Source organism: Actinoplanes sp. NPDC004185 (assembly GCF_053603475.1).
The window spans coordinates 113,372-170,369 of the sequence record NZ_JBSGFR010000018.1 but is presented as its reverse complement, the minus strand read 5'-3'; the positions used below and the strand labels follow the sequence as shown (position 1 = coordinate 170,369).

The window sequence follows — 56,998 nt, the reverse complement described above, 5'->3', positions numbered from 1 at the left end:
ACTTGCTGTTCACCTGGAACGTGCACGTACCTGGATCTTTCAGACGACTGGCGCGATGTCCGGTCGCTGATTGGTGGCTCGCGGGGCCGGGGCACTACGCGGGGTCACCGGTCCGGGCGTGACTCGCGGTGGCACCGGCCGGTGCACCGGATGCCGGCGCAGGTGCCGGGCCAGCCCCACCTGATCGGTGTCGGCGATCACGTCCACGCCGGCCTCACCCAGCTCGGTCCAGATGGCCTGCCGAGCCTTGCGGGAGCCGGTGGGCAGGCCGGAGATCCGCACCGTACGCCCGTCCTCGTGCGCGGAACGGACCAGCGCGTGCAGCAGGTGCCGCTCCTCGGCGGAGATCGGCTCGCGGCCGTCCCAGCCGAACCGGCGGCTCCACGGCTCACTGATCATCGGCACCAGCGCGGGCGGCGCCGAGACGGAGCCGATGTCGTCGAAGGAGCCGTCGGCGAACGCGTACCGGCGGGCCTGGGTGGCGAGCAGGGCCCGCACGTCCACGATGCCGGTGATGGCGACTGTGACGGCCCCGGGGTCGAGGCGGCCGTCGACACAGCGGCTCAGCAGCGGGGCGTGGTCACGCAACTGCTGGTCGAGCATCCGGTACGCCCGCAGCAACGTGTCCGCGTCCCGGACCGGCCCGGTGAACTCGACCACCAGCCGGAACGGCACCCGCTGGTCCCGGCAGAGCCGCCCGCCCCGCGCCTGGGCCCGGGCGAACAGCGGGGTGAGCACCATCCGGCGCAGCGTACGACCGGGTTGCGGCTGCCCCGAGCCGAGAAAGAGCTCCCCGTGCGGGCCCGGGCGTACCGGGACGGTGAGACCGGCCAGCCCGCGGCGCAGCACCCCGGGCAGCGGGTCCTCGGCCTGGTTCGCGACCAGGGCGTGCCCGGCGGGGAGGTACGGCCGGGGCCGGCGAGCCACCGCGACGCCGAGTGTCGCCGCACCGGTGGCTCCCGCCACTCCGGCCAGCCCGCCCAGCAGGGTCGCCATGTCGTTCGCCACCCGTCTGCCCCCGCCCCCGCAAACGCGAAATAGGACCAAATGCTCTTATCGCGTTTACCACTGTGTCACACGTGACACCTGTGACCGGGCAATGTCCTTCAGAATTCCCCCATGCCGTCGGACCCTTTCGAAGCTGAACGCCCCCACCTGCTGGCCGTCGCGTACCGGATGCTCGGCAGCCGTGCCGAGGCCGAGGACGCGGTCCAGGAGGCCTGGCTGCGCTATCACAAGGCGCGCACCGGCGGGGAGATCCACGACCTGCGCGGCTGGCTGACCACCATCACCGGCCGGATCTGCCTGGACGTGCTGAAGTCGGCCCGGGTCCGCCGCGAGGCCTACCCCGGCCAGTGGCTGCCGGAGCCGATGGTGTCCCGGCTCGACGATCCGGCCGAACGGGTCACCCAGCGCTCCGAGGTCAGCCTCGCGCTGCTCGTCGTGCTGGAGAAGCTCACCCCCGAGCAGCGCGTCGCGGTGGTGCTGCACGACGCGTTCGGGGTGCCGTTCGACGAGGTCGCCACGGTGCTCAACACCAGCGTCTCCGCGGCCCGCCAGCACGCCTCCCGGGGCCGGCGGGCCGTCGCCGAGGGCCAGGCCCGGCACACCGCGGACCTGCCGGAGCAGCGCAAGGTGCTGGACGCGTTCCTCACCGCGGCCGCTTCCGGCGACCTGCAGGCCCTGGCGGCCGTGCTCGCGCCCGAGGTGGTGGCGATCGGCGACGGCGGCGGCGTGGTCAACGCCGGTCTCAACCCGGTCTTCGGCCTGGACCGGGTGGCCCGCTTCTACATCGGCATCCTGAGCCGGCGGGCCCGCGAGTACACCGACGTCACGGTTGAGCCGGTCCTGGTCAACGGCGACGCCGGCGTGCTGGTCCGGGGCCGCTACCCGAACGGGCGCCCGCTGCTCTTCGTGCTCACGGTGGCCGTCGCCGACGGCCGCGTCACGGCCATCTACAACCAGCTGAACCCGGCCAAGCTGGGCTCAGTCGAGGACCGCTGAGAGCCATTTCCGGTACGCCGTCGCGAACGGTTCCGAGCCGTCGCCCAGGGCCACGAACAGGCGCCCGGCGGCGGCCCGGGCCTCGGCCACCAGCTCGTCCGGATAGCCGAAGCGCACCTGGTGGTCGGCGAACTCGTCCTCGTCGCGCAGCTCGATCACCCCGGTGTCGCGGCGCCGCGAGACGTCCAGGTCCAGGTCGACGATGTGCACGGTGTCGCCCTCCCAGCGGGCCGGGGTGGTGATGTCGCAGTAGACCTCGCTGGTGCGCGGCGGCGGGTTGAACATGCCGGTCCACCACGCCCGGTGCGGGATCAGCAACACGAACGGGATCTGTTCGACCGACGGCAGCCCGTGGTAGACGGACTCCGTGCCCCGGGTCACACCGACCCAGACGCCCAGCTCGTCCTCGTTGAGCCGGCGGGCCGGGTAGTCGCGGTGGGCGGAGCCGTCGTACTTGGTGTAGACGACCCGGACCATCTCGCTCGGCATGACAAGACCCTAACGGTGACATCATTTCGTCGGTGGTGGCGGGTACGGTCTCGGACGTGACTGCCGCGACCCGCAAGAAGGCAACCGCTTCCCAGCTTCTCGCCGCCGCCGTCGGCGCTGTCCCGGGCGGCGCCTCCCGCCCCGGGCAGGAGGAGATGGCCGCGGCCATCGAGCGGGCCGTCAAGCAACGCGAGCATCTGCTGGTGCAGGCGGGCACGGGCACCGGCAAGTCGCTGGCCTACCTGACGCCGGCCCTGCTGGTCGACGGTCCGGTGGTGGTCTCCACCGCGACCCTGGCCCTGCAGAACCAGCTCGTCGAGCACGACCTGCCCCGGCTGGCCGACGCGGTGGAGCCGGTGCTGGGCCGCCGCCCGACCTTCGCGGTGCTCAAGGGCCGGCACCACTACCTCTGCATGGCCAAGCTCGAGCACGCCGACGAGGAGGCACCGACCGACACGCTCTTCGACGACGCGCCGCCGCGCGCGACCCAGTGGCTGGGTGAGGCGGGCAAGCTCGGCAAGCAGATCCTGCGCGTGCAGGCCTGGGCGGAGAAGACCAAGACCGGCGACCGCGACGAGCTGGACCCGGGCGTCGACGAGACCGCCTGGCGGCAGGTGTCGATGCCGGCCCGCGACTGCGTCGGCGCGGCTCGCTGCCCGTACGGCGCGGAATGCTTCGCGGAGGCGTCCCGGGTGCGCGCCCGCGAGGCGGACATCGTGGTGACCAACCACAGCCTGCTCGCGGTGGACATGCTGGCCGAACGCAACATCGTCCCCCCGCACAAGCTGCTGATCGTCGACGAGGCGCACGAGCTGGCCGACCGGGTGTCCTCGGCGGCCCAGGCCGAGCTGACCCCGGAGGCGGTCGAGCGGGCGTCCAGGCGGGCCAAGCCGCTGGTCTCCGCGGCCGCGGCCGAGGCCCTGGCCGAGGCGGCCGACGCGCTGACCGTCGGCCTGAGCGACCTCCCGGCGGGCCGGCTCACCACGGGCCTGCCGCCGCTGCTGCACCAGGCCGTCATGCTGATCGACTCGGCCACCCGGGCCGCCCTGGACGCGATCGGCGACGTCAAGAACGACGACCCCGACCCGGTCCGCAAGCAGCAGGCCAAGGCCACCCTGGACGACATCTCGACCACCGCCCAGCGGCTGCTCCTCCAGGACCAGTACGACGTCGCCTGGGTCGAGAAGTCCGACCTGGGCAACGGCCGGCGTGCCCTGGTGGTGGCCCCGCTCTCGGTCGCCGGCACCCTGGCCACCAACCTGTACGACGAGCGTACTGTGGTCGCCACCTCGGCCACGCTGACCCTGGGCGGCCGCTTCGACACGGTGGCCCGCTCGCTCGGGCTGCCGGCCCCGGCCCCGGTCCCGGCGGCCCGCTCCGGCGCCGGCCTGACCGCGGACGCGCCACCGGTCTCCGGCGACGGCTGGAGCTCGCTGGACGTCGGCTCCCCGTTCGACTACCCCCGCCAGGGCATCCTGTACGTCGCCGCGCACCTGCCCCGCCCGGCCGCCTCCGGGCTGCCCGACCCCGCGGGTGAGGAGCTGCTCAAGCTGGTGGAGGCCCTCGGCGGCCGCACACTGGGCCTGTTCTCGTCGCGCCGCGCGGCGACCCAGGCGGCCGAGCTGCTGCGCGCCCGCACCGATCTGCCGGTGCTGCTGCAGGGCGAGGAGTCGCTGCCGATCCTGGTCCGCAAGTTCCGGGAGCAGAAGGAGAGCTGCCTGTTCGGCGTGATGTCGCTGTGGCAGGGCGTGGACGTGCCCGGTGACGCCTGCCAGCTGGTGGTGATCGACCGGCTGCCGTTCCCGCGGCCGGACGAGCCGCTGGCCGCCGCCCGCGCTGCGGCCGTGGACGCCACGGGTGGTTCCGGCTTCGCCTCGGTCAGCGTGCCGATCGCCGCGGTGCGCCTGGCCCAGGGGGTGGGCCGGCTGATCCGGTCGACCGGGGACAAGGGAGTGGTCGCCGTGCTCGACTCCCGCCTGGAGACGGCCCGCGGCTACGGCGCCTTCCTGCGTAAGTCGCTGCCCCCGTTCTGGTACACGACGCGCCCGGAGGTCGCGATCGGCGCCCTCCAGCGCCTGGCGAAGTCCTGACCGCCCGTACCGCTGCGACTACTTTCCTCCGAAAAGCAACATAACCACCGTCCCATCCGTCTACTGGTCAGGTGTTGATCGACACCGCCGTGGACGTCGAAGGGACCCCGCTTCATGACGGACGCCGCCGATCCGAAGCCGATCTCGCATCGCAGGCGCTTCAGACTGCCGCGGTGGGCCCGTCGTCTGACCGCGGCCGTCGCCGTGGGCGCGGTGGCGATCAGCGCCGGTGTGGCGGGGTACGTGGCCAGCGTCGATCTGCCACCGGACCCGGTGCCGCCCCAGGCCTCCGTCCTGTACTACCGCGACGGTCGCACGGTGCTCACCCGCATCGGCGCCACCGATCGCACCGACGTCGGGCTGAGCCAGGTCCCGGTGCCGGTCCAGCGGGCGTTCCTGGCCGCCGAGGACCGCGGTTTCTACGACCACGTCGGCGTCTCCACCCGTGGCGTGCTGCGCGCGATCTGGGCGAACGTTTTCCACGACAGCGGCCAGGGCGCCTCGACCATCACCCAGCAGTACGTCCGCAACGCCTACCTCACCCAGGACCGCACGGTCAGCCGCAAGGCCAAGGAGTTCGCCCTCGCGCTGAAGGTCGAGCACCGGTTCAGCAAGGACGAGATCCTCCAGCGCTACCTCAACACCATCTACTTCGGCCGCAGCGCGTACGGCATCCAGGCCGCGGCCCACGCCTACTTCGGTACGACCGTCGATCGGCTGACCGGCTCCCAAGGTGCCGTACTCGCCGCGCTCATCAAGGACCCGACCCGCGGCGACCCGGCCGTCGACGCCGAATGGGCGCAGACCCGGTGGCGGTGGATCCTGCGGGCCATGACCGAGCAGGGCTGGCTGCCCGAAGGCGAGGCCGACCGGGCGAAGTACCCAGCCGTCGCCAAGGAATCGGTCACCGCCAACAGCATCGGCGGCGCCGCCGGGCTGATCGCCGACCGGGTCGAGGACGAGCTGGTGCGGGCAGGCATCAGCCGCCAGCAGGTGCGCACCGGCGGACTGCGGATCACCACCACGATCGACTTCACCGCCCAGGGCGCGGCCTCCGACGCCATGGCCGCCGCGCTGCGCGGCCAGCCCAAGGAGCTGCGGTCCGCCCTGGTGGCGGTCGACCCGGCCAGCGGCGGGGTACGCGCCTACTACGGCGGCGACCGTGGCCGCGGCTACTTCGACGACGCGCTCGCCGCCCGCCCGCCGGCCTCGACCATCAAACCGGTCGTCCTGGCCGCCGCCGAGGAACGCGGCATCGGCTTCGAGTCGCTGTACAACGGCAGCTCACCCCGCCTGTTCCCGAGCCGGCAGGGAGTGCCGCTGTACAACCAGCGCAACCTGCAGTGCCCGGTGTGCCCGCTCGACCTGGCCATGGTCCACTCGCTCAACACGCCGTTCTACGCGCTGGCCGAGCAGATCGGCCCGGACACCGTCCGGCGCCTCGCCCACCGGCTGGGCGTGCCGGAGAAGTACGGCAAGCAGCCGACCATGGTGGACGTCGCCGGTGACCCGGCTCCCGGGCGTACCCGCCCCGACATCGCTCTCGGCCGGTATCCGGTCGCGCCGGCCGACCTGGCCACGGTCTACGCCACCCTGGCCGACGGGGGCCGCCGCCGGGACCGGCACTTCGTCGAATCGGCCATCAACGGCAAGGGCGCTGTGCTGCACCTGTACGCCGGGAAGCCCGAGCGCGTGCTCTCCGGTGCCGTGGCCGCGGACGTGCAGACCGTGCTGTCCAAGGTGGTGGCCAAGGACGGCGAGGTCGCCGGCGCCGACGCGGCCGCCAAGACCGGCTCCCAGCAGTGGGGTGACACCACCGACTCGTCCGACGCGTGGACGGCCGGCTGGGCCCCGGGACTGGCCGCGGTGACGTGGATCGGCCGGGACAAGCCGGGACCCATCCGCGAGAAGAACGGCACCGCCATCAACGGCGACGGCATGCCGTACCGGATCTGGAAGTCTTTCCTGGCCACCGCCCTGCAGGGGCAGCCCGCCCGGGCGGTCAACCGCCCCTCGCACGTGGGCCGGCTGGAGACGACCGACCTGAGGACGCTCGGCGCCGCCATCAAGGCGCCGGTGGGTGCCGTCTTCCAGGGGCCGCAGCAGGGCGACCAGGTCGACAAGTCCAAGGCGACCGGCTCGTGGCAGCAGCGGGTCGACCGGCTGACCAAGGTGCTCGACAGCTACGCCGCCACGGTCCCGGAATTCTCCGTCGCGGTCACCGAACGCCGGACCGGGCGCCGGTTCGACTATCACGGCAAGCGGCAGCAGGAATCGGCCAGCATCGTCAAGGCCGAGCTGCTGGCCGCCCTGCTGCTCAAGGCCCAGGACGAAGGCCGCAAGCTCACCAAGGCCGAGCAGCGCCGGGTGACGAAGATGATCCGGGCCAGCGACAACGACGCGGCCACCAAGGTGTTCGACGCGGTGGGCGGCGCCGACGGCCTGCGCGCGGCGGGTGAGCGGCTGGGCCTGACCGGCACCGACCCGGACGAGTCCTGGGGCCTGACCCGCACGACGGCGAACGACCAGCTCAAGGTGCTCGCCGCGGCATCGGATCCGGACGGCGTCCTGAACGAGGACTCCCGGGAGCTGATGCTCGACCTCATGTCGTCGGTGAACGCGGACCAGAAGTGGGGCGTCAGCGCGGCGGCCCTGCCGGGCGAGCGCGCCGCGCTGAAGAACGGCTGGGTGGCCCGTACGGCGGAGGACAACCGCTGGATCATCAACAGCATGGGCCGGATCACCGGCACGGACACCGACACCGCCGTGGCCGTGCTGTCCCACGGCCACACCGACAAGCAGGCCGGCATCGATGTCGTCGAGCACGTGTCCGCGCTGACCCGCAGCTACCTGGGCTGGTGACGACGCTCAGGGTGCGGTGGTGGTGCCCACGGCCGGCACCACCACAGCGTCCGGCGGCGCCTCCGGACGTTGGCGGCCCAGCCGCCGTACCCCGGTGTTGAGGACCGCGATCAGCGGGACCGCGACCAGGGCGCCGATGATCCCGGCCAGCACCACGCCGCAGGCGATGCCGATGATCACGACCAGCGGGTGGATCGCCACCGCCCGGCCCATGATCAGCGGTTGCAGGATGTGGCCCTCGACCTGCTGGACCAGGATCACCGCGCCCAGCACGATCAGGGCGATCACCCAGCCCTGGTCGACCAGCGCGACCAGCGCCGCGACGGCACCCGACACGCTCGCGCCGACGATCGGGATGAACGCGCCCAGGAACACCAGCGCCGCCAGCGGGAACGCGAACTGGACCTTGAGAATGACCAGCGCCAGGCCGATGCCGGCGGCGTCGATGAAAGCCACCAGCACGGTCGCCCGCACGTAGGAACCCAGCGTCGACCAGGAGGCGTCGCCGGCGTCGGCCAGGCTCCACCGGGCGTTGACCGGGAAGAGCCGCACCAGGAAACGCCAGATCTTGCGGCCGTCACGCAGGAAGAAGAACGTCGCGAAGAGCACCAGCAGCGTGCCGGTGAGCACCTCGAACAGCGTGGCGGCGGTGGCGAACCCGGTCGCAGTCAGCGAGGACGTGTTCGCGTTGATCCAGTTCTGGGCGGAGTCGATGGCCTGGTTGACCTGCTGGTCCGACAGGTGCAGCGGACCGGTGCGGGCCCACTCCTGGATCTGCCGCACCCCGCTGATGGCCTTGTCGGTGAGCTCACCCACGCCGTCCACGAACTGGTTGACGACCAGCGTCAGGGTGCCCGCGACCGCGGCGATGCCGCAGATCAGCACCAGGAAGGTCGCCAGCGACGGCGGCAGCCGGAACCGGCGCAACCAGCCGACCGCGGGCGACAGCAGCGCCGAGAGCAGCAGGGCGATGGCGAGCGGGATGACGACGATGCTGACGATGGCGACGAAACGCAGCAGCACCCAGCCGACGACCCCGACGATGATGAGCCGCCACGACCAGGCGGCCGCGATCCGCAGCGAATGCGGCACCTCGGCATCGTCCCGGCTCGACGTGGACCGATGATCGACCGGCGGATCGGGCGCCGGCAACTCGAACCCGACATCCCGATCGTCCGGCGCCGGATCATGCTCCGTACGCGCCAGCCGGACCGACTCCCGCCCGCTGTCGTACGCACGACGCAGATTCGCCCGGACTCGCTGCAAGCGGCTCAACCGCAGACCCCCTCGTCCGTCGTCACGCCGGTCCCACCGTAGTGCAGACCCGCCCGTGGACCCGCTCACCACCCTGGCCGGGCCGGGCGTACCGTCCTGACGTGAACACCGACACCCGTACCGAGGCCGGGCTGCCCATCCGGATGTTGCACGACCGCGTCCTCGTCCGGCTCGACGGCGGCGACGGCGAACGCCGCTCCAGCGCCGGCATCGTCATCCCGGCCACCGCAACGATGGGCCGCCGCCTGTCCTGGGCCAAAGCCGTCGGCGTGGGCCCGAACGTCCGCTCCATCGTCGTCGGGGACCGGGTGCTGTTCGACCCGGACGACCGCGCGGAGGTGGAGCTGCACGGCAAGGAGTACGTGCTGCTCCGCGAGCGGGACGTGCACGCGGTCGCCGCGACCCGCGTCGAGTCGGACGGCACCGGGCTCTACCTGTAGGTCCGGGAGGTCAGTGCTGCCGAGTCTCCGGCGGGTCGGCGTCGCCCGCGGCCGGGTCGGGGTACTGGTCCGGGTGGTGTCCCGGCTGGGTGTGACCTGGCTGCGAGCCTTGGCCTGGCTGGGCGTGACCCGGCTGCTGGCTGTAGGCCGGCGGGCCATAGCCAGGCTGGGCGTAACCCGGCTGGGCGTAACCCGGCTGGGCGTAACCGGGCTGGGCGTAACCGGGCTGGGCGTAACCGGGCTGCGAGCCGTGGCCGGGCTGGCCCTGGCCCTCGCCCTGCTGCGGACCGTAGCTGGGCTGGCCGTAACCGGGCTGTGGCCCGTAGCCGTTGCCGTCCGGCTGGTCGTGACCAGCGCCGTAGCCGGACTGACCGGAGCTTTGCGGTCCGTAGCCGGGCTGCGTGGCACCAGGCTGGGCGTATCCGCCTTGACCAGCACCCGGCTGCCCGTAGCTAGCCGAGCCCGGAGCTGACTGCCCGTAGCCGGGCTGGCCCGAACCAGGCTGGCCGTAGCCGGCCGGGCCGTAGCCAGGCTGACCGTAACCGGGCTGACCGTAACCGGGCTGGGCGTAACCAGGCTGGGCGTAACCAGGCTGGCCGCCGTATCCGGGACCGACCTGACCGGGCCCGGCACCGTAGCCAGGTGCGGCATGGCCCGGCGGCATCCCGTACCCGCCGGCCATCACCGGCATCGGGGGCAGCCGCACCGGCACCGGCACCACCGGCTCCGCCGGGGCGTTCACCGTGCGCGTCACTCCGTCCGGGAACGCGATCTGGTAGCTGCTCCCGTTCCAGAACGCCTGCGGCATCTGCGGGTCCCGGCCGACGAACACCGACCGGTAACTCGAGATCGCCGTCAGCAGCCGCTGTTCTTCCTCGAGGGACCGCTGCTGGTCGTCCGGGCTGCCGCTGTGCAGACCGCGCTGCATGCCGTCCCGCAGCAGGGCCAGCTTGGTCGACGTCGCCTGGAAGCCGCGCATCGCGCGTACCCCGGTGTCGCCGGCCACCCGCTTGGCCCATTGGCGGGCCGAGTGCCGGCGGCCCAGGCTGCCGAGTGTCGCCACTTCCGGCGGGGACAGCCAGCCGGCGCTCACGTAGCCGGGCAGGATGCGCTCGCTGAGCCGGCCCTCCCAGCTGCGCAGGGCGATGGCGAAGCCGACCACCAGGAAGAAGAAGGGGACCATGAAGCCCAGGTAGCCGTACAGCATGATCAGGGTTTCGCCGGTGGCGACCGACAGGGTCGGCAGCAGGTTGAACGTGCCGTGCAGGATCATCGCGAGCAGCAGGCCCGCGATCGGCGCCAGCCACTTCACCCGGCGGTCCGCGGACCGGGCCGACAGGCCCAGGCCGATGCCGGTCATCGCGGTGAACAGGGGGTGCGCGAAGCCGGTGAAGATGATCCGCACGATGAAGATGAGGAAGAGGTTCTGGATGCCGGTCGCCGGTCCGTACTGGTCGGCGCCCGACGCGTAGCCGTGGCCGCCCAGGTAGAGCACGTTCTCGACCATGGCGAAGCCGAGCGCGGACAGACCACAGTAGACGATGCCGTCGGTGATGCCGGACCATTCGCGGCGCCGGCGCCACAGCAGCAGGATCGGGCCGAGGGCCTTCATCGACTCCTCGATGAAGGGTGCCACCAGCACCGCCACCAGCGCGTCGGGCAGGCCGATCTTGTCGAAGCCCCAGGCGGCCAGTGAGTTGACGCCGATAGCGACCAGCGTGGCCACGGCCGAGCCCCAGGCGAAGCAGAAGATCAGGTAGCGGCTCGGCTCCGGCTCGTACCGGTCCAGCCAGAGGAAGCAGCCGACCAGCACCGGGACCGGCAGGATCGCCGCGCCCAGGCCGATGGCCAGGCCCTTGGGGCCGTTGCTGAAGCCCAGGATGATCAGCATCACGATCGCGCAGATCGCGATGAAGGTGATCACCAGGGTCAGCGGCACCCAGCGCGGAATCCGCGACCGCCGGCGCGGCATCTTGTCCAGGGCCGCCGGATCCGGCATGCCGACCGGCGCATCCGGTGCGACAGCGACCGCGCCGGTCGCCGCGTCACCCCCACCCGGACCAGCACCGGCCGCACCGGAAGCGGCCGGGCCGAAACTGGCCGAACCGGACGCGGCCGAGCCGGACCCGGCGAAATCAGCACCGCCCGGATCCGAACCAGCCTGGGCAAGACCGGCCGGGCCGGACACCGGTGCGGCGGGATCGGGCGCCGGGGAGGCCGGAGCCGCGGAGGTGGGTGCCGGGTCGGGCGACCCGCCGTGAGCTACGTCGGCCATGTCGCCCAGCGTAGCCACCCGGACCGGGCCGGGCAGGCCCGCGGCGGCGGAAAGAGGATCAAGAGCGGAAAAGGGCCGGAAATCTCACGACGGGCCGCGTCCGGAGCCGCCGGGCCGGGACCGGCCGGGCCTCCTGCCGGCGGTACGCCCCCGCGCCTGCCAGCCGACAGCCCGCCGCACCAGCCGGGGTGCTTCCGCGTACTCGATGCCGGTGGCCCGGAGCAGGTCCGAGACCGTGGTCCGGACCTGCGCGACGACCACCCCGCCGGAGAAGCCGACGCCTTCGTCGTACGCCCGGCCCGATTCCGCCGCCGCTCGCAGGGCCCGTTCGCGGGTGGCGATCGGCTCGGCGCCCTTGGCCCATTCCTGGCGCAGCAGGTCGACCGCGTCGCCGAGCAGCGTGATCGAGGTCGGCAGGCATTCCGGGATCTGTTCGCCGTCGCCGAGGGCCGTCATCACCCGCCGGGCCAGTACGCGGACGTTGCGCAGTGCGTACGTCACGTGGTCCGCGCCCTCGACGTACTGGCTCAGGGCGCCGCGGGCGCGCCAGCGGGCCGGGGCGAAGGCCACGTTCTCGCTCGCCGCGGTCGCGGCCTGGTCGAAGCCGGTGAAGTTCGCCTCGGCGGTGCGCAGCTGGTCGAGGGCACCGCCCACCGCTCCGGCGTCACCGGACTTGAGGCCTTCGGCGATCGCGTGCAGGCCGTCGGCGAGCGCCTGCAGGGCCGGGTCCGCGGCCCGGCGGATCACCGTCAGGGGATTCAGCGGCAGCAGGACGGTCATGACGGTCAGCCCGACCGCGCCGCCCACGAGCGCGTCGAAGAACCGGGTGTACGGCAGCCCGGCGCTCGGTGTCGTCAGGGTCGCGACCAGCACCGCGGACGAGGCTGACTGCACCACCAGGGGCGTACCGCCGCCGACAGCCGCCGCGGCCGTGATCGCCAGGACCACCACCAGGCCGACCTGCCACGGCCCGGTGCCGATCAGCAGGATGATGCCGTCGCCGATGCCGATGCCGATGGCCACCCCGACGACGAGTTCGATGGTGCGCCGGGCGCGCTGGCCGACCGACGAGGCGAGGGTGATGACGGCGGCGATCGGCGCGAAGAACGGGCTGGGCCGGCCGATCACGTCGTGCGCGATGAACCAGGCGATGCCGGCACCCAGCCCGGCCTGCGCGGCGAGCGGGAAGCCGGCCCGTACCCGGGACCAGCCGGCGCCGACCCCGGACCGGGAGCGACCGCGCAGTTCGGCGAGAACCGCCGCAAGCCCTCGCTGCGCCTCCACCTCGGTCATGGTGCAGACCCTAACCGCAGGCGTGTCAGGATGACCGGCGTGACGAATCTTGTGCAGCGGTGGGTCGCGGCGGCCCGGGGTGCCGGGGCGACCGCCGACGACGCGGACCTGGGCGCGGCCGGCGAGTATCTGCTGACCCGCTGGTCGGAGCCGCAGCGGCAGTACCACACCGTGGCCCACCTGACCGCGGTCCTCGACGTCATCGACCGGTACGCCGAGCTGGCGCCGGGCGCGGACCGGGTGCGGCTGGCGGCCTGGCTGCACGACGCGGTCTACGACCCGCGGGCGCTCGGTGACGCCAACGAGCGGGACAGCGCCGAGTTCGCGGCCGGGCTGCTGGCCACGCTGGGTGCGCCGGACGAGGTGGCGGCCGAGGTGGCCCGGCTGGTCGGGCTGACCGCCGGGCACGCCACCCAGGACGACGACCCGGACGGCGAGCTGCTCTGCGACGCGGATCTGGCGATCCTGGCCGGCGATCCGGTGGGGTACGCGGCATACACGGCGGCGATCCGCCGGGAGTACGCGCACGTGCCGGACGACGCCTTCCGCGGCGGCCGGACCCAGGTGTTGAAGGCCCTGCTGGAGCTGCCGTCGATCTACCGGCACGCACCTCTGCGAGCGGCGTGGGAGGACAAGGCCCGGGCGAACCTGGAAGCCGAGCTCAAGACCCTGAGCTGAGGTGCTTGGGCCGGCGCAGACCGGCCGCGCGCAGCCGGGCGGAGAGCTCCCGGGAGCGGACCAGCGTGGCGCCGAGCCACAACGCCATCGGGAAGCGGACGTCCGGGATGTCGTAGTGGTCCCGGTCGAACGCGCGCCGGGGTGCGCCCAGCATCTCCGCGAAGGCGTGCAGCTCCGCGTACGAGACGTCGCTGACCAGGTGCGACCAGAGGCGGCCGCGGGCCGGCCAGCGCGGCTCGTCGACGAGGATCAAAGTTCCACTTCGAGCAGGTCGATGCCCCGGTCGGCGGCGTAGCCGCGCACGTCGGGCACGCCGAGCCGGGCGGCGTCGGCGGTGAGGTCGTCAGGCATCTTCTGCGACTGCCGTTCGGCCTCGACCCGGGCCAGGTAGTGCTCGATCTCCCGGGAGCGCACGGCGCCGTCCCAGCCGAGCGCGTCACCCATCACGGCGGCGGCGTGGGCAGCGGTGTCGGCCCCGCGGTGCGGGGTCTCGAACGAGATCCGGGTACGGCGGGTGAGCACGTCGTCGAGGTGCAGCGCACCCTCGGCCTGGGCCGCGTACGCGACCTCGGCGGCCAGGTATTCCGGGGCGCCGGCGAGCGGGGTGGCCAGCGCCGGATCGGCCTCGATCATCGCCAGCAGGTGGACGGTGAGGGTGCCGTACCGTTCCAGCAGATGCTCGATCACCCCGGCGGTGACGCCGTGCCGGCGGGCGATGTCGAGCCGGTCCCGCCAGGCGGCGGCGAAGCCGTCGGCGCCCAGCAGCGGAAGCTGATCGGTCCGCGAAGGCTGCGCGGAACCGCCGAGCCGGCGCACGGCCCGGTCGATGACGTCGGCCGCCATGACCCGGTACGTGGTGTATTTGCCGCCGGCGACGAGCAGCAGCCCCAGCATCGGCTCGACCACGGCATGCTCGCGGGACAGCTTCGAGGTGGAGTCGGCCTCACCGGAGAGCAGGGGCCGCAGGCCGGCGTAGACGCCCTCGATGTCGTCGGCGGTGAGCGGCCTGTCCAGCACGGTGTTGACCTGGTCGAGCAGGTAGCGGATGTCCCGGGCGGACGCGGCCGGGTGCGAGCGGTCCAGCTCCCAGTCGGTGTCGGTGGTCCCGATGATCCAGTGCCCGCCCCACGGGATGACGAAGAGCACCGAGGTCGGCGTGCGCAGGATCAGCCCGGCCTCGCCGGTGATGGCCGACCGCGGCACGACCAGGTGCACGCCCTTGGAAGCGCGCACCCGCAGACCGGGCCGAACGCCGACATCGCGCAGCATCCGGGACATGTCGTCGCTCCACACCCCGGTCGCGGCGACCACGGTGCGGGCCCGCACCTCGAACTCGGGCGAGTCGGGCGACTCCAGATCGCGCACCTTGACCCCGACGACCTCGCGCGCCTCACGCAGGAAGCCGGTGACCCGGGCGCTGGTGACCACGGCGGCACCGAGGCTGGCGGCGGTGCGGGCCAGGTTGACCACCAGGCGGGCGTCGTCGACCTGCCCGTCGAAGTACCGGATCGCCCCGGTGATCTTGTCGGCGCGCAGGCTGGGGAAGAGGTGCCGGGCGCCGTCGCGGGTCAGATGCCGGTGCAGGGGCATGCCGCGCCCGCTGCCGAAGACCCCGGCGAAGACGTCGTACGCCGCGACCCCGAGGCCGTAGTAGGCCCGCTGCCAGACCCGCGCGGCCGGCGACGCGGCCGGCAGCGGCACCAGGATCGGCACGGGCCGCACCAGGTGCGGGGCGAGCCGGCTGGTCAGCAGCCCCCGCTCGGTGAGCGCCTCGTGCACCAGGTGCAGCTCGAGCTGCTCCAGATAACGCAGGCCGCCGTGGATCAGCTTGCTGGACCGGCTGGAGGTGCCGGCGGCCAGGTCACGAGCCTCGACGAGGGCGACCTTCAGGCCGCGCGAGGCGGCATCCAGGGCCGCGCCGGCGCCGGTGACCCCACCGCCGATGACCAGCACATCGAACTGCTCGTCCCGCAACCGCCGCAGGTCGGCGGTGCGGCGGATGGGTGAGAGCCGGCCGGCGGCATAGCGGGAGACGGAAGGAGAGCGCACAACCCCCACGGTAGCGCTGCCGGGAGTCCTCCCGGCGGGTGAAAAGAGATTGGCAAGATCAAATGCGGGCCCGGGCCTCGCTCAGCATCTCGGTGACCGAGGCGGCCGGGTCGGTGATCGGGAACTGGACCGTACGGATCGTCGCCGTCGGGTCGGCCAGCAGGGTCAGGCGCTTGAAGCGGTCCACACCCGCCGCCCGGAACGTGGGCAGGCGCAGGCTCGCGGCCAGCTTCACGTCCTGGTCCGACAGCAGCGGGAACGGCAGCTTCGCGTGGGTGGCGAAGGCTTCCAGCTGGTCCGGGCGCTGGGTGCTGATGCCACGGATCTCGGCTCCGGCCGCGGTGAAGTCGGCCGCTCTGGCCGCGTACGTCATGGACTCGAGGGTGCAGCCCGGCGCTCCCGGGATCTCGCCCCAGCCGGGCGGATGGCCGGGGGTGTCCGGCGCGAAGGCGCCGGGGAAGAAGTAGAGGACCGTCCAGGTCTCCAGGCGCAGGGCCGGGATCCGCCGGCCGATCAGGCCGTGCACGCGGTGTGCCTCCGCCGACGTCGGCGCCGCCGTCGCGGTGAGAGAGCCGTCGCCGAGCACGTGCCGGTCGCCCCACTCCTGGAGAGCGATCAGCACCGGCAGCAGGCCCTCGCCCTTGGGCGTGAGCAGGTAGTCGTGGCGAGGCGGGTGCTCCGAGTACGGCTCCCGGCGCAGCACTCCGTGCTCGACCAGCGCGGCCAGGCGTTCGGTCAGGGCCCGCCGGCTGACCCCCAGCGAGCGCTGCAGAGCCTCGAACCTGGTCACGCCGCCCGCGATGTCGCGGACCACCAGGAACGTCCACCAGTCCGTGAGCACGCCGAGGGCCTGCTCGATGCCGCAGTCGGCATCAACGAGTTCGACCCTGCGCACGACCTCCACTATAGTCCGTTCCAGAATGGAACTTACTCGAACGGGGGCGGGGACCGTGAGCGTGTTCTGGCGGTGGTGGGCGGCCGGCACCAGCAGTGATCTGGGCTCGGCCGTCGGCGGGGTGGCCTTGCCGCTGACCGCGCTCGCGGTCCTCGACGCGACCCCGTTCGAGATGGGCCTGATCGCCGCGGCCGGTTACGTCGCCTGGCTGGTGATCGGGCTGCCCGCCGGGGTCATCGTGCAGCGCCTCCCACTGCGCGGCACCCAGGTCGGGGCGGATCTGATCCGCGCGCTCGCCGTCGCCTCCATCCCGGTGGCCTGGTGGGCGGGCGTGCTCAGCGTCGCTCAGCTGGTCGTCGTCGCCCTGGTCGTCAGCTTCGCGCACGTCGTCTTCTTCGTCGCCAACACCACGTTCCTGCCCGAGATCGTCAGCCGGCACCAGCTCCAGTCGCGCAACAGCCTCACCTCCGGCACCCACGCCACCACCCAGCTGGCCGGCCCGTCGCTCGGCGGGCTCGCGGTGCAGGTCCTCGGCGCGGTGCCGACGCTGCTGATCGACGCGGTCAGCTATCTCGTGTCGGCGGCGCTGCTGCGCACCCTGCCGGCCCGGCGGGGGCACCGCCCGGACCGGCCCACCCCGATGGGCGCGATGATCCGCGAAGGCTGGGCGTACGTGACGAGGCACCCGATGATGGGCCCGGCCATGTGGTCGGCCACCGCCTCGAACTTCGTCAACGGCGCCTACCTCGCGCTCTTCCCGCTCTACCTGGTCCGCGAACTGCACGCCCCGGCCGCCGTCGTCGGCGTGCTGCTCGCTGTCGACGGCGTGGGCACCCTGATCGGGGCGGCGCTGACGACCCGGGCCACCAACGCGCTCGGCACCGCCCGGGGACTGATCATCCTTGGCTTCGTGGAGGCCGCTGCCGCCTTCGTCATCCCGGCCGGCACCGGCTGGGTGGCGTACCTGGGCTTCACGGCGGGCGTGCTCGTCTTCGCCGCCACCGGATGTGTTTTCAGCGTGACCACCCGCACGTACCGGCAGATCGCCAGCCCACCGGAGCTGCTGTCCCGGGTGATGGCGACGGTCCGGTTCGTCTCCTGGGGCGCCATCCCGGTCGGCGGGCTGGTGGCCGGCGCGCTGGCCGGGCCACTGGGCGCCCGGACCACCTTGCTGATCGTCGCGGTGGCCGCGGTGGCTGCACCACTCGCGCTGCTGTTCTCCCCCGTACGCGGGCGCCGGGACCTGGCCGAGCCGACCACGCCGGAACGGGAGGCGGTCGTTGGGTAGGTTCGGCGGTTGTGGACAGCGAGTTCTGGATCTCCGAACTGACCGACGACGACGTACCCGCCGTGGTGGCGCTCTGCCGGAGCGCCCTGGATCTGCCCGAGGACGCCGCCGAGGCCGCGGAGATCGTGCTGCGCCTGCGCGAGACCACCGGCACCGACGGCTGGTCGGCCGCTCCCCGCCGGATCACCGGATTCATCGCCCTGCGCTCAGCCGGCGCGAGCGCCGCCGCCGGGGCGGCCCTGTCCGGGGAGCCGGTATCGGTGACCGGCGGCCGGGTGATCGGGGTGGTGCTGGGCTCGGTGTCGCACCGGGACCGCTCGATCGGCCACGTCGACCTGATCGCCGTGGACCCGCAGGAACGCCGCCGCGGCGTGGCCCGGGCGCTGGTGTCCCGGGTCGAGGGCGCGCTGGCCGGCCTCGGTGCGGGCGACGTCGTGATCGCCGGCAACGCGCCGTACTACGCCTGGCCGGGCATCGACGTGCGCTACACCCCGGCGATCTGCGCGGCCATGGCGTTCGGCTTCGAGCAGGACCAGCCCGCCTGGAACATGACCGTGGACCTGACGACGGAAGCCTCCGGAGCCGCACCGGGCGCGACGGCAGAGGACGAGGCGCGGCTGGCCGGCGAGGGCATCACCATCCGCCGAGCGGGCGCTGAGGACCTCCCAGCACTGGTCCGCTTCACGCTGGCGAACTTCGGTGAGGGCTGGGCCGGCGAGATCACCCACTCCGTGGGGCGGGACCAGGCCGGCTGCCACCTGGCGCTGGCCAAGGACGGGGCGATCCTGGGCTTCGCCGCGTACGGCTCGTCACGCCCGTCCTGGTTCGGTCCGATGGGCACCGCACCGGCCGCCCGAGGATCAGGAATCGGCGCCCTGCTGCTCCGCCGCTGCCTGGCCGACCAACGAGCCGCGGGCCACACCCATGCCCAGATCGGCTGGGTCGGCCCCCTCCCGTTCTACGCGAAGGCAGTAGCCGCCCGAGTCGAACGCGTCTTCCTCCTCTACCGCAAACAGCTCTGACCTGACACGGCGGGTTGTGAGCCGCAGCAGCCGGGAAGAGAACGGCCATGAATGACGGGGATGAATACGAGCAGCTGACCGTCGGGCGGTGGACCCAGCGGTGGCTTCAGCTTTCCTGGTGGACGCGCGGGGCGGTCGTCGGCCTGGCCCTCGGAACGGTCATGTTCGTCTTCTCGTGGGCGAGCGACGACGATTCCGACCCGACAGGGCAGATCATCGGCGCGGCGGCCGCGGCAGTGCTGCTCGCGATCGTGTCGGGTCTTCTCATCAGGTCCTACGAGCGACGGATCTTCGGAGCCGAAGGGGCCGTCCTGACCCCGGAGGAGAGGTTCACGGTCGTGCGCAGCGTGGACGCCGGGCGGTGGCCGGACGACGTACGACTGCATCCATCTGTCTCCCGGCTGGTGGACCGGCGGCTACGCCGCACGATGGCACCTGCGGCCGTGATCGCGGTGTTCGGCCTGATGATCGCCGTGGCCGTGCTCAATGTGGTCCTGAACGGGCCGTGGTGGTGGCTCGCCGTCGCCTTCTGGGCCATCGCAGGCCCTTGGTCGATCCGAAGCGCCAGGCGCAGCCGCGTCGCGGCGCAAGCCGTGCGCGATGCCGCGCCGGCCAGCCGACCTTCGTGAGATAGCCGGCGATCTGGACCACAACCGGCTTGGGGGCAACCAAAGACGGGCCGCCCGAAAACCGGGCGACCCGCCTCTGAAGGAAAGCGAAGGACTTAGAAGTCCATGTCCCCGCCACCCGGAGCACCGGCCGGAGCCGGGTTCTTCTCCGGCTTGTCCGCCACGACAGCCTCGGTCGTGAGGAACAGCGCGGCGATCGACGCGGCGTTCTGCAGCGCCGAGCGGGTGACCTTGGCCGGGTCGATGATGCCCGCGGCCAGCAGGTCGACGTACTCGCCGTTGGCGGCGTTCAGGCCGTGACCCGCTTCGAGGTTGCGGACCTTCTCCACCACGACGCCGCCCTCGAGGCCGGCGTTGACGGCGATCTGGCGCAGCGGCGCGTCGAGCGCGACCTTGACGATGTTCGCGCCGGTGGCCTCGTCGCCGACCAGGTCGAGCTTGTCGAACGCGGTCTTGCCGGCCTGCACGAGCGCCACACCGCCGCCGGGGACGATGCCCTCTTCGACGGCCGCCTTCGCGTTGCGGACGGCGTCCTCGATGCGGTGCTTGCGCTCCTTGAGCTCGACCTCGGTGGCCGCGCCGACCTTGATGACCGCGACGCCGCCGGCCAGCTTGGCCAGGCGCTCCTGCAGCTTCTCGCGGTCGTAGTCGGAGTCCGACTTCTCGATCTCGGCGCGGATCTGGTTGACCCGGCCCTGGATCTGCTCGGCGTTGCCGGCACCGTCGACGATGGTCGTCTCGTCCTTGGTGATGACCACCTTGCGGGCCTGGCCCAGCAGGCTCAGGTCGGCGGCGTCGAGCTTGAGGCCGACCTCTTCGCTGATGACCGTGCCACCGGTGAGGATGGCGATGTCGTCGAGCATGGCCTTGCGGCGGTCACCGAAGCCCGGGGCCTTGACGGCGACGGACTTGAAGGTGCCACGGACCTTGTTGACGACCAGGGTGGCCAGGGCCTCGCCCTCGACGTCCTCGGCGATGATGATGAGCGGCTTGCCGCCCTGCATGACCTTCTCGAGGACGGGGAGCAGGTCCTTGACCGCGGAGATCTTGCTGTTCGCGATGAGGATGTACGGGTCGTCGAAGACGGCCTCCATACGCTCGGCGTCGGTCATGAAGTACGCCGAGATGTAGCCCTTGTCGAAGCGCATGCCCTCGGTGAGCTCCAGCTCGAGCCCGAAGGTGTTGCTCTCCTCGACGGTGATGACGCCTTCCTTGCCGACCTTGTCCATGGCCTCGGCGATGATCTCGCCGACCGTGGAGTCACCGGCGGAGATGGAGGCGGTGGAGGCGATCTGCTCCTTGGTCTCCACGTCCTTGGCGAGCTTGCTCAGCTCGTCGGAGACGGCGGAGACGGCGGCCTCGATGCCCCGCTTGAGGGCCATCGGGTTGGCGCCGGCCGCGACGTTGCGCAGGCCCTCGCGAACCAGGGCCTGGGCCAGGACGGTCGCCGTCGTCGTGCCGTCGCCGGCCACGTCGTCGGTCTTCTTGGCGACCTCCTTGACCAGCTCGGCGCCGATCTTCTCGAAGGTGCCCTCGAGCTCGATCTCCTTGGCGATCGACACACCATCGTTGGTGATGGTGGGAGCGCCCCACTTCTTCTCGAGCACGACGTTGCGGCCCTTGGGGCCGAGCGTCACCTTGACGGCGTCGGCGAGCTGGTTCATACCACTCTCGAGGCCGCGACGAGCTTCCTCGTCAAATGCGATGATCTTGGCCATACGGCTTTGTCCTCCTGGACATTCGCGGCGCCGGGCCGGTCCGGCCCGCTTTCCGCACGTTGAGAACCATGCGGACGTCACCACCTGGCGATGTGACGTCCTCAGGCCGAGCCGGATAGCCCGCGACGACCGGTCCCGTGCCCCGGCACCGATGGCGGTGCCGCAGCCGTGACCCCACCGTCCCGACCTGCTGGCACTCACATGGCGCGAGTGCCAATCACTTGTTTAGCACTCTGCTGGGGCGAGTGCAAGCAGAACGGACCGCCCGCACGGGTGCCCGCGGCGGTCACATATCGGCGTCCGACTTGCCCCCACCTGGGCGACGAGGTAGGCAGAGCATCATGACCAGCACTGTCGCGCCCACCATGACCGTGCACCGGGTCACTCCCGCCGACGCGGGCCGGATGCGTGCGCTGCGGCTGGAGATGCTGGCCGACAGCCCGCTCGCCTTCCTGGAGACCCTGGCCCAGGCCGCGGCCCGGCCGCACGCCGACTACCGGCGCCGGATCGTGCAGGCGTCCACCGGCGGCCAGCTGGCCCAGTTCGTGGCCGATCCCGGGGGCCGGCTGATCGGCCACGCGGGCGGCACGGTGCTGCCGGAGGATCCGCGCGCGACGGTCGTCTTCGCGGTCTACATCACACCGCCCCAGCGCGGCCGGGGGGTGCTGCGCGAGCTGGTCGAGGCGGTGGCCGAGTGGTCGGTGGCGATGGGCCGCGGTGAGCTGATGCTCGAGGTCGTGGTCGGCAACGACCGGGCGGTCCGGGCGTACGAGCGGCTGGGCTTCGAGGACACCGGCGTACGGGTGCCGCACCCGGTCGTCCCGGGTCTGCTGGAGTTGCAGATGCGCCGGCGGGCCTGATGGGCGCCAGGTGGCCCCTGGCCCGCACCGTGCTGACCGCAGTGAACGGCACCACGCTGGTCGGCCTGGGCATCGCCGCGCTGACGGGCGCCAAGGTGCGCCGCGGCCCCGGCGGCATCCTGATCGCGGAGGGCTACCGCCGCAAGGCGCCCCCGGCGACCTGCTTCACCATCGGCTCGGTGATCATCACCCGGCGTACGGCCGAGTGGCTGCTGGACGAGAGCCGCGCCGCGCTGCTGGCCCACGAGAGCCGGCACGCCGGGCAGTACGCGCTGCTGGGTCCGCTGTTCTGGCCGGCGTACTGGCTGTCCTGCGGCTATTCGTGGGCGATGACCGGCACCTACGGCACGCGCAACGCCTTCGAGCGGCACGCGGGCCTGGAGCACGGCGGTTACCGGGTGGCTCCGCTGCGGCCGGGGCTGCGCCGGTTCAGACGGTCAGCTGCCACTGGGTCCAGCGATCCACCGGCCGGAAGCCCATCGCCCGGTTGATCCGGAGCATGTGCTCGTTCTCCTCGGCGTTGGAGGTGTCGATCGCCCGCAGGCCGGGGCGGGCCGTACGCGCGTACCGCAGGTTGTGGTTCTTGATCGTCAGCCCGAGGCCGTGTCCGCGGTGGTCCGGGTCGACGATGGTGATGTTCTGCCAGGCGTGCCAGTCGGTGTCGTTCTCGATCGCGATCATCGTCCAGGCGACGAGGCGTCCGCTCTCCTCGTGCACAGCGCCGGTGTGGAACGTCGTACGCCTCCGGATGCGCAGCGTCTCCTCGGCCGCACGGACCCGGGCGGCGTCCACTTTCTCGGACTCCACGGCCAGTTCGCCGGTGGGCGCGTCCTCGTTGAGCCGGCTGTCCAGGTAGCCGATGTCGTCCAGCAGCTCCTCGGGCGCCTCACCCGACCATCGGACGAGCCGGTAGCCGGCCGCCGCGGGGCTGTCGTCGGGCAGGGCGCCGGTGAGGTCCAGCCGGCTGCGGATCTCCACCAGCGCCGGGATCGCGCCCACGGCTTTCGCGAAGGCCTCGGCGTTCACCGCCTCGCCGATCAGATGCCGGCGGCCGAGCGCCTCGGTGCGGCTCACCGCGAAGGAGAGCAGGGCCCGCCCGGTTCCCCGGCGGCGGTGATCCGGGTGGACGAAGAGCTCGACGTTGACGTTGGCCAGGTTGTCGAGCTGCGGCAGGAACAGCTCCAGGTGGCCGGCCGGGGTTCCGTCACGGACGGCGAGGTACTGCTCCGTCTTGCTGCCGGGCCACGCGTGCCGCAGCCGGGTGCTGTAGGTCTCGAAGGTGCTGAACGGGATGTCGGGGGCTTCGGCTCCGGCGGCGGCCCGGTCGATCTCGTAGGCCGCCCGCTCGTCGACGAGGGGGACTATGCGCAGCATCCCGACAGAGTGCGCCGCCGCGCATCACACCGCGACTGAGATTTGGTCGGGAGGACGCGCGCACAGCGCCTCCGGCACTGGGTCGTTGGGCCCCTAGGAGATTGTCGCCAAGCTCGAAAGTGGGGCCGCGTACGGCGTCGCGTCCTCCCGCGTAGAGCATCCTGCCGAGCCGAGGATCGCCGCGCAAGTCCTCGCGGGTAGGAATTCTCGACGTTAGGCAGAGTGCTGACTACTCAGTGTCACCCGAGCAGGCCGGCATCCCGGGCGCCGCGGAGCGACGGCTTGATCCGGTGGGTGGGTCCGACCTGGCCCGCGACGGCGTCCAGGGTCTTGAGGCCCTCGCCGGTGTTGTAGACCACCGTCTCCTTGTCCGGGTCGAGCTTGCCGCCGGCCACCAGCTTCCTGAGCACGGCCACGGTCACCCCGCCGGCGGTCTCGGCGAACACGCCGGTCGTGCGGGCGAGCAGCTGGATGGCGTCGCGGATCTCGTCGTCGTCGGCGTAGTCCATCCAGCCTCCGGTGCGGGTCACGGCCTCGATGGCGTACGCGCCGGCGGCCGGGTCGCCGATGTTGAGCGACTTGGCGATGCCGGTCGGCTTGACCGGGATGATCTGGTCGGTGCCGTTGTGCAGCGCGGTGGCGATGGGGTTGCAGCCGGCCGACTGGGCGCCGAAGACGGTCCAGCCACCCTCGGGGGCCTCGACCAGGCCGATCTCCACCAGCTCGGTGAACGCCTTGTCGATCTTGGTGAGCAGCTCGCCGCTGGCCATCGGCACGACCACCTGGGCCGGGATCCGCCAGCCGAGCTGCTCGGCCACTTCGTAACCCAGAGTCTTGGAACCCTCGGCGTAGAACGGGCGCACGTTCACGTTGACGAAGGCGGTGTCCTCGAACTCGTCGGTCTCGACCAGCTCGCCGCAGAGCCGGTTGACGTCGTCGTAGGAGCCGTCGATGGCGACCAGTTCGCCGCCGTACACCGCGGTGGTGATGACCTTGCCCTGCTCCAGGTCGCCCGGGATGAAGACGATCGAGGGCACCCCGGCCCGGGCGGCGTGCGCGGCCACGGAGTTGGCCAGGTTGCCGGTGGAGGCGCAGGCGAAGCGGGTGAAGCCGAGCTCGCGGGCGGCGGTGAGGGCCACCGAGACGACCCGGTCCTTGAAGGAGTGGGTCGGGTTGGCCGAGTCGTCCTTGACCCACAGCGGGGCCCGCAGGCCGACCTCGGCGGCCAGCGCGGCCGCGCTGACCAGAGGGGTCAGGCCGGGGTCGAGGGTGACGCGGGTGGCCGGGTCCTGGCCGGTGGGCAGCAGGGCGGCGTAGCGCCAGATGTTCTGCGGGCCGGCCTCGATCTGCTCGCGGGTGACCGCAGCCAGCGCGGCGGGGTCGTAGGCGACCTCGAGGGGGCCGAAACACTCATAACAGGCGTGCTGCGCAGCCAGCGGGAACTCGGCGCCGCACCCACGGCACACAAGGGCACGGGCGGGGCTGGTGGACTGGCGGGGGGCGTCGACGGTGGACGTCACAATGAGGCTCCTTCTCATCTTTCCCCCGGCGTCGGTGGACGCACGTGGGGACGGAATTAGCACCTGCCACACGCTGGGCCTCGTCATCGAGACATGTGTGGTGGTTGCCGGGGCGTCATCGGGCCGTTCCCTCAGCCCCTCTGGATGAGGTATTCAGTTGTGACCCACACCTTACGGCGTGGGCGGCCAAAGCGCTGCCAAGCATCCCGAGGTGTGAGCGACGTCCTTCCTCGTTTCCGGGACAACCAAGATCAAATTCATGTCGTGCCTGGTTGCCTGGTGCTGACCGTCGCTCCCGCCGAGACCGGGCGAGGGCGGCCAATCGCCTGGCGGCTCATGAACGGCCACCCTCACCCTGCCAGGTCCGTGCACGGCGCAACCCGGCGGAACGGTGGCGGAGAGTGAATAGGGTGACGGCGTGAATGCTGTCCTCGAGATACAGGGCCTGCGCAAGACCTATCGCAGCCGCAAGGGGGTGCGCCGGGCGCTGGACGGCTTCGACATGGTCGTCGAGGCCGGGCAGGTGCACGGCTTCCTGGGGCCCAACGGCTCGGGCAAGACCACCACGCTGCGTACCCTGCTCGGCCTGATCCGGCCCAACGGCGGCCGGATGGCCCTGCTGGGCCGGGAGGTGCCGCAGGCCCTGCCCGAGGTCGCCGGCCTGGTCGGCGCCATCGTGGAGAGCCCGCAGTTCTTCGGCAACTTCTCCGCCCGTGACACCCTCTCCCTGCTGGCCGACGCCGGCGGCGTCGAGCGGGTGCGGGTCGACGAGGTGCTGGAGCTGGTCGGGCTGCGCGACCGGGCCACCGACCGGGTCAAGACCTACTCGCTGGGCATGAAGCAGCGCCTCGCGGTCGCGTCCGCCCTGCTCAAGAACCCGCGGCTGTTGATTCTGGACGAACCGGCGAACGGCCTGGACCCGGGCGGCATCCGCGAGATGCGCACGCTGATGCGCAACCTGGCCGAGTCGGGGATGACCGTGGTGCTCTCCAGCCACATCCTCGGCGAGATCCAGCTCATCTGCGACTCCGTCACGATCATCTCGGCCGGGCGCCGGGTGGCGGCCGGTGGGGTCGCCGACGTGCTGGCCCAGCACGCCACCTCCTCGGTACGGGTCCGCGTCGAGTCGCTCGCCGACCTGACCAGCTCGGCCGGGGCGCTGCGGGAGATCGGCGCCCAGGTCGTCGTCGAGCCGGATCACCTCATGGTCAGCGGCATCGCGCAGCCCGGAGCCATCACCCGGACGCTCGCCGCCCGCGGCGTCTACGTCAGCGAGCTGGCCCCGGTCGCAGTCGACCTGGAGAGCGTCTTCCTGGAGCTCACCGGCACCGCGCCGGTCGAGGGTGAGCATCGCCAGGTCGACGAGTCCGCGGCTGCCCCGGCGATCAACGGCGGGTGGGGTCAGTGAGCCTCTACACGGCGGAGACCCGCCGGCTGACCAAGCGCCGGTTCACCCGGTTCTTCGTGCTCGGCACGCTGCTCGTGCTGGCCGCCATCGTGGCCGGGATGTTCTTCACCAACCACAAGGCGTCGCCCGAGCGGCTCGCCGCCGCGCAGGCCGAGGCCGACAGCCAGTACCAGATGGCCGTCCGGCAGGCGACCAAGGAGACGGCGGACTGCCAGGCGGCCCAGGGCACACCGGCGGCGCAGAACTATCCGCCCTGCGACCAGATCTACCAGCCGGTCCGGGACGACTTCCGCGCCGAGTGGTTCATGGACCCGACGTTCACCTTCCGCGAGCAGTTCGGTTTCCTGGTGACCGCGCTGGCCGCGTTGCTGGCGGTGATGGCCTTCGTGATCGGCGCGACCTATGTGGGCGCCGAGTGGAGCAGCGGCGGCATGATGAACCTGCTGCTGTGGCGACCGCGGCGGCTGCAGGTGCTGGGCACCAAGCTCGGCGCGTTGCTGGTGAGCCTGGCCGCGTTCACGGTGGTGGTCTCCGCGGTGTGGACGGGTCTGTTCGCGCTGACCGCACAGTTGCGCGGCACGCTGGCCGGGATGACCTCGGGCGCCTGGCAGTCGATCCTGCTCATGGAGCTACGCGGTCTGGTGCTGGTGCTGGTGGCGGGCGCGGTGGGCTTCGGGCTCGCCTCGCTGGGCCGGCACACGGCGATGGCCCTGGGCGCGGCGATCGGGGCGATCATCGTGTTCCAGTTCGGCCTCGGCACCGTGCTGACGCTGGCCAAGGTGCCGTTCGTGGAGGCGTACCTGGTGCCGGTGTGGACCCAGGCCTGGATGGACAAGTCGGCCGTGGCCACCGACTGGGACTCGTGCGACTACTCCAGCACGGCCGGGTGCGAGCCGGCCACGGTCACCATCACGTGGCCGATGGCCGGCGGGGCGCTGGCGGCGGTGGTGCTCCTCGTTGTGGGGGCCGCTATGTGGACTATGCGTAGCCGAGACATCACTTAAGGTAGCTTCGGCTGGATCGGCACTCACGGACGGCGGGGATCGCCGGCTGCCACTATGCTGGCGATCCCCTTCGTACATCTGTGCGTGCTCTCCCACCGCCCAGGAGCGCCATGCAGCCCGACGCCTCTCTCAACCAGCAGCAGCACGTGCCCGCTCCCCGCGAGGAGACCCCGGCCGAGCCGCCCGTCGAAGCGCCCGCCCTCACCGAGCGCGAGGTGCAGATCCTCGCGTTCGAGAGCAAGTGGTGGAAGCACGCCGGCGCCAAGGAGCAGGCCGTCCGTGACGCCTTCGGCCTCTCCTCGACGCGCTACTACCAGCTGCTCAACGGCCTGCTGGACAACCCGGCGGCGCTGGCCCACGACCCGGTCCTGATCGGCCGGTTGCGCCGGCTGCGCTCGACCCGGGCCCGCACCCGCCGCCGCTAGCCGGGGGCGTGCGTGGAGGCATAGGCCTCCAGCCACGCGACCTGCACCGGGTCGAGCGAGGCCCGCACCCGCTTACGGGCGGTCGCCACGTGCTCGGCGGTGACCGTGGAGGCGTCCAGCGACTCCCGCATCGCCGACAGCGCCGCCTCGCGGATCAACGCGGCACAGTCCGCGGCGGAGAAGCCCTCCAGCTCGGCCCCCAGCTCATCCAGGTCGACGGCGCTGTCCAGCGGCACGGACTTGGCCGAGGCCCGCAGGATGGCCGCCCGTGCCTCGCCGTCCGGCGGCGGCACGAAGACCAGCCGCTCCAGCCGGCCCGGCCGCAGCAGCGCCGGGTCGATCAGGTCGGGCCGGTTCGTCGCGCCGATCACCACCACGTTGCGCAGCGACTCCACCCCGTCCAGCTCGGTCAGCAGCGCGGCCACGACCCGGTCGGTCGTGCCGCCGTCGGTGGACTGGCCGCGGGTCGGCGCCAGTGCGTCCACCTCGTCCAGGAAGACCAGGGTCGGCGCGGCCTCGCGGGCCCGCCGGAAGAGCTCCCGGACCGCCCGCTCGCTCTCACCGACCCACTTGTTGAGCAACTCGGCGCCCTTGACCGACAGCACGTTGGCCTTGCCGGTGCCGGCGATCGCCTTGACCAGGTATGTCTTTCCGCAGCCGGGCGGGCCGTAGAGCAGGACACCGCGCGGCGGCTGCACCCCGAGCCGGGCGAACGTGTCGGGATAGGTCAGCGGCCACAGCACCGACTCGGTCAGGGTCTGCTTGACCTCGGCCATGTCACCGACGTCGTCCAGCGTGACCTGGGCGACCTCCAGCGTCGACTCGGCCATCGAGGTCGGCCGGATCACGTCCAGCGCGCCCTCGAAGTCGGCCATGGTCACGGTGGGCGACTCGGCCTCCTTCTGGCGCAGCGCGGCGCGTACCCCGGCCTCTCGGGCCAGCGCACCCAGGTCCGCGGCGACGAAGCCCGGGGTACGCCCGGCGATGTCGTCCAGCCGCACGTCCTCGGCCAGCGGCATGCCCCGGGTCAGCACCCGCAGCTGCTCGCGCCGCATCGCCGCGTCCGGCAACGGCACCGCCAGCTGCACGGCCAGCAGATCCGGCGCCCGCAGCCCGGTGTCCACCGCCTCCGGGCGGCTGGTCGTGCACACCACCGCGCCCCCGGCACGCAGCAGCTCACCCAGCACCTGCCGGAACACCGTGGACAGCGGGCCGGGCTCGTCACGCGGGGCGAGCGCCTCGACGTCGGCGATCAGCAACACCGTCGGACCGCCGGCGCGGGCGTCCCGGGCCAGCTCGCGCAGCCGGGCCGCGGCCGAGTCGTTGGTCAGCGCCGCCAGCTCCGGGCCCCAGACCGCCAGCACGGTCGCGCCGACGTTCGCGGCGACCGCGTGCACCAGCGCCGACTTGCCCGAGCCGGCCGGACCCGTGACCAGCACCCCGAGCGACACCGTGGTGCCCAGCCGGCCGAGCACCTCGCCGTGGTGGAAGCCGAGGTCGAGCAGCTCGATCAGCTCCTGGGCCTGGGTACGCAGCCCGGGCAGGTCGTCCAGGCTGGGCGGGGGCGTCTCGGGATCGGTGGAGGCGGGCTGCCGGGCAACCTCGGCGGTGGGTGCCGGCTGGTCCCGTACGGTCGAGAACTCCCCGTCCTGCCAGCCCACCACCGTGTCCATCGTGACCAGAGCGGCATCGGCGTCCTCGACCGCGACCACCGTGAGCAGCGTGCTGGTCCAGGCGTAGCCGACCCGGTTGGCCAGGCTGCGCCGGGCGGCCTCGACCAGCGACCGGTTGCCCGCGTCGAGCAGCACGTCCTGCGGCAGCAGCGAGACGTTGTCGCCCGCGGTGACCACCTTGCCCAGCAGCGCCAGGCGCAGCATCTCCGGCGACACCACCGCGACGATCTCGGCCGGGCCGGTCAGCGTGACCCGCCGCGCCTGGACGACCGGCACGGGCGTCACGGTCACCTGGCCGCCGTCGCGCAGGCCCAGATTGCCGATGATCAGATCGTCGGCGTAGAGCAGGGCCCGGCTCGCTGTCGGCTCGGCCCGCGCGGCGAGACCCGCGGTGGTCCGCCGGCCGGCCAGGCGCAGCGGATCGCCCGGATTGATGGCGAGCGCGGCCATCACCTCGGGGTGCAGGCGGACGATGCCGCGCCGCGCGTCGAGGGCCGCCGTCCGCTGGGTCACGGTCAGCGTGAGGTCGTCTGGCACCGGGGAGGCCTCCGTTTGGACGAGGGGACTAGGTTGACACGCTAGCCGTCGTACGCCGCCCGGGGAGGCACCACCGCGATGAGGCTTCGTCACGCCACTTTGGCCGTTGTCACGCTGACCCTGCTGGGGGCCGCCGGGTGCGGTGACGACTCCGACGACAAGACGCCCGCCGCGCGGGCACCGGGCGCCTCCGCGGCACCGTCCGCCAACGGCGGACTGGGTGGCCCGGGAGCCTCGGCCGCACCGGGTTCCCCGGCTGCTCCGGGCACGCCACCCACGGAGGGCACGTCCGCCGCCGAGCCACCGAAGAAGGGCGGCGGGGCCGCGCGGGGCAAGCCCGCGGTCTCCCCCGACGTGCTGACCCCCGCCGGGATCGGCCCGTACCAGGTGGGTGTCCAGCAGGGTGAACTGACGTCAGCCCGCCTGGTGGGCAAGGTCACCAAGACCAGGGACACCTGTACGACGGCCAAGGGCCTGGATGAGTACCACTCGCCGGCCCTGGCGTTCACCGGCGGCAAGCTCCAGCGCCTCACCGTGACCAGCCCGAAGGTGACCACTCCGAAGGGTGCCAAGGTCGGCACCGGCTACGCCAAGCTCAAGGGCATGTACCCCGGCGGCAAGCAGCTCGACGACTGGGTCGGCGCCGGCGCCTGGTACGCGGTCGACGGCGGCAACGCCCTGCTGTTCCGGATCAAGGACGACAAGGTGGCCTCGATCGACGCCGGCGCGGGTCCGGCCGTGCAGTTCTTCTACACCGACAAGCAGGGCTGCTAGGGACGTTCACAGCTCCCGCTCAGCGGCCCGCGGCTAGCGTGGGCCGCATGTCTGCCCTCACGACCCGGCTCCGCCGTGCCCTGCCCCGAGTGACACGGCGGCGGGTGGTGGCCGGTTCGGTGGCTCTCGTCCTGATCGCCGCCCTCATCGGCTGGGCCGCGCTGCCCGAGCGCCACTCCTGGACGGCGGTGGACCAGCGGCTGACCGTGCTCTCCGGCCCGTCCGGCACCGAGCCGATCGACCTGGACACCCGGTTCTACCTGCCGTCCGGCGGCGGCGACGTGCCGGCGGTGCTGCTCGGTCACGGGTTCGGCGGCAGCAAGGAGTCCGTCAGCGACGACGCCGAGTCGCTGGCCGACCGCGGGTACGCCGTCCTGACCTGGACCGCCCGCGGCTTCGGGCGCAGCGGCGGCGAGATCCACCTGGACAGCCCGGACTACGAGGTCAAGGACGCGCAGCGGCTGCTGGACTGGCTCGCCGCCCAGCCGCGGGTGCGCACGGACGCGGCCGGCGACCCCCGGGTCGGCGTGGTCGGCGGCTCGTACGGCGGCGCGCTGGCCCTGCTGCTCGCCGCCCAGGACCCCCGGGTCGACGCGATCGTCCCGCTGATCACCTGGAACGACCTCGGCAAGGCGTTCTTCCCGCAGTCCGCGACCGGGGTCACCGCCCCCGGCGTCTTCAAGAAGAGCTGGGCCGGCCTCTTCTTCGGCAGCGGCTCGGGCCCCCTGGCTACGGGCGCGGTGCCGGTTCCGCAGGCTCCGGTCGCCAACCCCGCCTGTGGTCGCTTCGCCGCGGACGTCTGCGCGGCGTACCTCAAGATGGCCACCACCGGCACCCCGGACGCCGCGACGACCGCGCTGCTGCAGCGCTCCAGCCCGGCGCCGGTGCTCAACAAGATCAAGGCGCCCACGCTGCTCATCCAGGGCGCGGTGGACACGCTGTTCCCGCTCTCGGAGGCCGACGCCAACGCGAAGGGCATCGCGGCGACCGGCACGCCGGTCCGGGTCGCCTGGTTCACCGGCGGCCACGACGGCGGCTCCGGCCCGCAGACCGACCAGGACCGCACCAAGTTCCTCACCGCGCAGTGGCTCGACCACTACGTGAAGAAGGACGGCGCCACCCCGGCGAACAGCTTCACCTACTCGCGGGTGGCCGGCTTCAGCGCGCTGGACCGGGGGCTGGTCACCAACGGGTATTCCGATCCGGCGTACCCCGGTCTGACCGGGACCGGCCGGGCCGAGGTCACCGTCAGCGGCGACGCCCAGCCGATCGCCAACCCGCCGAACGGCAATCCGGGCGCACTGTCCTCGCTGCCCGGCGTGGGCGGCCAGCTCAGCTCCCTGCTCGGCAGTGTGGCCGGTGACCTCGCCGGCCAGCACGCCGAGTTCGACTCGGCGCCGGTCACGGACGCCATCGAGGTGGTCGGCGCGCCCACCGTGCGGCTGCGGGCGGCGTCCCCGACCGGCTCGGCGACGCTGTTCGTCAAGCTCTACGACGTCGACCCGAACGGCACCGCCACCCTCAGCGGCGGACTGATCGCCCCGGTCCGGCTCACCGGGCTGCCCACCGACGTGAGCGCGGCCCAGCCGGTCACCGTGACGCTGCCCGCGATCGTGCGCCGGATCGACGCCGGGCACACCGTCCGGGTCACGGTGGCGACCTCCGACCAGGCGTTCCTGACGCCGCCGGACCCCACGACCTACACCGTGGCGGTCGAGCCGGCGGTCAGCCTGCCCACGGCGGTGGGCACGCCGATCGCCAACCCCCAGGTCGTCTGGCGGTACGTGCTGCTGGGCGTGCTCGCCGTCATCATCGCCGGGCTCGTCGTGGTCCTGGTCGTGCGCCGCCGCCGGCTGCGCCGCCACGAGGCCCCGACGGTCGACGAGTACGCCGACACGCCGCTGGTCGTGCGGGGCCTGCGCAAGGCGTACGGGGACGGTTTCGTCGCCGTCGAACGGGTCGACTTCACCGTCGAGCGCGGCCAGGTCGTCGGCCTGCTCGGCCCCAACGGCGCGGGCAAGACCACCACGCTGCGGGTGCTGATGGGCCTGACCATGCCGACCGAGGGCGACGCACTGGTCTTCGGGCACCGGCTCGAGCCCGGCTCGCCGGTGCTGTCCCGGGTCGGCGCGCTGGTCGAGGGCCCCGGCTTCCTGCCGCACCTGACCGGCCTGCAGAACCTGCACGCGTACTGGCAGGCGACCGGCCGGCCGGCGGCGGACGCCCGCTTCGACGAGGCGCTGGAGATCGCCGGGCTCGGCGACTCGGTGCACCGCAAGACGAAGAACTACAGCCACGGCATGCGGCAGCGGCTGGCGATCGCCCAGGCCATGCTGGGCCTGCCCGAGCTGCTGGTGCTGGACGAGCCCACGGACGGGCTCGACCCGCCACAGATCGCCGAGATGCGCCGGGTCCTGAAGCGCTACGCGACCGACGGCCGGGCGGTGCTGGTCTCCAGCCACCTGCTCGCCGAGGTGGAGCAGACCTGCACCCACGCGGTGGTGGTGAACAAGGGCCGGATCGTCGCGGCGGGCCCGGTCGACGACATCGTCGGCGAGAGCCCGTCGGTGCAGCTGGAGGTGTCCGACGTACCGGCCGCCGAGCAGGTGCTGGCCGGGCTGAACGTGCGGTCGGTGACGCCGGAGGGGGCTTCCGGGCTGATCGTGGACATGAACGGCACGCCGCGTACCGAGGTGGTCGCCTCGCTGGTGCGCGCCGGCGTCGGGGTGGACCGGGTGGTGCCCCGGCGGCGCCTGGAGGACGCGTTCCTGGCCCTGGTGGGCGACAACTCGCGAGGAAGTGGAGACCGATGAGCGCGGCTGCGACGGGCTACCGGGCGACGGCCACCATGCCGTTGCTCGCCGAGGTACGCCGGCAGGCCTCCCGCCGCCGGACCCAACTGGCGCTGGGCTTCATGGCCCTGCTGCCGGTCATCATCCTGCTGGCCTTCGAGTTCGGCGGGGACGGCGACGACGACAACGGCGGCGGGGCGTTCGCCAGCCTGGTCGACCTGGCCACCTCGGGCGGGCTGAACTTCGCCCTGTTCAGCATCTTCGTGTCGGCGGGCTTCCTGCTGGTCGTGGTGGTCGCCCTGTTCTGCGGCGACACGGTGGCCAGCGAGGCGAGCTGGGGCAGCCTGCGCTATCTGCTGGCCGTCCCGGTCCCCCGGGCCCGGCTGCTGGGCGTGAAGCTGGTCGTGGCGCTGGGCTACTCGCTGCTGGCCCTGCTGACCCTGGCCGGCACAGCCCTGCTGATCGGCACTTTGCGCTACGGCTGGCATCCGCTGGGCAGCACGGTGGCGGCGGAGATCCCGGCCGGCGAGGGCGTGCTCCGCCTGCTGGCGATCCTCGGCTACCTGGCCGTGGTCCTGCTGGTGGTGGCCGGCCTGGCGTTCCTGCTGTCGGTCCTGACAGACGCGGCCCTGGGCGCGGTGGGCGGCGCGGTGCTGCTGTGGATCCTGTCCGGCATCCTGGACCAGATCACGGCACTGGGCTCGATCCGCAACTTCCTGCCGACCCACTACAGCGACGCCTGGCTGGGCCTGCTGTCGACCCCGATGCAGACGGACGACGTGGTGAAGGGCGCCATCTCGGCGGTCTGCTACGCGACGATTTTCTGGTCCCTGGCGTTCTACCGCTTCACCCGCAAGGACATCACTTCCTGACCCGGCTCAGCGCGGCACGAAGACCAGTCCGACGGCGAGAAAGAGCAGCATCGTGGGGATCACGGCGACGTGGCCGGCCGCGAGCGTGCGGCCGTAACCAGGCACGGCCCGGTGATAGCGGTCCGTGGCCATGTCGAACGGCCAGGGTCCCGGGTCGTCGCCACCGGTGAGACCCGCACCAATCGCCGCATACAGGCAGCGGAACAGCCGCTCCCGCCGGACGTAGTAGGCGTCCAGCGCCCAGAAGATCAACGCCGGCGGCACGGCGAGCAGCGTCAGCGCCGTGCTGATCGGACGCTGGGTGGTGACCAGCGCGACGACCACCGTCACCAGGGTTACCGACCAGCCCCGGATGACGAACGAGTTCTGGGACAGCCGGGCGATGACCGCATGGGTGTCAGCCAGATGCCGGAGCCGCACCTCCTGCTCGGCGCTCATCGCCTCCGGACCCGTCCGCGGGTCAGGCTCCGGCACCTCGGAGCCGTGCGGCGAGCGCCTCGATCTCGTCGTCCAGACCGGCTTCGCGTTCTGCCCGGGCCTCGCGACTCGCTTCATTGATCTCTTCCATGGCAGTGCGGTAGCGATGCTCGGCACGGTGGATCCCCACTTTCGCGCGGTCGCTGTCGTGTCGCTCACGCAGCTCGGTGGACTTCTCGTGCAGCCGGTTGCTGATGTCGAGCTGCCGGCCCAGCAACGCGTCGTAGGTGGTGGTCCGGCTCATGAGCTTGGTCAGCACCGGGAGGCAGTCGATCGCGATCAGCAGCAGCCGGAGCAGCCAGGAGCCGACCATCACGAACATGCTCTCGGAGGCGAGCGTGCCGAGGGCCTTGTCCTCGTCCAGGATGCCGATCGAACCCTGCGCCTCCCGCTTCTCCTTCACCTTGTCGGCGATCTGCTGGTTGACCGCCGCGGTGTAGCCGGCGGTCGCCGAACCGTCAGCGGCAGTCAGCTCGGTGATCCGGCGGTTGACGGCGACCAGATCGGCCTGGTGCTCGTCCAGATCGCTGGAGGCCCGGTACCGATCGGCCTCGGCCCGGTTGCGGCGGCAGTTGGGGCCCTCGCCGGAGCGCCCGGTCAACCCCGCGCCCTTGGTGCCGTTGCACTCGGTGCGGGCCAGTTCCTCGCGCCGGGCCAACTCCGTGTTGATCTTCTCGATCGTGCCCTGCACCGTCTTTCGCTGGGCCTGGGCGAGGACCAGTTCCTGGCGTACGCCGTCCGGGCTGTCCGCCGCATTGAGCAGGAAGCCCGTGCAGTCCGCCGCCGGCGGGGCCGCATTCGCCTGGACCGCGTTGCAGTCCTTGAGCCGGCTCTCGTAGTCGGTGACGGAGGTCCGCCGCTCCTCATTGATCTGGGTGTGGATCGCCGGCGCGAAGACCATGAGCAAGAGCGGCTCGGCGATGACCGCACCCATCAGGAAGGAGATGATCAGCCGAGGCAGGAAGGCCCGCAGCTTCGCGCCGCCCAGGTGCGGGCCGTGGGTGCTCGCCACCAGCCAGCCGTCGAAGCTGAGGATCAGATAGCCCCAGATCAGCGCCACGACCGGAATGAAGAACACCGGGATGTCGACCGTCTTGAGCAGCACAGCCATCGAGAATGCGGCCATCACCGCCGTGTTGACCACGATCGCGCCGAGTCGCGTGTAGCGGGGCCGCTCCTCCGGAACCCAGTCCAGGATGGTCTCGTTGAGACCGGCGACCTTGCGCAACATCCGGCCCGGGCCGTACTCGGGCCGGGAGGGCCGGAACGGCTCCGTGCGGCCCGGGTCGTGATCATCCGCACGGTGTTGCGGCTGGATGATGACCGATTCAGACATCTTCGTCTCTGATTCCCTGGTCGCGAGGAGCATTCTCCGGCAGCTCGCCGGCTGGTTCGGCCGGCCCGCGCAGCGAGGACATGTCGGCGGAGTCCACTGCCGGCTGGGGCAGATCCATCACCTCGGCCAGCAACCGGTCAGCCTGCATCTCTGAGCTGTTGAAATGCCCACGCTCGGTCATCTGCTGAAGCAGGCCGACCTTCATGCCCAGCTTCGCCTTCTGGTCCTCGCGCTCGTGCTGCTCCCGCAGCAGCCGATCAGCGCGCTCCTGCTCGTCCTTGCGGAGCTGATCCGCACGAGCCTGGTCGGCCAGGCGCAGCCGCTCCTCATGCTCGCGCTGGAGGCGGGCCTCCTTTCGCTGCCTGGCTTCCCGCTGGTCGTCACGATCGGCCGCCTGCAGCTGCAGCCGCTCCTCCCGCTCGCGCTGGGCCATCAGCATCCGGGCTTCTCGATCGCTCTCGTCGAGCGCGCGAAGCTGCTCGGAGAGCGTGGTCGCCTCGATCCGGCCGTCGGCGAAAGCGGCCATCAGCGCATACCGCGGGTTGTCGCCGATCGTGTCCATGTTCAGGGCGAACTCGCGCCGGGCGAAGTCGGATCGCCGCGCCGCCAAATCCCGCTCGTGATCGGCGTCGGAGGCGGCGATCGCCTGGTTGCGTTCGTGGTCCCGGTCGGCGAGCCGGTGGTGATGTTCCTGGTCGCTGCTCTCCAGCGTGTAGCCGTTGAGCTTCTGACCCGCGGTGAGGCGATGCAGGTTGGCCTGCTCCAGTTCGGCGAGACGCTGGTCGAGCGTCTTGTCCAGGTGTGCAGCCTCGTACTTGCGGAGCACCTCAGGGCTGCTGACCTCGACGCTGGCGACCGAAACGGTCAGGCCGGGCACGGACGGACGGCAGATCGTCAGGTAGGCCTTCACCTGTGCACTGACGATGCGGCGTACGTCGTTGACCGCGGTGAGGGGGTGGTCGAGCCCGAGTTCGAAGATTCGGTTGTGGGCCTTGAGGTGGCTCCAGAGCGCGCTCTCGGCGTTGATGCCGCCACGTACCACGGCCACGGGGTCCTCGACCGTGCAGACGAAGGTCACCATGACCTCGAAGAAGGACGCGTCGGCGGAGGGGATCTCGAGCCGGACCACGACGGGGGCGTCGCGCCGCATGTCCACCATGCTGACGTGGGTCGCCTGGACGACCCGCTCATGCGTACCGTCCATCTTGTCGCTGTCCAGCACGTAGTCACCGTTGACGCGGTAGACCAGCACCTGATGCGAGTCGGGCTGCAGGAGCTCGCTGCCCTTGCGGGCCGGCCGGCGGAACCACTTGGCTTTTTCCGCTTTGTCCAGCCGCCGGCGGCCGGCGATCGGATAGGTGATAGTCATGCGGCCCCTCCAACAAGGCTCAATGAGATGGCGTCCAGACAGGCCAGCAGCACGTCCGCGGACGAGTCCCGCTGACCGCGGCGCAGCTGCCGGTCGACGTTCAGAAAGTCCCGCTTGAAGGGCAGGTGCTCCCGGCCGGGCAGGGCCCGCGAGAGCGCGGCGCCGACCAGCCTCGCGTCCTCACGAGGCGTGTCGCTGATCTCCCGCAACAGCCGCAGCCCACGGCGCAGGGCGACGATCGCCTCGCGCCGGAACGGGCGGTACCGGATCACCCCGGCCCAGATCCCGGCGATGACATCGAGACGCTCAGGATGCCGGTGCAGGTATTCGATGATCGCCGGTCGCCGGGTCGTCACGCTGGTGATCTCGAGGACCGAGAGGGCGGCGAGCATGGTCAGCTCCCGCATTCTCCGGAGGTCCTCAGCCGTCATCCGCTCGCTGCCCGGCCCGATGCCGAACTTCTGCATCTTCTGGTCCAGCAGCGCCAGCACCACCCAGGCGTCGCTGTCCGGATCGTCGTTGAGGTTGGTGAAGAGACACCCGAGCGCCGTGCAACCGGCCGCACGCAGGTCGTCCGTCTGCGCGGTGAGTTGCCACAACCGGTTGGCGGCGTCGGTCGGGAAGCTCAGGCCGAGCTCGCCGCTGAAGGCGAGGATGGCGCTCCACCGCCGGTCCCCGTCGCGGTCGTTGGCCCAGCCGACCGCCGTCTGCAGCGCCAGGGGAGCCAGTGCGTCGCGGTGGCACATGTACCAGAGCACGTAGACCGCGGTGACCTGCCCGGCCCAGGACACCACGCCCCAGGACCAGGGCTGCAGATAGGAGTGATCGACTTCCTCGAAGCCCGCGCAGGCCAGCCAGGCGAGCCCACTGGCCACCGCCAAGCTGTCACCGTGGGTCAGCAGCTCGTCCAGCCAGACCACAACGGCGTCCCAGAAGGAGCTGGACCGGGTCTTCCACAGCTCCTCGAGAATGAAGCGCCGGTACGACTCGTCCTTGAACACCACGATGCGAACGCTGCCCACATCGCGCGGCACGTCTTTCACGTCCAGCAGGCCGTTGAGCCGGCGCCCGCGTTCACCGAAGGCCCCGCCGTCCGGCTCCGCTGCCGCCTTCGCTCGTTTGCCGGGCAGGCGTTTGGCCAGCGCGAGATGGAGCCGCTCCAACGCCGCCTCGAACGTCCGCACGTCGGTGCTCTCGAGGAAGCAGAGGGCCGTGACCTCGACGATCTCGCGGTAGCCGGGATCGTCGGCGAACCAGCTCCGTACCTCGGCGGCCGCGTTGTCGTCGAGCGTCCGGAGCGCCTCGTACGGATCCGTGCCCTGCTCCACGAGCCGGGCCAGCGCCGCGAGACCGGCCAGACTGACCTCCTCGGGGAGGCTGGCTTCGATGTCGTCGATCACGGCGGTGGCCGCGTCGGCGGACCAGCCCGCACCGGTCAGCTGGGCGCAGAGCACCGCGCGGACGGACGGCCGTTCCCACCTGATGTGCCGGACGGCCTTGTTAGCCGCCTGCCCACCGGCCGCGCAGGTGACCACCAGAAATGCTCCGGCCTCGCAGATCTGGTCGCGGACCGTGCTCCAGGTGAAGTCGAGGTCGGTGGTGGCCCGATCGGGCATGCGATCGATCACCAGGTAGCCGTACCCCTCGGCGTAGTCGCGCTGAGCGAGGTCCCGCAGGGTCAACGCCGGGGACAGCACCAGCAACTGGCCGGGCGTCACCTCCCGGAGCAGGCTGACCGCGCCGGCCCGGCGGCCGATACCCGGCTTGCCTTCGAGCACCACCACCCGGTCCTCACGGAGCCGATCGACTGCCTCGTCGAAACAGGCGGGCCGGGCGAACCTTTCCACGACGGCGGCCACGTGCGCGGCGCTGAGCTTCCCGGTCACGCGCACGCCACCGGAGGAGTCCCGGCCACCGCCGTTCTTCATCCCGAAAACGGCTCCCTCGGCGGCAACCGAGGAATAGAAGTTGTTGGTGACGGAGCTGACCCGCTCGCCGGTTTTCTCCGCGCCCGCCTCGGCTCGGTTCCCCGTGCGCTCCCGCCGATCGCGGGGACCTGTCTCCTCCGCCCGCGACAAAGTTTCGGCCATGTCGGCCGCGGCTGTGGTCTGGTCGGCGGTTGCCCGCTGCCCGCCCTCCGCCGCCGTCTCCGGTTCCGCCTCGGTGTCCGTCACCGACATGAGCTCTCTCCCCGCACGAGCTAGTTTCCGTTCGAGATGCCGAACACGGCCCGCGGTGCCTTGACCTCGCCGTAGAAGTTGCTGACCACGGCGGCGCCCGGGGTGCCGGCGGCCTCCACCGGCTCGGCGCCGAGGCCGATCAGCCGGGCCAGTTCGTCGACGAGCCGGTTCACGTCGTGCTCGACCGCCCTCGTCCTGATCTGCAGGTACTGCCGGTCGGCCAGGGCCGCCAGCGGAGCCGGAAGATCCACTGCGGACAGCTTCACGTCACCGACCAGCACCGGAACGACCCGGGTGCCGAGCTCCAGCGCCTCGACGAGCTCGCGCCGGACGAAGTCCTGCGGGTCGTCGACGCGTCGGCTGCCGTTCGCGCCCGGCGCGAACCAGTGGGACCCGATGATCGCCACCACCGCGCGGCACTGCCGCAGCGCCGCCCACAGGATCGGCGGGAAATCGGCACCGAGATCGATGGACATGTTGTCGAGAAAAATTCGGTGCGCCCCGAACCGAGCGCTCAGGGCCTGCTTGATGAGGACGGCCGTCATGGGCTCGTCAGCGGTGCGGTAGCTGATGAAGACGTCAGTCATCCCGCTCTCCTCACAGCGAAGAATTGATGTCCAGGCCGGACCGGATTAAGTCGCGATAAACGCAGATCCCGATTGCGGGCCGGCCCAGCGTTCCATGCTGGATCGCATTCCAGCAACCGTTTCCCGTCCCCCATTCGATAGACACCGTGACATCGGGAAGTGCCTGGTCCAGGTAATCTGTACGAAAGGTGGAACCGCCGACTGGCCACGCGGTTCATGAACATCGGACGAGTACCGGCGGCGGCGAACCGGACCGCGAGGGATGCGGTCCGGGCGACCGCACTCCGATGTCGACACGGCTGTCGAAGGGCTGCCGGTACGCACGCGGGACAGCGTTGGCGCCCAGCGGCTAATCTCCGGGGAGGAGCGGGCACACCGCTCAGAGACACCATCATGATCAATACAACGAGGATTCCTATGCGTCTGTCGTTCGGTGCAGAACTGCAGAGACGCAGGCTGGCCACGGGCGTCTCGCTCACCCGATTCGCCAGAACGGTGAACTACAGCAAGAGCCACCTGAGCAAGATCGAAAATGGCGTCAAGCTGCCCGGACCGGAGCTGGCCAGAATCTGCGACAGCGCTCTCGGAGCCGGCGGGAAACTGGCCGAGCTCGTCCCGGCGCGGCACCGCAACGCCAGCCCGCCGAGGCACGAACGGGTCCACGGCGACAACGAATGGAGGTTGGCGCTCGATCCGAGCGGTGCGGGCGAGTTCGACGCCGGCCGGCCACAGATGCCGATGACGTGGGGACCCGTCGCCAACGCCGCGGCCCACCGCTACGACGACGCGGTGCTGGAGAGCTTCCGTCTCCAGTTCGACCAGACGCGCCGGCTGACCCAGACCCTGCCACCGGCTGCACTCCTGCCGCTGCTGATCGCTCCGGTGCACGCACTGCGCGTCGGCGCGCTCTCAGCGCAGCCGCCGTACCGGGCCCCGCTGTTCATCTTGGCCAGCCGGTATGCGGAGCTGGCCGGCTGGATGACCCAGGAGGCCGGCGACAACGACGGGGCGCTCCGCTGGACCGATCTGGCCGTCACCTACGCCGAGGCCGGCGGAGATCCTCGGCTGTCGGCCTACGCCCTGGTCCGCCGGGCTAACATCGCCATGCACCAGCGGGATGCGGCGGCCACCATCGCGTTGTCCCAGGACGTCCAACGGGCCGACTGCGGCGCACGTATTCGCGGACTGGCCGCCCAGCGCGAGGCGCAGGGCCATTCCCTGGCCGGCGACTACGACCGATGCCGGCGCGCGCTCGACCGGGCGGCTACGTGGCTGGCCCAGCCCGGCGAGGACACCGGCGAGCCGCTGCTCGGCAGCTCGACGGTGCAAAATCTGACGGACATGACGTACGGGTGGTGCCTGCATGAACTCGGCCGGCCCGAGGAGGCCGGGTTGAGGCTGCGCGCCCAGCTCGGGCAGACCCCGCCCTGGGCCCACCGCACGCGGGGCCGGCTGGGCGCCCGCTATGCCCTGACGTTACTGTCCGCGGGCGAGCTCGAGCTGGGGTGCGCGGCTTTGCGGAGCGCCCTGGACAACTGCTCCGGCCTGGACTCGGCCACCATCCGCACCGACCTGCGGCAGGTCGCACGGCAGCTCCACCGCCGGATGACGCACGACTGCGTGCGCGCGGTCATGCCCCGCCTCACGGAGGTCCTCGCCTCCTGAACGCGAAGCGGCGGCCCACCCCGCCAGGTGGACCGCCGCTGGTCTGCGTGTGCTTCAGCTGTTCATGAGCTGGAGCATCTGCTTGATCTGGTCGGCCCGGGAGGCCTTGACCCGGTCGGCGAACGCCTTCGCCTCGGCGTTGCTGCCCTTGGTCGTCTCCAGCTGGGCCATCTCCACCGCGTTGTGCTGGTGGGCGACGAACAGGTTCAGGAACGCCGTCTCGAACGCCGGGCCCTTGGCGTCCTGCAGAGCCGCGATCTCCTCGTCGCCGGTGGCCGGCAGGCCGCCGTGGTCGGCGTGGGCGCTCGGCGCGTGGTCCACCTTGGTCGGTGCCGACCACTGCCCCAGCCAGCCGGTCATCAGCTTGACCTCGTCGGCCTGGGTGACGTCGATCGCCTTGGCCAGGGTGCGGATCTCGGTACGCCCGGCGCGCTTCTCGGCCAGGCGGACCATCTCCAGGCCCTGCTCGTGGTGCGCCACCATCATCTGCAGGTACATCACGTCGGTGGCGTTGTGGCCGCCCTCGGCCTGCACCGCCGCCTGGGCCGCGACCTCGGTCACCGGCGCTTCCTTGGCCGTGCCGCAGGCGCCGAGCAGCAGGGCGCCCGCCAGCAGGACTGTCGCGTAGCGGTACTTCACAGCGGCAGCCAGAGCGCGAGGGTGTAGATGGACGGCTCCCAGCTGCGGATCGACGAGTGCGACTGGCGGCACTGGTACGTCTTGCCCTCGTAGGTCACCTTGTCGCCGGTGCGGTACGCGACGTCCGGCGCCCACTTCTTGCCGCCCTCGGCGATCGGGACGGCGGGAGCCTTCGTGGTCGCCGTGGGAGCCGCGGTCGGAGCAGTGGTCGGCGGGGCGGTCGGGGGCTTGGTCGTCGGCTTGGTGGTCGGTGGCGTCGTACCCCCGGAGCCGCCGCTGCCGCCCACGTTGAGGTCGATGCAGCTGTAGAAGGCGTTGGCCGTGTCGCCGATGTTCCAGACCGCCAGCACCTTCTGCTTGCCAGGGAAGGCGCTCAGGTTGATGGTGTGGGTGACCACCGCGTCGGGCTGCGCGTTGCCGCCGTCGACGGTCGCGACCTTCTTGTCACCGATGAAGTATTCCCAGTTGCTGGTGCGGTGGCGGGCCGTCATCACCCAGGTGAAGGTGACTGTGGAGCCGACCGCCTTGGCCGGCCAGTTGCGGCTGTCGTCGGAGAGCACCGAGAAGCCGGCCACGCCGCCGTCACAGGACCGCAGGCCCTTGGGGCCCTCGACGCTCTGCGGCTCGAACTGGATCTGCCCGCAGTCGGCGACCGCGCCGGAGGCGCACAGGGCCTGCCGGCTGGGCGGGGCGGAGACGTAACCGTGCGCGAGGGCGGGCGCCGCACCGACCAGCGTCGAGCCGAGTGCTCCGAGTGCCACCAGCGGATAGGCGATGGACCTGCGCATCGTCTGGGTCTCCCAACGTGTCGTGCGGTTCGGACAGCGGGAAACGTAACGAGGCTTTCCATAAAGAAGCCTTAAAGGCAACGGAAACAATCATGAAGCGGTGCCGCGCCGGCGGCGGCCCGCCGGGCGCGGGGCAGCCACGGCCCGCTCTCCTTCCGGTACGGGCAGCAGCATCGCGATGCGCGCCCCGCCCAGCGGACCGCGCTCGATCATCAGCCGCCCACCGGCCGCCTCGGCGACCCGGCGCACGATGTCCAGCCCGAGCCCGGACGAGCCGGCCCCGCTGACCCCGCGGCGTACCGCGGCGGCCGGGTCGCTGATCCCCGGCCCGGCGTCGTCCACCAGCAGACCCGCCTCGGAGGCGGTGACCCGGAAGGCCACACCCTCCGGGGTGTGCGCGAAGACGTTGCCGAGCAGGGCGTCGACGGCCAGGATCAGCTCGCTGCGGGGCAGCGGCACCGGTACGGGATGATCGCCGCCCACCACCTGCCAGGGCCGCGCCTGGTCCTCGGCCAGCGCCGACCAGAAGGCCAGCCGCTCGGCGAGCACCTCGACCAGGTCGGACCGCTGGGCGCCGCGGGCCTCGACGCCGAGCCGCGCCCCCGCGATGATCGCCTCGAGCTCCTCGTCGAGCATGTCGCACGCCTGACGCATCCGGTCCGCGATCAGCCCGGGCGGCATGGTCTCGGCGTCCAGCCGCAGCGCGGTCAGCGGCGTCCGGAGCCGGTGCGACAGGTCGGCGGCGAGCTCGCGTTCGGCGTCCAGCAGCCGGCGCAGGTCGCCGGCCATCGTGTTGAAGGCGACGGCGGCGTCCCGCAGCTCGGGCGGCCCGGACGGGGTGACCCGGGCGGTGAGCTCGCCCGCGCCGAGCCGGCGGCTGGAGCCGGCCAGCTCGCGGGTCGCGCGGACCAGCCGGCTGCCGAGCCGGTCGGCCACCAGCGTCGAGCCGGCCACCAGGGCGATGGCCAGGCCGCCGAGGGCGAACCAGGCCGGCCACACCCCGCGCCGCATCTCGGCTTCCGGGACGTAGACCTCGATGACCACGGCCCGGCCGTCGCTGAGCACGCTGGGCTGCAGGTACGCGACGCCGCCGGCCGCGGGCGCGGTCACCGGCCGGCGGTAGGAGGTGGCCGAGGCGACGTCCGCGGCCGTCACGTGGGTGGCGCCGACCGGGGCGATGCCGGGCAGGTGCACCGCCAGCCGGCCCGCGCTGCCGGCCACCGTGCTGGCGACGGCGCTGGTCAGCAGCTTGGGGTCGGCGTCCACGGCGAGGGCGGCGACCATGGCCGCGGCCTGCTGGCGGGCGTCACCGATGGCCCGGTCGTGGGCGATCTGCCGGGTCGCGAAGGTGAGCGGCACGAGGAAGGCCAGCGCGACCATCGAGGTGATGGCCAGCGCGAGCCGGTTCAGTTCCCACCTCACTGCGGTTCGACCATCATCACTCCGACTCCGCGCACGGTGTGCAGGAATCGTGGCGCGGCGGCCGTCTCGCCGAGCTTGCGGCGCAGCCAGGAGATGTGCACGTCGATGGTCTGCTCCTCGCCGATCCGCGACTGGTTCCACACCTCGGTCAGCAGCTCCCGCCGGCTGACCACCTGCCCGACCCGTTCGGCCAGGTACGTGAGCACGTCGAACTCCCGCCGGGTCAGCTGCAGCGGCTTGCCGTGCAGCGACGCCTTGCGCTGCCGCGGGCTGATCGTCAGCTCACCGACGGTGATGGTGTTGGGCGTGGTGTCGGCCGCCGCCCGGGTCCGCCGCAGCACCGCCTCGATCCGGGCCAGGATGTGCCCGCCGGAGAACGGCTTGGTCACGTAGTCGTCGGCGCCGGCGCTGAGCAGCGTGATGATGTCGGCCTCGGCGCGCCGAGCGGTGGCCACGATGACCGGCACCTCGGAGACCTGCCGCATCATCCGCAGCGCGTCGGTGCCGTCGATGTCGGGCAGGCCCAGGTCGAGGATGACGAGATCGGGCCGTTCCTGGGTGAGGATCCGCAGCGCCTCGGTCGCCTGGCCGACCGGCCGCACCACGTGTCCCGCGTCGGACAACGCCCGGGTCAGGGCGGCCGTGATGTAGCGATCGTCCTCGACCAGCAGAATCAGCGCCATGGCGACACCCTAGAACCAAGTGGGATCATGGTCGCGTGCGATCTCCCCTGGCTCCCGTGCTCGGCTGGTGCGCCGCGACCGTCACCAGCGTGGCGCTGGCGTCGGTGGCCATGCTGCCGGTGCTGCGCACCGCGACGCCGGACGAGAGCTCGCTCGTCTCGGTGGATCAGCTGCGCGACTCCGGGCAGGCCGGGCCCTCACCGTTGCCGCCGCCCAGCACGTCCCCCGCCGCGGAGCCCGAGCCGGAGCCCACCGCCACGACCGCCCGGACGCGCAAGCCGACCTCAGAGCCGGCGCGCACCTCGGCCACACCGTCCCCGCCCCGGACCACGTCCACCACCACCGCTCCCGACGAGAGCACCACCACGACCGAGGACGGCTGGACGGTGACCACGGACGGTGACGGCAGCAAGTCGTACGTGCGCTCGTTCCGGGTCGAGGGCGGCTCCGCGGTGATCCGGGTGACCGAGGACAACGTCAAGGTGGTCACCGCGACGCCCAGCGACGGCTTCTCGGTGGCGACGGTGCAGAACAGCCCGGACAACCTCGCGGTCTACTTCAACGAGGTCAACCACAGCTTCATCATCCATGTGGCCTGGAACATCAACAAACCGTTCGCCGAGGTCAGCGAGATCGGCGAGTAGGCGGCGGACCGCCGGCTCAGGCGCAGACGACCTGGACGCCCGCGTCGCGGAAGCCGGCCAGCAGTTCCTCCGGTGCCCCGGAGTCGGTGACCAGGGTCTCGACCTTGCTGATGGGGCAGATCCGGGCGAAGGCGTGGCCGCCGAGCTTGGACGAGTCGGCGATCACCACGACCCGCTTGGCCCGGGCGACCATCAGGCTGTTCATCGCCGCCTCACCCTCGTGGTGGGCCGCCGCGCCGAGCTCGACGTCGAGGGCGTCCACGCCGAGCAGCACGATGTCGAGGGTGACCTCCTTGAGCAGCGCCCCGCCCAGCGGGCCGACCAGCTCGAAGGACTGGGGACGGACCACGCCGCCGGCCACCACGATCTTCATCCGGGAACGGACCAGCAGCTCGTTGGCGATGTTCAGCGCGTTGGTCACCACGGTCAGCTGGGCGCCGTCGCCGCTGGTGTTGAGGTCGGGGCGGACCGCCAGGGCCCGGGCCACCTCGGTCATCGTGGTGCCGCCGTTGAGCCCGACCACGGTGCCCGGCACCACCAGGTTGGCCGCCGCCTCGCCGATGCGCTGCTTCTCCGCCGAGTGCTTGGCGCTCTTGTAGCGCAGCGGCAGGTCGTAGGAGACGCCGTTGGCGACCGCGCCGCCCCGGGTCCGGGTGATCATCTGCTGCTGGGCGAGCTGGTCGAAGTCGCGGCGGATGGTGGCCTGCGAGACGTCGAGCCGGCCGGCGGCGTCCTCGACGCTGACCCGGCCGCTCTCGGCCAGTACCTCGAGCAGGGCATTCCACCGCGCGTACCGGTCCACCCGAGCTCCCTGCTGCACGTTTCGTGATAAGAGTGTGCACATTAGTGCGCGAAACCTCACGAAGCAAAGAGCGTGCCTGCTCGAACACGCTCCGGTGGTTGCGGATGCGCAGACCTTCCACGCAGAATGACGCTCGAAATACCGGTGAACCGAGCGCATCTGCGCAGGCGATTGTAGGGAAAACTGCCATGAGTCACGTCAAGGTGGAGATCGCCAGCCAGCCCGACTGCTGGCTGCAGGCCGCCAAACTCGCCGACTCGCCCGGCCTGCCCGGCAAGGGCGAGCGCGTCGCGGTCGTGGGTTGCGGCACCTCCTGGTTCATGGCGAAGGCCTACGCCGCCCTGCGGGAGCAGTCGGCCCTGGGCGAGACCGACGCCTTCCAGGCTTCCGAGTTCCCGCTCGGCCGCAGCTACGACCGGGTCGTGGCGATCACCCGGTCCGGCACGACCACCGAGGTCATCGAGCTGCTGGACGCGCTGGACGGCCGGACGCCGACCACGGTCATCACCGCCGACGGCGCCGAACCGGCCGCCGCGGTGGCCAAGGACGCGGTGGTGCTGGACTTCGCCGACGAGCTCTCCGTCGTACAGACCCGGTTCGCCACCAGCACCCTGGCGATGCTCCGGGCCCACCTCGGCGTCGACATCGAGCCGATCGCCGCCGACGCCGAGGTCGCCGTCCGCCTGCCGCTGCCCGTGCATCCCGCGCTGGCCCAGCAGATCACCTTCCTGGGCCGCGGCTGGACGATCGGGCTCGCCGAGGAGGCTGCCCTCAAGTGCCGCGAGGCCGCGGCGTGGTGGGCCGAGGCATACCCGGCGATGGACTACCGGCACGGACCCATCTCGATCGCCGGCCCCGGCCGGGTGGTCTGGGCGTTCGGCGAGATCCCGGCCGGCCTGGCCGACGACGTGGAGGCGACCGGCGCCGCGTTCGTGCACAGCCGCTACAACGGCGGTTACGCCGCGCTGGGCAGCTGGTGCGGCGGCCGGGCCCCGCTCGACCCGATGGCCGACCTCGTCGTGGCCCAGCGCGTCGCCGTGCTGCTGGCCACCAGCCAGGGCCTCGACCCCGACCACCCGCGCAACCTGACCCGCTCGGTCGTCCTCACGTGAGCGCCCGCCCCGCCCCGCGCGGCGAGAGGTAGCACCATGAGCAACGACGTCGTGGTGGCGCTGGATGTCGGCGGCACCGGCATGAAGTGCGCCCTGGTACGGCCGGACGGCACGGTGCACCACGCCGAGCGGCACCCGACGCTCGCGTCCCGGGGACCCGAGGCGGTCACCGCGAACATCCTCGACGTCGCTGCCGGTCTGGCCGACCGGGCCCGCGCGGACGGGCTGAACCCGGTCGCCGCCGGGGTGGCGGTGCCCGGCGTCGTCGACGAGGCGACCGGCACTGCTGTCTGGTCCAGCAACGTGGGCTTCCGCGACGTACCGCTGCGGGATCTGGTCGCCGCCCGCCTGGGCGTGCCCGCCGCGCTCGGCCACGACGTCCGGGTGGGCGGCATGGCCGAGGCCCGCCTGGGGGCGGGCCGCGAGGAACGGCACGTGCTGTTCATCGCGATCGGCACCGGCATCGCCGCCGCGCACGTGGTCGACGGCAAGGCGTTCGCGGGCGCGCACGGCGCGGCCGGGGAGGTCGGCCACGTCATCGTGCGGCCCGGCGGGCCGCCGTGCGGTTGCGGCGCCCGCGGCTGCCTCGAATCGGTGGCCTCGGCGTCCGCGGTCGGCCGCCGCTACGTGGAACTCTCCGGCATCACCGGGGTCACCGCCTCCGACGTCGTCACCCGCGCGGCCGCCGGCGAGGAGCTGGCCGGCACGGTCTGGACCGAGGCCGTCGAGGCGTTCGCGGACGGCCTGCTCACCGCACAGGCGCTGTACGACGCCGGGATCGTGGTGCTCGGCGGCGGGCTGGCCGAGTCCGGGGAGGCCCTGCTCGCCCCGCTGCGGATCGCCCTGGACGCCCGGATCACCTTCCACCGGATGCCGCGGATCGTGCGCGCGGCCCTCGGTGACACCGCGGGCTGCCTCGGCGCGGCCCTGCTGGCCCTCGACACCCTGGAGGCACCCTCTTGACGGAAGCGATCAGCGGCCGCGTCGTCCGGCCCGGGGCTGTGGTGCCCGGGTACGTCGAAGTGGACGGGCCGACGATTCTGGACGTCACGGAACGGGGCCACCCGGGCGACGACATCATCGTCCCGGGCTTCGTGGACCTGCACTGCCACGGCGGCGGCGGGCACACGTTCACCCAGGGCGACCCGGCGGCGGCCCGCGCGGCGGCGGCCTTCCACCTGCGGCACGGCACCACGACGATGCTGGCCAGCCTGGTCAGCTCCCCGTACGAGCTGATGCGTGCGGCCACGGCGGCGTACCGGCCGCTGGTGGCCGACGGCACGATCGCCGGGCTGCACTTCGAGGGGCCGTACCTGTCGCACACCCGTTGCGGTGCGCAGAACCCGGCCTTCCTGCGCGATCCGTCGCCGGAGGAACTGAGCACCCTGGTCGAGCTGGGCCAGGGCGCGGTCCGGATGGTCACCATCGCCCCCGAACTGCCCGGCGCCCTGGACGCGGTGAAGTACTTGACGGGCCACGGGGTCGTCGCGGCACTGGGACACACCGATGCGACGTACGAGCAGACCCTGGCCGGGGTCGCGGCCGGCGCGACCGTCGGCACCCACCTGTGCAACGGTATGCGTCCGGCCCACCACCGCGAGCCGGGCCCGATCATCGCCCTGCTGGACTCCCCCACGATCGTCTGCGAACTGGTCGCCGACGGCATCCACCTGCACGACGGGATGCTGCGGTTCGCGGCCCACGCGGCCGGACCCGACCGGACGGCATTGATCACGGACGCGATGGACGCGGCCGGGATGCCGGACGGCCGGTACGAACTGGGCGGCCAGGAGGTGACGGTCGCCGACCGGGTGGCCCGGCTGGTCCGCGACGGCTCGATCGCGGGCAGCACGCTGACCATGGACGCGGCGTTCCGGCAGGCGGTGGGCGCGGGGCTGGACCTGCCGGCGGCGGCGGAGATGGCCGCGACGACACCGGCCCGGGTCCTGGGCCTGGCCGACGAGGTGGGGGCGCTGGAGGCCGGGCTGCGCGCGGACCTGGTCGTGCTGGGACCCGACCTGACGGTCAAGCGGGTGATGCGCGCCGGCGCCTGGATCTGACCGGCGTCACTGCCGCGGGAAAGGCTGACCCAGCGGCCTTGTCTCGAGGTCGTTCAGCACTTTCCGGCAGTCGATGTTGTGCGAGTCGTACGGATTTCCCCGCAACGCCTCGAGCAACGGCCGGTCGCCGTGGAGCTGGTCCTCCTCGTTGTGGCAGGTGAGCCGCAATTCGATCTTCGATTGCGGAATACGCATGATGTACCGGGTGTCCGCGTGCAGGACCGTCACCCATTCCTCGTTCTCGGTGATGGGATAGCCGATGAAACGGTTGGCCGTCTCGATGTCGAGTGCGTTGTCGTTCCGCGTCTTGTCCTGGGTCGAGATCACCGCCGGGTCCGTCACCTGGAAGGTCTGCGCCGAGACCCACGGCACGTCGAGGCTGAAGAGGAAGAGACCGGCCAGCGCGCCGGCGCCCAGGTAGACGATGGACAGTCCTTGCAGACTGGACAGGATCCGGCGCCGGCGCTTGCCCGCGTCGCCGTCGAGGCGGGCCCACACCCTGCGGTAGCGGCGGATCACCATCTCGATCCAGAGGGCCACGATGAGCACGGCCAGGCCGCGGACCAGGTAGGTCAGGGGTGAGGCCAGCGCCGCGACCACGGCGACGATCCCGATCAGGGGCCACAGCGACGGCCGGACGCGGTCGCGGAAGAGCACGGCGAACCAGACCGTGCCGATCGCGACAGCCGGCAGGACGTAGTACGCGTAGATCGTCACCGTGCCCAGGGCCACCTGGCTGGGCGTGGCCACCAGCAGGGCGGTCGTCGTGGTCAGCGAATAGCGGGCCACTCCGTACGACTTGATGACGAACAGCAGCAGCAGTAATGCCGATCCCGCCGCCACGATGTCCCGGAATTCCATTCCGCCGGTGCCTGCACGCTCGTGGTTCTCCGCGGGTCGCGGCCGGGGGACGACTGCTGTGGGGTGATCAATAGCGCGAGGACGGCGGCGTGAAGTCCGGGGAAACGTCATGGAGCTGTCCTCTCAAAACGCTTGAGGGCCCTGACGCCTCAGAGAGTAGAGGCTTCCCGCAATCGTTTCGGCCGAGGAAAGTGAACGGAAGGTGAACAGGGTTTACAGCTCGGCCGGGCGGTCGATGCCGCGGGGCAACCGGGGCAGCGGGACCGTGTCCCACGGGATGCGGCCCAGCAGCCGGGTCAGGATCAGGCCGAGCAGCAGCCCGGCCACCGAGTCGGTGATCCAGTGGAAGGCCAGCCAGGTCGTCGTGCAGAAGACGATGGCCGGTGGCAGCACCCGCAGCGCGAGGTAGGCCCGCGGCGACAGCGCCGGCCGGTCCAGCGAGCGCAGCAGCCCGTTGAGCAGCACCGCGATGACGCCGTACCAGGCCAGTGCGTTCGCCACGTGCCCGGACGGGTAGCTCATCGCCTCGATGCCGGAGGCGTGGGTGTTGAACAGCACCAGCCGGTCCGGGCCGTCGAAGGCCGGCGCCGCGCGGTCCAGCCAGATCTTCAGCGGGCCGATCGTGACGTAGGTCAGCACGAACACCGCGGCGAAGACCAGCAGCGGCCGTACCGAGCGCCGCCGCCAGGCCACCAGCCCGGCCAGCAGCAGCGCGACCGGCATCAGCACCTGGCCGCCCTGGCCGAGATAGTTGAGCACCCGCAGCAGCACGTAGAGCGGCGTCGGCCGGTGCGTGACGGCCCAGTCGGCCACCCGCTCGTCCAGGGTCAGCAGGTGCCCCCGGGCGAGCGCGACGGTCAGCACGACGAAGCCGGCCAGCAGGGCCACGTCCAGCAGCCAGGGCAGCCAGGCGCGTCTCGTCACTGTCGCCACCGGAGCCCGCATGGCGCATACGGTACGTCAGAGATACGACTTGATCTTGGCGTTGAGCAGGTCGGCGCGGACTCCGGAATTCGGGCAGCCACCGAAGTGGTGCAGCGCCACGACCCGGTTGGTCTTGCGGGACAGCACCGGGCTGCCGCTCGATCCACCCTCGGTGTCGCAGTAGTAGGAGACGTCCGAGTCCGCGGCGTACCCGTCGAAGGCCGGGTCCGCGACGGCGCAGGTGCCGGCCCGGGCCCCGTTGCGCCCGGCGATCCGGGTCGGCTCGCCGGCCGGGTGCTGCGGCACGTAGAGCTCCTGACCCTTCACCGGCCGGGCGGTGTCCAGACTCAGGTAGCCGAACTTCTGCACCGCGCGGAAGTTCTCCACCGTGAAGAGTGTGAAGTCCAGCACGTGCTCGGTGGCCAGCACCTTGTCGCCCCAGACCTTCGTCGGCTTGAAGACCTCGAAGCCGCCGCAGGTCGCGCACTGGTAGTTGAACCACACCTCGGTCTCGTACGCGTTCGCCGAGCTGTCGAAGCAGTGGTTGTTGGTCAGCATCCGGTTCTTGCTGCCGACCCGCCAGCCGGTGCACAGCTCGGTGCCGTTGATCAGCAGCCGGGCGATGGCCTTGGACCGGGTGTAGGCCACCGGGTCGGCCGAGCGGTAGCAGACCGCGTCCCTGCTCTCGTCCGAGCCGCAGACCGACTCCTCCCGGCCCGTGCGCCCGGGGGCGGTGAGCTGGGCCTCCGGCACCCGGGCCTGCTCCTTGCGGGAGTAGCCACGGGCCACCTGGTCCACGTTCACGCCGAGCCGGCCGAGCAGCGAGCCGACCAGGTTGCCGCCCCCGCGGTGCGTCTCGACGACCGCGGTGTCACCGGTGATCGACATGGCCCAGCGGTCGGTGGACACGCCGTCCAGCAGCCGCGGCGCGTCGTACCGGTAGGACTCGCGGCCCTTGCCGTCGGAGACCGTCACGTAGTCGCCCGGCAGCATCGCCAGGCGGCTGAAGTGCACCTTGACGTAGGAGGCCTGCGGGTAGTGGAAGACCTCACGTTCCGGGGCGCCGTACCCCAGCAGTTTGTCGATCGACAGCAGCTCGCCGACCTTCTGCCGGCCGTCGCCGCCCGGGGCCGTGGCGGACTCGGCGGTCCGGCCGGGGGGCGCCGCCGGCGAGGCCGACGCCGAGGCCGTGGCCTGCGGCTTCGCGGTCCGGGAGCCGGCCTCGGCGGCCGGGCTGCTGCTCGGGGTTCCGGCCGGGCCGGTCTCGGCCGCGGGCTGCTGCGCCGCGACAGGGGTACGGGCTGACCCCGCCTCCTGCCAGGAGCCGACCGGGCGACCCTCGTCCGCCGAGTACTTCCAGGCCGCCGCACCGGCAGTGCCGGCCAGTGCCAGGGCCGCACTCGCCCCGACGACGATGCTCACCGCGCGTCGCAAATTCACTCCTGCCCCTCGAGTCACATCGCCGACATACGAAACAATCCGGCGATCTCGCTTCTGTGTAACGAGCCACGTGCGGCAGCGACGTGCGCCCCGCAGCGTGCACACTGGGCTCGTGCGCATCACGTCCGCCCTAGTCGACCCGGCGCTGCTGGACCTGCCGTGGAACGTGCCGCTCGAGGAGTGGCCCGCGTCCCACCTGGTCGCGCTGCCGCAGGGCATCTCGCGGCACATCGTCCGCTTCGTCAAGCTCAACGACACCGTCTACGCCCTCAAGGAGACCCGGGAACGGATCGCCGAGAAGGAGTACGACCTGCTCCGCGCCCTGGAGCGGATCGACTTCCCGGCGGTGGAGGCGGTGGCCATCGTCAACGACCGCCAGGACGACGACGGCGAGCCGCTGGAGTCGGTGCTGATCACCCGGCACCTGCAGTTCTCGCTGCCGTACCGGGCGCTGTTCTCCCACACCCTGCGGCCCGAGACGATGAACAGGCTGCTCGACGCGCTCGCCGCGCTGATCGTGCGGATGCATCTCATCGGCTTCTCGTGGGGTGACTGCTCGCTGTCCAACACGCTGTTCCGGCGCGACGCGGGCGCCTTCGCGGCGTACCTGGTCGACGCCGAGACGGGCAACCTCTATCCGAAGCTCTCCGAGGGCCAGCGCAGCGAGGACATCGAGATCCTGCGGCTCAACATCTTCGGCGAGTGCCTCGACCTGGAGGCCGCGGAGCTGCTGCACGAGGCGATCGACCCGGAGGCCGTGGTCGACGACATCGTGGCCCGCTACGAGCGGCTGTGGCACGAGGTCACGTACGAGCAGGAGGTGCGCCGCGACGCCCGGCACGACATCGAGGGCCGCATCCGCCGGCTCAACGAGCTGGGCTTCGATGTCGCCGAGGTGGACATGTCCACGGTGGACGGCGGCTACCGGGTCCGGCCCAAGGTGGTGGACGCCGGCTACCACACCCGCCGGCTGCTGCGCCTGACCGGCCTGGACGCCGAGGAGAACCAGGCCCGCCAGCTGCTCAACGACCTGGACGCGTACCGGGCGGAGTCGGACCTGGTCGACGAGCAGCAGGCCGCGCACCGCTGGCTGACCGAGGTCTTCGAGCCGGTGGTCCGGGCGGTGCCGGCCAACCTGCGCCGCAAGCTGGAGCCGCAGGAGATCTTCTCGCAGATCATCCAGCACAAGTGGCTGCTGTCCGAACGCGCGGGCCGCGACGTGGGCATGGGCCCGGCCGTGCAGTCGTACCTGACCGACGTGCTGGCCCACAAGCCGGACGAGCAGGCGGTCCTGGGTGTCGAGGTGAACGCCCTCACCGACGGCGAGCCGGTCAGCGCGGGCTAGAGATCCTCGTCGAGCAGCGGTGGCGGCTCGGCCGGCGGGGTGGCCTGCTCGACCAGCGCCCGCAGCCCGGCGCGCCGGGCCACGACCATCACCCGGTCGCCGGCCGCCAGGATCCGCCGCTGGTCCGGCGCCCAGTCCACCCACTCGGAGCCGGCCGCCGACAGCCCGATCACCCGCACGCTCAGCGGCCGGTCGGCCTGGCTCAGCGTCACCCCGTCGAGCGGTGACCCGGCGTAGACCTGCACGCCGGCCACCAGCAGGGCGTGCCGGTCGACCGGGATGGTGGCGAGCACGTCGCGGTCCAGCATGGCCGCCGCGAACGCGGGCGCGGCCAGCCGGGACACGCTGCGCGAGCTGTTGATGGTGAAGGCGGTCTGCACCCGCTGGGCGAAGTCGTCGTCGAAGAGCCGCAGCACCACCCGCAGGTCGGGGCGTACCGCGCGGGCGTTCAGCGCCGCCTGCAGGTTGGTGACGTCGTCGGTGGAGACGACGACCAGCGCCTTGCTGGTGGCGATGGAGGCGGCCCGCAGCGTCTCCTCGCGCGCGGCGTCGCCGACGATGAACGGCACACCCAGCTGCTCGGCGGCCTTCGCACCCCGGGCATCGGCCTTGCGGTCGATCGCGACCACCTGTACGCCGAGATCGACGAGCTGGCGCAGCACCCGGGTGCCCACGTTGCCGAGTCCGACCACCACGATGTGGTCCTCGTGCCCCGCCGCGGCGCGTCCGCTGGAGAGCGCCAGCCGGGCGTTCACCATGCCCTCGACCACCGCCGCGGTGATCAGCGGCAGCAGCGCCAGCCCGGCGATGGTCAGCACCAGCTGCGCGGCCTGCGCGACCGGACTGCGCTGCAACTCCACATCGGACGAGCCGACCACCGTCAGCAGAGTCAGGTAGACGGACTTCCAGAACCCGTGCACCCGGTCCGCGTGCACCAGGATGGTCCCGGACACCAGGGTGATGACCAGGGTGGCCAGCACGGCGATGCCGAGCTTGCGGCTCAGCGCGGCCCGCAGCGCCCGGCCCATCACCCGTAGCGGGCGGCGGCGCCGGCGCAGACGCTGAGCGGCGACGGTCTGGCCGGCGGGCCGCCCGGTCGCCTCGGCCAGCACCAGGTCGGTGGGGCGCTCGGCCTCCGGCGCCGGATCGGCGGGCAGCACGTCGACCCGGCCGGCACCGTCCGCCGCGGTCAGCGCGCACACCACGTGCTCGGCCTGGACGTCCGCGCGGCGGGCCACGTACAGGGTGCGGCCGGCCAGGCGGACGTGGGTGGGCGCCACCTCACCGAGGGACGCGGCGACGAACGCGGGAGCGGCCATCGCGGCGTCGGAGAGCACCGCGCAGTCGGCGAACAGGCGACGGACGCCGTACCCCAGGCCGGTGTTGAACATCCGGATCACCAGCCGCAGGTCGGGCTCGACGGCCTGGGCGCAGAGCGCCGCGTGCAGGTTGACCACGTCGTCGGGCATCACCAGGGCGAGCGCCGCCGCGCCGGCCAGCCCGGCCGAGCGGAACGTGCGCTCGTCGAGCCGGTCGGCCCGGATCACCCGGACGCCGCGCAGCGTGGCCAGATCGGGCACGTCGGCCCGTAGCCGGGCCGGGACGATCACGGTGAGCCGGATCCGGTGCCCGGCGTTGGCCAGCTCCTCGGCGACCGTGTAGACCAGCGCGTCGGCGCCACAGATCACGAAGTGCGGGCGGTTGTCGACGTTGCGCCGCAGCCGCGAGACGAGGGAACGGCCGGGTGGGTCGCGGGCTGGTTCGACGGCCATGGCGGCATCGTAACCAGCCGATCATCGCCGCTTGAGCCCGTTGCTCCCCGAACCCTCCATGCAGGCCACTCGTTGGCCTTTCCGACCGATTGGTCCGAGTTCATGCTGGAGGAGATCAATGCGCAAGTGGTTCTACGCCGGGGCGGTGGTCGGCGGTTTCCTGCTGCTCGGCGCGGCACCCGCGCAGGCTGATGTGGTCCCGGCACCGGCCGGCGGACTGCTGGGCACGCTGGGTGGCGGCGCCACCCGGGGACTCGGTCTGGACCCCGCGGGCGGCCTGAACCTGGCGAGCCCGCTGGACGGCTCGTCGCTCATGGACGTCAAGCCGGGGCAGAACTCCGCCGACCTCACCGGACCCGCCACGGGTGGGCCGGTGCAGGACGAGGCCCGTACCCGCGAGGCGGACGAACCGGCCGGCCGACGGCCCGCCGGCGGCTCGGCCCCGGCGGACCTGCCGGTGATCGGCGGGCTCACCGGCGGCGGCTCATCCGGCAGCGGGCTGGGTGGCGGCAGTCTGGCCGGCGGCAGTCTGGCCGGCGGCGCATCCCGTGGCCCGGGTGGCGGCCTGACCGGCGGCGCGCCGGGCGGCGGTCTGCCGACCGGCGGCCTGAGCAACCTGGTCCCGGCCAACCTGCTGGGCGGCGGC

The 56,998-nt window shown here is 71.9% G+C and carries 48 protein-coding genes, 1 pseudogene and 1 riboswitch (1 of these 50 only partly in view); of the genes and pseudogenes, 23 read left to right on the top strand and 26 right to left on the bottom strand.

Annotated features, from left to right (window positions below; translation table 11 throughout):
- Positions 1–39: 39 nt before the first annotated feature.
- Positions 40–1,008 carry a hypothetical protein gene (locus ACWEOZ_RS20410; RefSeq protein ID WP_451912234.1) on the bottom strand — a complete coding sequence of 323 codons (969 nt, stop codon included), beginning with the start codon at positions 1,006–1,008 and terminating at the stop codon, positions 40–42.
- Positions 1,009–1,119: 111 nt separating this feature from the next.
- Here ACWEOZ_RS20410 and sigJ point away from each other — a divergent pair, with 111 nt between their 5' ends.
- Complete coding sequence (gene sigJ / locus ACWEOZ_RS20405) at positions 1,120–2,004, top strand: RNA polymerase sigma factor SigJ (protein WP_451912233.1); 885 nt, start codon at positions 1,120–1,122, stop codon at positions 2,002–2,004.
- Here sigJ and ACWEOZ_RS20400 read toward each other — a convergent pair.
- Positions 1,987–2,493, bottom strand: a complete 507-nt coding sequence (locus ACWEOZ_RS20400; RefSeq protein ID WP_451912232.1) for a DUF402 domain-containing protein — start codon at positions 2,491–2,493, stop codon at positions 1,987–1,989. The genes sigJ and ACWEOZ_RS20400 overlap by 18 nt on opposite strands.
- A gap of 155 nt (positions 2,494–2,648) precedes the next feature.
- Here ACWEOZ_RS20400 and ACWEOZ_RS20395 point away from each other — a divergent pair, with 155 nt between their 5' ends.
- Together ACWEOZ_RS20395 and ACWEOZ_RS20390 are read left to right on the top strand one after the other, a co-directional pair.
- Positions 2,649–4,583, top strand: coding sequence for an ATP-dependent DNA helicase (locus tag ACWEOZ_RS20395; protein ID WP_451912250.1), 1,935 nt, complete (start codon positions 2,649–2,651; stop codon positions 4,581–4,583).
- A 114-nt stretch (positions 4,584–4,697) separates the two neighbouring features.
- Positions 4,698–7,445, top strand: a complete 2,748-nt coding sequence (locus ACWEOZ_RS20390) for a transglycosylase domain-containing protein (protein ID WP_451912231.1) — start codon at positions 4,698–4,700, stop codon at positions 7,443–7,445.
- Between the two features lie 6 nt (positions 7,446–7,451).
- On the opposite strand, the gene ACWEOZ_RS20385 is transcribed toward ACWEOZ_RS20390, so the two are convergent.
- Positions 7,452–8,792, bottom strand: coding sequence for an AI-2E family transporter (locus tag ACWEOZ_RS20385; RefSeq protein WP_451912230.1), 1,341 nt, complete (start codon positions 8,790–8,792; stop codon positions 7,452–7,454).
- Between the two features lie 71 nt (positions 8,793–8,863).
- On the opposite strand from ACWEOZ_RS20385, the gene ACWEOZ_RS20380 reads away from it, so the two are divergent.
- Entirely contained in the window at positions 8,864–9,160 is a 297-nt protein-coding gene (locus ACWEOZ_RS20380) for a GroES family chaperonin (protein WP_451912249.1), read from the top strand.
- 283 nt (positions 9,161–9,443) lie between these two features.
- Here the strand turns inward: ACWEOZ_RS20380 and ACWEOZ_RS20375 are convergent.
- Positions 9,444–11,435 (bottom strand): annotated as a pseudogene (locus ACWEOZ_RS20375) (PrsW family glutamic-type intramembrane protease); the annotation flags it as partial.
- A gap of 84 nt (positions 11,436–11,519) precedes the next feature.
- Positions 11,520–12,728 (bottom strand): FUSC family protein, encoded by a 1,209-nt coding sequence (locus ACWEOZ_RS20370; RefSeq protein ID WP_451912229.1) that lies wholly within the window; start codon positions 12,726–12,728, stop codon positions 11,520–11,522.
- Positions 12,729–12,758: 30 nt separating this feature from the next.
- Here ACWEOZ_RS20370 and ACWEOZ_RS20365 point away from each other — a divergent pair, with 30 nt between their 5' ends.
- Positions 12,759–13,406, top strand: a complete 648-nt coding sequence (locus ACWEOZ_RS20365; protein ID WP_451912228.1) for an HD domain-containing protein — start codon at positions 12,759–12,761, stop codon at positions 13,404–13,406.
- Here ACWEOZ_RS20365 and ACWEOZ_RS20360 read toward each other — a convergent pair.
- From ACWEOZ_RS20360 to ACWEOZ_RS20350, 3 genes are read right to left on the bottom strand one after another with little or no spacing between them, the layout of a single operon-like run.
- The gene (locus ACWEOZ_RS20360) at positions 13,390–13,659 is read right to left on the bottom strand and encodes a DUF4031 domain-containing protein (protein WP_451912227.1); all 270 of its coding nucleotides are present in this window, start codon (positions 13,657–13,659) and stop codon (positions 13,390–13,392) included. The two genes, ACWEOZ_RS20365 and ACWEOZ_RS20360, sit on opposite strands and share 17 nt — an antisense overlap.
- Positions 13,656–15,455 carry a glycerol-3-phosphate dehydrogenase/oxidase gene (locus tag ACWEOZ_RS20355; RefSeq protein WP_451912226.1) on the bottom strand — a complete coding sequence of 600 codons (1,800 nt, stop codon included), beginning with the start codon at positions 15,453–15,455 and terminating at the stop codon, positions 13,656–13,658. The genes ACWEOZ_RS20360 and ACWEOZ_RS20355 overlap by 4 nt, the downstream gene beginning before the upstream one ends.
- Before the next feature lie 58 nt (positions 15,456–15,513).
- On the bottom strand, positions 15,514–16,350 hold the full coding sequence (locus ACWEOZ_RS20350) for a winged helix-turn-helix transcriptional regulator (RefSeq protein WP_451912225.1): 837 nt from the start codon (positions 16,348–16,350) through the stop codon (positions 15,514–15,516).
- Between the two features lie 25 nt (positions 16,351–16,375).
- Here ACWEOZ_RS20350 and ACWEOZ_RS20345 point away from each other — a divergent pair, with 25 nt between their 5' ends.
- From ACWEOZ_RS20345 to ACWEOZ_RS20335, 3 genes are all read left to right on the top strand, one after another.
- Positions 16,376–17,638, top strand: a complete 1,263-nt coding sequence (locus ACWEOZ_RS20345; RefSeq protein WP_451912224.1) for an MFS transporter — start codon at positions 16,376–16,378, stop codon at positions 17,636–17,638.
- 11 nt (positions 17,639–17,649) lie between these two features.
- Complete coding sequence (locus ACWEOZ_RS20340; RefSeq protein WP_451912223.1) at positions 17,650–18,660, top strand: GNAT family N-acetyltransferase; 1,011 nt, start codon at positions 17,650–17,652, stop codon at positions 18,658–18,660.
- A gap of 161 nt (positions 18,661–18,821) precedes the next feature.
- Complete coding sequence (locus tag ACWEOZ_RS20335; RefSeq protein WP_451912222.1) at positions 18,822–19,289, top strand: hypothetical protein; 468 nt, start codon at positions 18,822–18,824, stop codon at positions 19,287–19,289.
- 95 nt (positions 19,290–19,384) lie between these two features.
- Here ACWEOZ_RS20335 and groL read toward each other — a convergent pair whose 3' ends face one another.
- Positions 19,385–21,007 (bottom strand): chaperonin GroEL, encoded by a 1,623-nt coding sequence (gene groL, locus ACWEOZ_RS20330; RefSeq protein ID WP_360545912.1) that lies wholly within the window; start codon positions 21,005–21,007, stop codon positions 19,385–19,387.
- Positions 21,008–21,348: 341 nt separating this feature from the next.
- On the opposite strand from groL, the gene ACWEOZ_RS20325 reads away from it, so the two are divergent.
- Positions 21,349–21,867 carry an N-acetyltransferase family protein gene (locus tag ACWEOZ_RS20325; protein WP_451912221.1) on the top strand — a complete coding sequence of 173 codons (519 nt, stop codon included), beginning with the start codon at positions 21,349–21,351 and terminating at the stop codon, positions 21,865–21,867.
- Positions 21,867–22,358 (top strand): hypothetical protein, encoded by a 492-nt coding sequence (locus tag ACWEOZ_RS20320; RefSeq protein ID WP_451912220.1) that lies wholly within the window; start codon positions 21,867–21,869, stop codon positions 22,356–22,358. Before ACWEOZ_RS20325 ends, ACWEOZ_RS20320 begins: the two co-directional genes overlap by 1 nt.
- Here the strand turns inward: ACWEOZ_RS20320 and ACWEOZ_RS20315 are convergent.
- Together ACWEOZ_RS20315 and thrC are read right to left on the bottom strand one after the other, a co-directional pair.
- Positions 22,297–23,241: a GNAT family N-acetyltransferase gene (locus ACWEOZ_RS20315; protein WP_451912219.1), complete on the bottom strand. Its 945-nt coding sequence runs from the start codon at positions 23,239–23,241 to the stop codon at positions 22,297–22,299. The genes ACWEOZ_RS20320 and ACWEOZ_RS20315 overlap by 62 nt on opposite strands.
- A 239-nt stretch (positions 23,242–23,480) precedes the next feature.
- Entirely contained in the window at positions 23,481–24,761 is a 1,281-nt protein-coding gene (thrC, locus tag ACWEOZ_RS20310) for a threonine synthase (RefSeq protein ID WP_451912218.1), read from the bottom strand.
- An 11-nt stretch (positions 24,762–24,772) separates the two neighbouring features.
- A riboswitch (SAM riboswitch) is annotated at positions 24,773–24,912 on the bottom strand.
- Positions 24,913–25,179: 267 nt separating this feature from the next.
- On the opposite strand from thrC, the gene ACWEOZ_RS20305 reads away from it, so the two are divergent.
- Genes ACWEOZ_RS20305 through ACWEOZ_RS20295 form a run of 3 tightly spaced genes read left to right on the top strand, consistent with a single transcriptional unit; the run spans position 25,180 to position 27,598 of the window.
- Positions 25,180–26,169 carry an ATP-binding cassette domain-containing protein gene (locus ACWEOZ_RS20305; protein WP_451912217.1) on the top strand — a complete coding sequence of 330 codons (990 nt, stop codon included), beginning with the start codon at positions 25,180–25,182 and terminating at the stop codon, positions 26,167–26,169.
- Entirely contained in the window at positions 26,166–27,173 is a 1,008-nt protein-coding gene (locus ACWEOZ_RS20300) for an ABC transporter permease subunit (RefSeq protein ID WP_451912216.1), read from the top strand. Before ACWEOZ_RS20305 ends, ACWEOZ_RS20300 begins: the two co-directional genes overlap by 4 nt.
- 11 nt (positions 27,174–27,184) lie before the next feature.
- A complete protein-coding gene (locus ACWEOZ_RS20295) occupies positions 27,185–27,598 on the top strand; it encodes a DUF3263 domain-containing protein (protein WP_451912248.1) in 414 nt (137 codons plus the stop codon).
- Here the strand turns inward: ACWEOZ_RS20295 and ACWEOZ_RS20290 are convergent.
- Positions 27,595–29,808 (bottom strand): AAA family ATPase, encoded by a 2,214-nt coding sequence (locus ACWEOZ_RS20290; RefSeq protein ID WP_451912215.1) that lies wholly within the window; start codon positions 29,806–29,808, stop codon positions 27,595–27,597. The two genes, ACWEOZ_RS20295 and ACWEOZ_RS20290, sit on opposite strands and share 4 nt — an antisense overlap.
- Before the next feature lie 78 nt (positions 29,809–29,886).
- On the opposite strand from ACWEOZ_RS20290, the gene ACWEOZ_RS20285 reads away from it, so the two are divergent.
- From ACWEOZ_RS20285 to ACWEOZ_RS20275, 3 genes are read left to right on the top strand one after another with little or no spacing between them, the layout of a single operon-like run.
- A complete protein-coding gene (locus ACWEOZ_RS20285; RefSeq protein WP_451912214.1) occupies positions 29,887–30,582 on the top strand; it encodes a hypothetical protein in 696 nt (231 codons plus the stop codon).
- Positions 30,583–30,629: 47 nt separating this feature from the next.
- Positions 30,630–33,395 carry an alpha/beta fold hydrolase gene (locus ACWEOZ_RS20280; protein ID WP_451912213.1) on the top strand — a complete coding sequence of 922 codons (2,766 nt, stop codon included), beginning with the start codon at positions 30,630–30,632 and terminating at the stop codon, positions 33,393–33,395.
- Positions 33,392–34,246 carry an ABC transporter permease gene (locus ACWEOZ_RS20275; RefSeq protein WP_451912212.1) on the top strand — a complete coding sequence of 285 codons (855 nt, stop codon included), beginning with the start codon at positions 33,392–33,394 and terminating at the stop codon, positions 34,244–34,246. The genes ACWEOZ_RS20280 and ACWEOZ_RS20275 overlap by 4 nt, the downstream gene beginning before the upstream one ends.
- Before the next feature lie 6 nt (positions 34,247–34,252).
- On the opposite strand, the gene ACWEOZ_RS20270 is transcribed toward ACWEOZ_RS20275, so the two are convergent.
- The 5 genes from ACWEOZ_RS20270 to ACWEOZ_RS20250 all read right to left on the bottom strand — a co-directional run bounded on the left by ACWEOZ_RS20270 (position 34,253) and on the right by ACWEOZ_RS20250 (position 40,195).
- Complete coding sequence (locus ACWEOZ_RS20270) at positions 34,253–34,684, bottom strand: hypothetical protein (protein ID WP_451912211.1); 432 nt, start codon at positions 34,682–34,684, stop codon at positions 34,253–34,255.
- Between the two features lie 22 nt (positions 34,685–34,706).
- On the bottom strand, positions 34,707–36,059 hold the full coding sequence (locus tag ACWEOZ_RS20265; RefSeq protein WP_451912210.1) for a DUF4407 domain-containing protein: 1,353 nt from the start codon (positions 36,057–36,059) through the stop codon (positions 34,707–34,709).
- Positions 36,052–37,281 (bottom strand): hypothetical protein, encoded by a 1,230-nt coding sequence (locus tag ACWEOZ_RS20260; RefSeq protein ID WP_451912209.1) that lies wholly within the window; start codon positions 37,279–37,281, stop codon positions 36,052–36,054. The genes ACWEOZ_RS20265 and ACWEOZ_RS20260 overlap by 8 nt, the downstream gene beginning before the upstream one ends.
- A 143-nt stretch (positions 37,282–37,424) precedes the next feature.
- Entirely contained in the window at positions 37,425–39,608 is a 2,184-nt protein-coding gene (locus ACWEOZ_RS20255) for a hypothetical protein (RefSeq protein ID WP_451912208.1), read from the bottom strand.
- Positions 39,609–39,628: 20 nt separating this feature from the next.
- Positions 39,629–40,195 (bottom strand): toll/interleukin-1 receptor domain-containing protein, encoded by a 567-nt coding sequence (locus ACWEOZ_RS20250; RefSeq protein WP_451912207.1) that lies wholly within the window; start codon positions 40,193–40,195, stop codon positions 39,629–39,631.
- 417 nt (positions 40,196–40,612) lie between these two features.
- On the opposite strand from ACWEOZ_RS20250, the gene ACWEOZ_RS20245 reads away from it, so the two are divergent.
- Complete coding sequence (locus ACWEOZ_RS20245) at positions 40,613–41,860, top strand: helix-turn-helix domain-containing protein (protein WP_451912206.1); 1,248 nt, start codon at positions 40,613–40,615, stop codon at positions 41,858–41,860.
- 54 nt (positions 41,861–41,914) lie between these two features.
- On the opposite strand, the gene ACWEOZ_RS20240 is transcribed toward ACWEOZ_RS20245, so the two are convergent.
- From ACWEOZ_RS20240 to ACWEOZ_RS20225, 4 genes are all read right to left on the bottom strand, one after another.
- Positions 41,915–42,499, bottom strand: coding sequence for a DUF305 domain-containing protein (locus ACWEOZ_RS20240; protein ID WP_451912205.1), 585 nt, complete (start codon positions 42,497–42,499; stop codon positions 41,915–41,917).
- Entirely contained in the window at positions 42,496–43,287 is a 792-nt protein-coding gene (locus ACWEOZ_RS20235) for a lytic polysaccharide monooxygenase (protein WP_451912204.1), read from the bottom strand. The genes ACWEOZ_RS20240 and ACWEOZ_RS20235 overlap by 4 nt, the downstream gene beginning before the upstream one ends.
- A 90-nt stretch (positions 43,288–43,377) precedes the next feature.
- A complete protein-coding gene (locus tag ACWEOZ_RS20230; protein WP_451912203.1) occupies positions 43,378–44,709 on the bottom strand; it encodes a HAMP domain-containing sensor histidine kinase in 1,332 nt (443 codons plus the stop codon).
- Complete coding sequence (locus ACWEOZ_RS20225; protein WP_360820591.1) at positions 44,706–45,392, bottom strand: response regulator transcription factor; 687 nt, start codon at positions 45,390–45,392, stop codon at positions 44,706–44,708. Before ACWEOZ_RS20225 ends, ACWEOZ_RS20230 begins: the two co-directional genes overlap by 4 nt.
- A gap of 110 nt (positions 45,393–45,502) precedes the next feature.
- On the opposite strand from ACWEOZ_RS20225, the gene ACWEOZ_RS20220 reads away from it, so the two are divergent.
- A complete protein-coding gene (locus tag ACWEOZ_RS20220) occupies positions 45,503–46,036 on the top strand; it encodes a DNA mismatch repair protein MutL (RefSeq protein ID WP_451912247.1) in 534 nt (177 codons plus the stop codon).
- 16 nt (positions 46,037–46,052) lie between these two features.
- On the opposite strand, the gene ACWEOZ_RS20215 is transcribed toward ACWEOZ_RS20220, so the two are convergent.
- Positions 46,053–46,838 (bottom strand): DeoR/GlpR family DNA-binding transcription regulator, encoded by a 786-nt coding sequence (locus ACWEOZ_RS20215; RefSeq protein ID WP_451912202.1) that lies wholly within the window; start codon positions 46,836–46,838, stop codon positions 46,053–46,055.
- A 188-nt stretch (positions 46,839–47,026) separates the two neighbouring features.
- Between ACWEOZ_RS20215 and ACWEOZ_RS20210 the strand changes: the two genes are divergently transcribed.
- Genes ACWEOZ_RS20210 through nagA form a run of 3 tightly spaced genes read left to right on the top strand, consistent with a single transcriptional unit; the run spans position 47,027 to position 50,010 of the window.
- A complete protein-coding gene (locus ACWEOZ_RS20210; protein ID WP_451912201.1) occupies positions 47,027–47,950 on the top strand; it encodes an SIS domain-containing protein in 924 nt (307 codons plus the stop codon).
- A gap of 36 nt (positions 47,951–47,986) precedes the next feature.
- Positions 47,987–48,913, top strand: coding sequence for an ROK family protein (locus ACWEOZ_RS20205; RefSeq protein WP_451912200.1), 927 nt, complete (start codon positions 47,987–47,989; stop codon positions 48,911–48,913).
- Positions 48,910–50,010: an N-acetylglucosamine-6-phosphate deacetylase gene (nagA, locus tag ACWEOZ_RS20200; RefSeq protein WP_451912199.1), complete on the top strand. Its 1,101-nt coding sequence runs from the start codon at positions 48,910–48,912 to the stop codon at positions 50,008–50,010. The genes ACWEOZ_RS20205 and nagA overlap by 4 nt, the downstream gene beginning before the upstream one ends.
- Before the next feature lie 6 nt (positions 50,011–50,016).
- On the opposite strand, the gene ACWEOZ_RS20195 is transcribed toward nagA, so the two are convergent.
- From ACWEOZ_RS20195 to ACWEOZ_RS20185, 3 genes are all read right to left on the bottom strand, one after another.
- The gene (locus tag ACWEOZ_RS20195) at positions 50,017–50,871 is read right to left on the bottom strand and encodes a hypothetical protein (protein WP_451912198.1); all 855 of its coding nucleotides are present in this window, start codon (positions 50,869–50,871) and stop codon (positions 50,017–50,019) included.
- Between the two features lie 213 nt (positions 50,872–51,084).
- Positions 51,085–51,816: a phosphatase PAP2 family protein gene (locus ACWEOZ_RS20190; RefSeq protein WP_451912197.1), complete on the bottom strand. Its 732-nt coding sequence runs from the start codon at positions 51,814–51,816 to the stop codon at positions 51,085–51,087.
- Positions 51,817–51,831: 15 nt separating this feature from the next.
- Positions 51,832–53,235 carry a trypsin-like serine peptidase gene (locus tag ACWEOZ_RS20185; protein WP_451912196.1) on the bottom strand — a complete coding sequence of 468 codons (1,404 nt, stop codon included), beginning with the start codon at positions 53,233–53,235 and terminating at the stop codon, positions 51,832–51,834.
- 112 nt (positions 53,236–53,347) lie between these two features.
- Here ACWEOZ_RS20185 and ACWEOZ_RS20180 point away from each other — a divergent pair, with 112 nt between their 5' ends.
- Positions 53,348–54,580, top strand: coding sequence for a DUF4032 domain-containing protein (locus ACWEOZ_RS20180; protein ID WP_451912195.1), 1,233 nt, complete (start codon positions 53,348–53,350; stop codon positions 54,578–54,580).
- Here ACWEOZ_RS20180 and ACWEOZ_RS20175 read toward each other — a convergent pair.
- Complete coding sequence (locus ACWEOZ_RS20175; protein ID WP_451912194.1) at positions 54,577–56,352, bottom strand: potassium channel family protein; 1,776 nt, start codon at positions 56,350–56,352, stop codon at positions 54,577–54,579. The two genes, ACWEOZ_RS20180 and ACWEOZ_RS20175, sit on opposite strands and share 4 nt — an antisense overlap.
- Positions 56,353–56,470: 118 nt before the next feature.
- Here ACWEOZ_RS20175 and ACWEOZ_RS20170 point away from each other — a divergent pair, with 118 nt between their 5' ends.
- Positions 56,471–56,998: the 5' portion of a hypothetical protein gene (locus ACWEOZ_RS20170; RefSeq protein WP_451912193.1), read on the top strand. The gene runs 414 nt beyond the window's last position; the window shows 528 of its 942 coding nt (coding positions 1–528); it begins with the start codon at positions 56,471–56,473; its stop codon lies off the right edge, out of view.

Coding starts and splice junctions, on each gene's coding strand:
- sigJ (WP_451912233.1), top strand. CDS start 1,120: ATGCCGTCGGACCCTTTCGAAGCTGAACGCCCCCACCTGCTGGCCGTC.
- ACWEOZ_RS20400 (WP_451912232.1), bottom strand. CDS start 2,493: ATGCCGAGCGAGATGGTCCGGGTCGTCTACACCAAGTACGACGGCTCC.
- ACWEOZ_RS20395 (WP_451912250.1), top strand. CDS start 2,649: ATGGCCGCGGCCATCGAGCGGGCCGTCAAGCAACGCGAGCATCTGCTG.
- ACWEOZ_RS20390 (WP_451912231.1), top strand. CDS start 4,698: ATGACGGACGCCGCCGATCCGAAGCCGATCTCGCATCGCAGGCGCTTC.
- ACWEOZ_RS20380 (WP_451912249.1), top strand. CDS start 8,864: ATGTTGCACGACCGCGTCCTCGTCCGGCTCGACGGCGGCGACGGCGAA.
- ACWEOZ_RS20370 (WP_451912229.1), bottom strand. CDS start 12,728: ATGACCGAGGTGGAGGCGCAGCGAGGGCTTGCGGCGGTTCTCGCCGAA.
- ACWEOZ_RS20365 (WP_451912228.1), top strand. CDS start 12,759: ATGACCGGCGTGACGAATCTTGTGCAGCGGTGGGTCGCGGCGGCCCGG.
- ACWEOZ_RS20345 (WP_451912224.1), top strand. CDS start 16,376: ATGGAACTTACTCGAACGGGGGCGGGGACCGTGAGCGTGTTCTGGCGG.
- ACWEOZ_RS20335 (WP_451912222.1), top strand. CDS start 18,822: ATGTTCGTCTTCTCGTGGGCGAGCGACGACGATTCCGACCCGACAGGG.
- groL (WP_360545912.1), bottom strand. CDS start 21,007: ATGGCCAAGATCATCGCATTTGACGAGGAAGCTCGTCGCGGCCTCGAG.
- ACWEOZ_RS20325 (WP_451912221.1), top strand. CDS start 21,349: ATGACCAGCACTGTCGCGCCCACCATGACCGTGCACCGGGTCACTCCC.
- ACWEOZ_RS20320 (WP_451912220.1), top strand. CDS start 21,867: ATGGGCGCCAGGTGGCCCCTGGCCCGCACCGTGCTGACCGCAGTGAAC.
- ACWEOZ_RS20315 (WP_451912219.1), bottom strand. CDS start 23,241: ATGCTGCGCATAGTCCCCCTCGTCGACGAGCGGGCGGCCTACGAGATC.
- ACWEOZ_RS20285 (WP_451912214.1), top strand. CDS start 29,887: ATGAGGCTTCGTCACGCCACTTTGGCCGTTGTCACGCTGACCCTGCTG.
- ACWEOZ_RS20280 (WP_451912213.1), top strand. CDS start 30,630: ATGTCTGCCCTCACGACCCGGCTCCGCCGTGCCCTGCCCCGAGTGACA.
- ACWEOZ_RS20275 (WP_451912212.1), top strand. CDS start 33,392: ATGAGCGCGGCTGCGACGGGCTACCGGGCGACGGCCACCATGCCGTTG.
- ACWEOZ_RS20270 (WP_451912211.1), bottom strand. CDS start 34,684: ATGAGCGCCGAGCAGGAGGTGCGGCTCCGGCATCTGGCTGACACCCAT.
- ACWEOZ_RS20265 (WP_451912210.1), bottom strand. CDS start 36,059: ATGTCTGAATCGGTCATCATCCAGCCGCAACACCGTGCGGATGATCAC.
- ACWEOZ_RS20255 (WP_451912208.1), bottom strand. CDS start 39,608: ATGTCGGTGACGGACACCGAGGCGGAACCGGAGACGGCGGCGGAGGGC.
- ACWEOZ_RS20250 (WP_451912207.1), bottom strand. CDS start 40,195: ATGACTGACGTCTTCATCAGCTACCGCACCGCTGACGAGCCCATGACG.
- ACWEOZ_RS20245 (WP_451912206.1), top strand. CDS start 40,613: ATGCGTCTGTCGTTCGGTGCAGAACTGCAGAGACGCAGGCTGGCCACG.
- ACWEOZ_RS20235 (WP_451912204.1), bottom strand. CDS start 43,287: ATGCGCAGGTCCATCGCCTATCCGCTGGTGGCACTCGGAGCACTCGGC.
- ACWEOZ_RS20225 (WP_360820591.1), bottom strand. CDS start 45,392: ATGGCGCTGATTCTGCTGGTCGAGGACGATCGCTACATCACGGCCGCC.
- ACWEOZ_RS20220 (WP_451912247.1), top strand. CDS start 45,503: ATGCTGCCGGTGCTGCGCACCGCGACGCCGGACGAGAGCTCGCTCGTC.
- ACWEOZ_RS20210 (WP_451912201.1), top strand. CDS start 47,027: ATGAGTCACGTCAAGGTGGAGATCGCCAGCCAGCCCGACTGCTGGCTG.
- ACWEOZ_RS20205 (WP_451912200.1), top strand. CDS start 47,987: ATGAGCAACGACGTCGTGGTGGCGCTGGATGTCGGCGGCACCGGCATG.
- ACWEOZ_RS20195 (WP_451912198.1), bottom strand. CDS start 50,871: ATGGAATTCCGGGACATCGTGGCGGCGGGATCGGCATTACTGCTGCTG.
- ACWEOZ_RS20190 (WP_451912197.1), bottom strand. CDS start 51,816: ATGCGGGCTCCGGTGGCGACAGTGACGAGACGCGCCTGGCTGCCCTGG.
- ACWEOZ_RS20175 (WP_451912194.1), bottom strand. CDS start 56,352: ATGGCCGTCGAACCAGCCCGCGACCCACCCGGCCGTTCCCTCGTCTCG.